Origin of the sequence: Burkholderia paludis, assembly GCF_000732615.1 — a bacterium.
GTDB lineage: Bacteria > Pseudomonadota > Gammaproteobacteria > Burkholderiales > Burkholderiaceae > Burkholderia > Burkholderia paludis.
Genome location: NZ_JPGL01000063.1, coordinates 1 through 57,671, shown reverse-complemented (window position 1 = coordinate 57,671; position 57,671 = coordinate 1). Strand labels below are relative to the sequence as shown.

Annotated in this window: 45 protein-coding genes and 3 pseudogenes (1 of these 48 running past the window's edge); 35 read left to right on the top strand and 13 right to left on the bottom strand. The window is 66.3% G+C overall.

The features are described 5' to 3' along the window. Positions 1 to 221 carry the 3' portion of an amino acid permease gene (locus GQ56_RS0130855; RefSeq protein ID WP_031402321.1) on the top strand. It extends 1,306 nt beyond the left edge of the window, so the window shows 221 of its 1,527 coding nt (coding positions 1,307-1,527); its start codon lies off the left edge, out of view; it ends in the stop codon at positions 219 to 221. Positions 222 to 345: 124 nt separating this feature from the next. After that, a complete protein-coding gene (gene iaaH / locus GQ56_RS0130850) occupies positions 346 to 1,767 on the top strand; it encodes an indoleacetamide hydrolase (protein ID WP_031402320.1) in 1,422 nt (473 codons plus the stop codon). A gap of 10 nt (positions 1,768 to 1,777) precedes the next feature. On the opposite strand, the gene GQ56_RS0130845 is transcribed toward iaaH, so the two are convergent. Further along, entirely contained in the window at positions 1,778 to 2,683 is a 906-nt protein-coding gene (locus GQ56_RS0130845) for a LysR family transcriptional regulator (protein ID WP_031402319.1), read from the bottom strand. Positions 2,684 to 2,826: 143 nt separating this feature from the next. On the opposite strand from GQ56_RS0130845, the gene GQ56_RS0130840 reads away from it, so the two are divergent. The 5 genes from GQ56_RS0130840 (at position 2,827) to GQ56_RS0130820 (ending at position 8,320) form a co-directional block, all read left to right on the top strand. Further along, complete coding sequence (locus GQ56_RS0130840) at positions 2,827 to 4,209, top strand: MFS transporter (RefSeq protein WP_031402318.1); 1,383 nt, start codon at positions 2,827 to 2,829, stop codon at positions 4,207 to 4,209. An 8-nt stretch (positions 4,210 to 4,217) separates the two neighbouring features. Beyond that, positions 4,218 to 4,616, top strand: a complete 399-nt coding sequence (locus GQ56_RS0130835; RefSeq protein ID WP_031402317.1) for a hypothetical protein — start codon at positions 4,218 to 4,220, stop codon at positions 4,614 to 4,616. A 156-nt stretch (positions 4,617 to 4,772) separates the two neighbouring features. Further along, positions 4,773 to 6,119: an aromatic ring-hydroxylating dioxygenase subunit alpha gene (locus GQ56_RS0130830; protein WP_031402316.1), complete on the top strand. Its 1,347-nt coding sequence runs from the start codon at positions 4,773 to 4,775 to the stop codon at positions 6,117 to 6,119. Beyond that, entirely contained in the window at positions 6,097 to 6,579 is a 483-nt protein-coding gene (locus GQ56_RS0130825; RefSeq protein WP_031402315.1) for an aromatic-ring-hydroxylating dioxygenase subunit beta, read from the top strand. Before GQ56_RS0130830 ends, GQ56_RS0130825 begins: the two co-directional genes overlap by 23 nt. Before the next feature lie 43 nt (positions 6,580 to 6,622). Then, positions 6,623 to 8,320, top strand: a complete 1,698-nt coding sequence (locus tag GQ56_RS0130820) for a flavin monoamine oxidase family protein (RefSeq protein ID WP_031402314.1) — start codon at positions 6,623 to 6,625, stop codon at positions 8,318 to 8,320. A gap of 24 nt (positions 8,321 to 8,344) precedes the next feature. On the opposite strand, the gene GQ56_RS0130815 is transcribed toward GQ56_RS0130820, so the two are convergent. Together GQ56_RS0130815 and GQ56_RS0130810 are read right to left on the bottom strand one after the other, a co-directional pair. Continuing rightward, entirely contained in the window at positions 8,345 to 9,070 is a 726-nt protein-coding gene (locus tag GQ56_RS0130815) for a glutathione S-transferase (protein WP_031402313.1), read from the bottom strand. Between the two features lie 98 nt (positions 9,071 to 9,168). Further along, on the bottom strand, positions 9,169 to 9,492 hold the full coding sequence (locus GQ56_RS0130810) for a cupin domain-containing protein (protein ID WP_031402312.1): 324 nt from the start codon (positions 9,490 to 9,492) through the stop codon (positions 9,169 to 9,171). A gap of 398 nt (positions 9,493 to 9,890) precedes the next feature. Between GQ56_RS0130810 and GQ56_RS0130800 the strand changes: the two genes are divergently transcribed. The 3 genes and pseudogenes from GQ56_RS0130800 to GQ56_RS39655 all read left to right on the top strand — a co-directional run bounded on the left by GQ56_RS0130800 (position 9,891) and on the right by GQ56_RS39655 (position 12,964). Then, complete coding sequence (locus GQ56_RS0130800) at positions 9,891 to 10,712, top strand: hypothetical protein (protein WP_031402311.1); 822 nt, start codon at positions 9,891 to 9,893, stop codon at positions 10,710 to 10,712. Between the two features lie 32 nt (positions 10,713 to 10,744). Continuing rightward, positions 10,745 to 11,491 (top strand): hypothetical protein, encoded by a 747-nt coding sequence (locus tag GQ56_RS0130795; RefSeq protein WP_031402310.1) that lies wholly within the window; start codon positions 10,745 to 10,747, stop codon positions 11,489 to 11,491. A gap of 384 nt (positions 11,492 to 11,875) precedes the next feature. After that, positions 11,876 to 12,964 (top strand): annotated as a pseudogene (locus GQ56_RS39655) (IS5 family transposase). 431 nt (positions 12,965 to 13,395) lie between these two features. On the opposite strand, the gene GQ56_RS44910 reads toward GQ56_RS39655, so the two are convergent. The 4 genes and pseudogenes from GQ56_RS44910 to GQ56_RS39650 all read right to left on the bottom strand — a co-directional run bounded on the left by GQ56_RS44910 (position 13,396) and on the right by GQ56_RS39650 (position 19,944). Further along, a complete protein-coding gene (locus GQ56_RS44910) occupies positions 13,396 to 14,121 on the bottom strand; it encodes a hypothetical protein (RefSeq protein ID WP_152601910.1) in 726 nt (241 codons plus the stop codon). Next, positions 14,108 to 15,625, bottom strand: coding sequence for an N-acetylmuramidase family protein (locus GQ56_RS42215; RefSeq protein ID WP_235212793.1), 1,518 nt, complete (start codon positions 15,623 to 15,625; stop codon positions 14,108 to 14,110). Before GQ56_RS42215 ends, GQ56_RS44910 begins: the two co-directional genes overlap by 14 nt. Positions 15,626 to 15,667: 42 nt before the next feature. Further along, positions 15,668 to 18,565, bottom strand: a complete 2,898-nt coding sequence (locus tag GQ56_RS0130785; RefSeq protein WP_081894993.1) for a type VI secretion system Vgr family protein — start codon at positions 18,563 to 18,565, stop codon at positions 15,668 to 15,670. A 224-nt stretch (positions 18,566 to 18,789) separates the two neighbouring features. Then, positions 18,790 to 19,944 (bottom strand): annotated as a pseudogene (locus GQ56_RS39650) (IS3 family transposase). A gap of 369 nt (positions 19,945 to 20,313) precedes the next feature. Between GQ56_RS39650 and leuC the strand changes: the two are divergent. The 6 genes from leuC to asd all read left to right on the top strand — a co-directional run bounded on the left by leuC (position 20,314) and on the right by asd (position 25,154). Beyond that, positions 20,314 to 21,723: a 3-isopropylmalate dehydratase large subunit gene (gene leuC, locus GQ56_RS0130770; protein WP_031402307.1), complete on the top strand. Its 1,410-nt coding sequence runs from the start codon at positions 20,314 to 20,316 to the stop codon at positions 21,721 to 21,723. A 3-nt stretch (positions 21,724 to 21,726) separates the two neighbouring features. After that, positions 21,727 to 21,873 carry an entericidin A/B family lipoprotein gene (locus GQ56_RS0130765; protein ID WP_011548098.1) on the top strand — a complete coding sequence of 49 codons (147 nt, stop codon included), beginning with the start codon at positions 21,727 to 21,729 and terminating at the stop codon, positions 21,871 to 21,873. Between the two features lie 65 nt (positions 21,874 to 21,938). Next, positions 21,939 to 22,589, top strand: coding sequence for a 3-isopropylmalate dehydratase small subunit (leuD, locus tag GQ56_RS0130760; RefSeq protein WP_031402306.1), 651 nt, complete (start codon positions 21,939 to 21,941; stop codon positions 22,587 to 22,589). Between the two features lie 76 nt (positions 22,590 to 22,665). Beyond that, on the top strand, positions 22,666 to 23,733 hold the full coding sequence (gene leuB / locus GQ56_RS0130755) for a 3-isopropylmalate dehydrogenase (protein WP_031402305.1): 1,068 nt from the start codon (positions 22,666 to 22,668) through the stop codon (positions 23,731 to 23,733). 98 nt (positions 23,734 to 23,831) lie between these two features. Continuing rightward, positions 23,832 to 23,951 (top strand): hypothetical protein, encoded by a 120-nt coding sequence (locus tag GQ56_RS42210; protein WP_034198345.1) that lies wholly within the window; start codon positions 23,832 to 23,834, stop codon positions 23,949 to 23,951. Positions 23,952 to 24,032: 81 nt separating this feature from the next. Then, positions 24,033 to 25,154 carry an aspartate-semialdehyde dehydrogenase gene (asd, locus tag GQ56_RS0130750; RefSeq protein WP_031402304.1) on the top strand — a complete coding sequence of 374 codons (1,122 nt, stop codon included), beginning with the start codon at positions 24,033 to 24,035 and terminating at the stop codon, positions 25,152 to 25,154. A gap of 98 nt (positions 25,155 to 25,252) precedes the next feature. Here the strand turns inward: asd and flgE are convergent, their stop codons facing one another. Then, positions 25,253 to 26,497: a flagellar hook protein FlgE gene (flgE, locus tag GQ56_RS0130745; protein WP_031402303.1), complete on the bottom strand. Its 1,245-nt coding sequence runs from the start codon at positions 26,495 to 26,497 to the stop codon at positions 25,253 to 25,255. 747 nt (positions 26,498 to 27,244) lie between these two features. Here flgE and GQ56_RS0130740 point away from each other — a divergent pair. From GQ56_RS0130740 to GQ56_RS0130685, 12 genes are all read left to right on the top strand, one after another. Beyond that, positions 27,245 to 29,716: a FimV/HubP family polar landmark protein gene (locus GQ56_RS0130740; protein ID WP_031402302.1), complete on the top strand. Its 2,472-nt coding sequence runs from the start codon at positions 27,245 to 27,247 to the stop codon at positions 29,714 to 29,716. Next, positions 29,716 to 30,528 (top strand): tRNA pseudouridine(38-40) synthase TruA, encoded by an 813-nt coding sequence (gene truA, locus GQ56_RS0130735; RefSeq protein ID WP_031402301.1) that lies wholly within the window; start codon positions 29,716 to 29,718, stop codon positions 30,526 to 30,528. Before GQ56_RS0130740 ends, truA begins: the two co-directional genes overlap by 1 nt. Next, complete coding sequence (locus GQ56_RS0130730) at positions 30,525 to 31,223, top strand: phosphoribosylanthranilate isomerase (protein WP_031402300.1); 699 nt, start codon at positions 30,525 to 30,527, stop codon at positions 31,221 to 31,223. The genes truA and GQ56_RS0130730 overlap by 4 nt, the downstream gene beginning before the upstream one ends. Before the next feature lie 55 nt (positions 31,224 to 31,278). Beyond that, a complete protein-coding gene (trpB, locus tag GQ56_RS0130725; protein WP_031402299.1) occupies positions 31,279 to 32,472 on the top strand; it encodes a tryptophan synthase subunit beta in 1,194 nt (397 codons plus the stop codon). An 8-nt stretch (positions 32,473 to 32,480) separates the two neighbouring features. Beyond that, positions 32,481 to 33,329, top strand: a complete 849-nt coding sequence (locus tag GQ56_RS0130720) for a DNA-methyltransferase (RefSeq protein WP_031402298.1) — start codon at positions 32,481 to 32,483, stop codon at positions 33,327 to 33,329. A 90-nt stretch (positions 33,330 to 33,419) separates the two neighbouring features. Beyond that, on the top strand, positions 33,420 to 34,235 hold the full coding sequence (trpA, locus tag GQ56_RS0130715; protein ID WP_031402297.1) for a tryptophan synthase subunit alpha: 816 nt from the start codon (positions 33,420 to 33,422) through the stop codon (positions 34,233 to 34,235). 62 nt (positions 34,236 to 34,297) lie between these two features. Continuing rightward, positions 34,298 to 35,170, top strand: a complete 873-nt coding sequence (gene accD / locus GQ56_RS0130710; protein ID WP_011355716.1) for an acetyl-CoA carboxylase, carboxyltransferase subunit beta — start codon at positions 34,298 to 34,300, stop codon at positions 35,168 to 35,170. A 101-nt stretch (positions 35,171 to 35,271) separates the two neighbouring features. Next, the gene (folC, locus tag GQ56_RS0130705) at positions 35,272 to 36,582 is read left to right on the top strand and encodes a bifunctional tetrahydrofolate synthase/dihydrofolate synthase (RefSeq protein ID WP_031402296.1); all 1,311 of its coding nucleotides are present in this window, start codon (positions 35,272 to 35,274) and stop codon (positions 36,580 to 36,582) included. A gap of 29 nt (positions 36,583 to 36,611) precedes the next feature. Continuing rightward, positions 36,612 to 37,448, top strand: a complete 837-nt coding sequence (locus GQ56_RS0130700) for an SPOR domain-containing protein (RefSeq protein ID WP_031402295.1) — start codon at positions 36,612 to 36,614, stop codon at positions 37,446 to 37,448. A 6-nt stretch (positions 37,449 to 37,454) separates the two neighbouring features. After that, positions 37,455 to 37,949, top strand: coding sequence for a CvpA family protein (locus tag GQ56_RS0130695; RefSeq protein WP_031402294.1), 495 nt, complete (start codon positions 37,455 to 37,457; stop codon positions 37,947 to 37,949). Positions 37,950 to 38,000: 51 nt separating this feature from the next. After that, positions 38,001 to 39,533, top strand: coding sequence for an amidophosphoribosyltransferase (gene purF / locus GQ56_RS0130690; RefSeq protein ID WP_031402293.1), 1,533 nt, complete (start codon positions 38,001 to 38,003; stop codon positions 39,531 to 39,533). Between the two features lie 245 nt (positions 39,534 to 39,778). Continuing rightward, positions 39,779 to 40,969 carry an O-succinylhomoserine sulfhydrylase gene (locus GQ56_RS0130685; RefSeq protein ID WP_031402292.1) on the top strand — a complete coding sequence of 397 codons (1,191 nt, stop codon included), beginning with the start codon at positions 39,779 to 39,781 and terminating at the stop codon, positions 40,967 to 40,969. A 115-nt stretch (positions 40,970 to 41,084) separates the two neighbouring features. On the opposite strand, the gene GQ56_RS0130680 is transcribed toward GQ56_RS0130685, so the two are convergent. From GQ56_RS0130680 to GQ56_RS0130670, 3 genes are read right to left on the bottom strand one after another with little or no spacing between them, the layout of a single operon-like run. Then, on the bottom strand, positions 41,085 to 42,047 hold the full coding sequence (locus GQ56_RS0130680) for an NAD-dependent epimerase/dehydratase family protein (RefSeq protein WP_031402291.1): 963 nt from the start codon (positions 42,045 to 42,047) through the stop codon (positions 41,085 to 41,087). Continuing rightward, positions 42,034 to 43,080, bottom strand: coding sequence for a GDP-mannose 4,6-dehydratase (gene gmd / locus GQ56_RS0130675; protein WP_031402290.1), 1,047 nt, complete (start codon positions 43,078 to 43,080; stop codon positions 42,034 to 42,036). Before gmd ends, GQ56_RS0130680 begins: the two co-directional genes overlap by 14 nt. Positions 43,081 to 43,115: 35 nt before the next feature. After that, a complete protein-coding gene (locus GQ56_RS0130670) occupies positions 43,116 to 44,180 on the bottom strand; it encodes an acyltransferase family protein (protein ID WP_031402289.1) in 1,065 nt (354 codons plus the stop codon). 457 nt (positions 44,181 to 44,637) lie between these two features. Between GQ56_RS0130670 and GQ56_RS0130665 the strand changes: the two genes are divergently transcribed. The 3 genes from GQ56_RS0130665 to GQ56_RS0130655 are packed head-to-tail and all read left to right on the top strand — an operon-like array spanning position 44,638 to position 50,794. Continuing rightward, positions 44,638 to 46,854, top strand: a complete 2,217-nt coding sequence (locus GQ56_RS0130665) for an NHL repeat-containing protein (RefSeq protein ID WP_031402288.1) — start codon at positions 44,638 to 44,640, stop codon at positions 46,852 to 46,854. Between the two features lie 11 nt (positions 46,855 to 46,865). Next, positions 46,866 to 48,332 (top strand): flippase, encoded by a 1,467-nt coding sequence (locus tag GQ56_RS0130660; RefSeq protein ID WP_031402287.1) that lies wholly within the window; start codon positions 46,866 to 46,868, stop codon positions 48,330 to 48,332. Then, complete coding sequence (locus tag GQ56_RS0130655; RefSeq protein WP_031402286.1) at positions 48,329 to 50,794, top strand: glycosyltransferase family 4 protein; 2,466 nt, start codon at positions 48,329 to 48,331, stop codon at positions 50,792 to 50,794. Before GQ56_RS0130660 ends, GQ56_RS0130655 begins: the two co-directional genes overlap by 4 nt. 354 nt (positions 50,795 to 51,148) lie before the next feature. Here the strand turns inward: GQ56_RS0130655 and GQ56_RS0130650 are convergent, their stop codons facing one another. Further along, positions 51,149 to 52,324: an acyltransferase family protein gene (locus GQ56_RS0130650; RefSeq protein WP_031402285.1), complete on the bottom strand. Its 1,176-nt coding sequence runs from the start codon at positions 52,322 to 52,324 to the stop codon at positions 51,149 to 51,151. A gap of 233 nt (positions 52,325 to 52,557) precedes the next feature. On the opposite strand from GQ56_RS0130650, the gene GQ56_RS46120 reads away from it, so the two are divergent. Both GQ56_RS46120 and galU read left to right on the top strand, forming a co-directional pair. Next, complete coding sequence (locus GQ56_RS46120; RefSeq protein WP_162836110.1) at positions 52,558 to 52,701, top strand: hypothetical protein; 144 nt, start codon at positions 52,558 to 52,560, stop codon at positions 52,699 to 52,701. 229 nt (positions 52,702 to 52,930) lie between these two features. Further along, positions 52,931 to 53,818 (top strand): UTP--glucose-1-phosphate uridylyltransferase GalU, encoded by an 888-nt coding sequence (galU, locus tag GQ56_RS0130640; RefSeq protein WP_031402284.1) that lies wholly within the window; start codon positions 52,931 to 52,933, stop codon positions 53,816 to 53,818. A 381-nt stretch (positions 53,819 to 54,199) separates the two neighbouring features. On the opposite strand, the gene GQ56_RS0130635 is transcribed toward galU, so the two are convergent. Further along, complete coding sequence (locus GQ56_RS0130635; protein ID WP_031402283.1) at positions 54,200 to 55,318, bottom strand: acyltransferase family protein; 1,119 nt, start codon at positions 55,316 to 55,318, stop codon at positions 54,200 to 54,202. Between the two features lie 257 nt (positions 55,319 to 55,575). Between GQ56_RS0130635 and GQ56_RS0130630 the strand changes: the two genes are divergently transcribed. Further along, positions 55,576 to 56,025, top strand: coding sequence for an HU family DNA-binding protein (locus GQ56_RS0130630; RefSeq protein WP_011355701.1), 450 nt, complete (start codon positions 55,576 to 55,578; stop codon positions 56,023 to 56,025). A 335-nt stretch (positions 56,026 to 56,360) separates the two neighbouring features. After that, positions 56,361 to 57,107: pseudogene (locus tag GQ56_RS39645) on the top strand (aminoglycoside adenylyltransferase family protein). Positions 57,108 to 57,671 lie beyond the last annotated feature (564 nt).

Below are 57,671 nucleotides of genomic sequence, written 5' to 3'. Positions count from 1 at the left end.
TCTCGCTCGGGCAGGACTACCAGGCGTTTTTTGCGGCGCGCATCGACTGGATGGAAGTGCTGTCGATCTACATATGGATTCCGCTGTTCGTCGCGATCTGGTGGACGTACCGCCGCGCACGCAAGAGCCGGCTCGTGCGTTACGAGGAGATGGAGATCGGGCCGTGGCTGGCGCGCTCGGCCGACGCGGCGGGTGAGGACGGACGGTCGCGCGGCGCGTGACGCGCGGGCCGGCCGCGTGACGGCCGCCCGCCCGCCGCGATACCATCGCGGTTCGCGCGGCGTGTCGCCCAGGGCTTGCGGCACGCCGCGTCATTCCAGAACGATTTCGCGTCCAGCACACAACATGACAACACAGCCGAACCGCGTTTCCTCCCCGTTACCTGTCTCCGGCGCCAGCGTGCGCGACATCGCCGATGCCGTGCGCGCGGCCGGACGGCGTGCCGTCGATGTGGCCGACGAAGCGCTCGCGCGTCTCGCGGCGATCGCGCCGCTCAATGCGATGGTGCACGTCGACGCCGATCTCGCGCGCCGCACGGCCGAGCGCATCGATGCGCGGGTCGCGCAAGGCGACGCGCTGCCGCTTGCCGGCGTGCCGTTCGTGATCAAGGACAACCTCGATACCGTCGGGATGCCGACGCTCGGCGCGAGCCCGGCGGTCGACGGCTATCGCGCGGCGGAGGATGCGCTGACGGTGCGACGCCTGCTCGAAGCCGGCGCTGTGCCGCTCGGCAAGGCGAACATGCACGAGCTCGCGTTCGGCATTACGAGCGGCAACCGGCATTTCGGCGCGGTCGGCAATCCGCACGATCCGCGGCGTATCGCCGGCGGGTCGAGCGGCGGGACGGCGGCGGCGGTCGCGGCGGGGATTCCGTTCGGTCTCGGCACCGACACGGGCGGCTCGGTGCGCATCCCGGCGGCATTCTGCGGCGTGTACGGGCTGCGGCCGTCCGCGCAGCGCTATTCGCCGCACGGTGTGCTGTCGCTGTCGCCCACGCGCGATACGGTCGGGCCGATCGCCGGGGGCGTCGACGATCTGCTGCTGCTCGACGCCGTGCTGACGCGCGACCACGGCACGGCGGTCGCGCCCGAATGGCCGGCGTTGCGTATCGGCGTGCCCGGTGCGCCTTACTTCGATGCGCTCGACCCGGGCGTCGCGGCGAGCATCGAACGCGCGCTCGCGTCGTTCGCGGCCGCGGGCGCGACGCTCGTGCCGCTGCCGGCGATGCCGCTGCACGAGGCGGACGAGGCATGCGGCTTCCCGATCGCCGCGTTCGAGGCGCACGCGTACTGGCGCCGTTTCGCGGCAGAGCGGCTCGGCATCCCGTTCGAGACGTTCGTCGAGCGGATCGCGAGCGACGACGTGCGCGACATCTTCCGGTCGTTCGCGCAGACGCCGGTCGGCGCCGGCGCCTATGCGGAAGCGATCGGGTGCCGCCAGCGCCTCGTGCACTGGTACGACGACGCGTTCGGCAGGCCGGTCGACTGCATCGCAATGCCGACGGTGCCGGGCGAGCCGCCGTCGCTCGACGACACGGCCGCGATGACGCCCGAGCAGGGCGGCGCGCTGTTCGCGCGGATCATGCGCCAGACCTCGCCGGCGACCCTCGCCGGCGTGCCGTCCGTGTCGATCCCGGCCGGGCATTCCGCGCAGACGGGCTTGCCGGTCGGACTCATGCTGGAAGGGCCGTGGGGCAGCGACCGCCGCCTGCTGGCGATCGCCGGCCGCCTCGACGCGCGGCTGCGGGACCGCGCGGCGCACGCCTGAGCCGCCGCGTTCAGGCCAGGTAGGCCTTCATGAAGTCGACCCACGCGCGCACCTTCTGCGGCACGTGCGGGGTCGACGGGTAGAGCGCGTACACGGCCTGCGGCGGAAACCGGTAGTCGGGGAGCGCGTCGACCAGCGCACCGCTCGCGAGGTCGTCGCGCACCAGCCATTCGGGCAGCAGTGCAACGCCGCTGCCTTGCCGCGCGAGCACGCGCAGCACCGACGCGTTGTCGACGACGACGCGCGGCTTGGCGCCGGGCTGGAACGCGTGCGGGTTGCCGTCGCGATCCGAGAGCGTCCAGGTGGCGATCCGTTCGAGCCGCGTATGGCCGAGATGCGGCAGGCGCGCCAGCATCTCGGGCGAATCGATGCGCGACAGGCCGGCGGCGGCAAGCAGTGAGGGCGCGATCACGGGCCGCACTTCATAGGTCGCGAGGCAGGCGCCGCGATACGGCAGGTCCTGGAACTGTTCGAGGCGCCCGAGCCGGATGGCGACGTCGACGCGCTCGCGCACCAGGTCGACCTGCGACGCATGGGTTTCGAGCCGCACGCGCAGCGCCGGATGGCGGTGCATGAACACGTGCAGCGCCGGCGCGACGACCATCGTCCCGTACTCGACGGTGGACGTCACGCGCAGCACGCCATGCATTCCGCCATGCTCGCTGCGGGCATCGTCGATCGCGCTCTCCGCCTCCTCCAGCACGCGCAGGCAGCGCGCATAGAAGCGCTCGCCCGCGTCGGTCAGCTCGACCCGCCGCGTCGTGCGCGTGAGCAGCGTGACGCCGAGCTCGGTTTCCAGCTGCTTGATGTTGAAGCTGACCGCGGCCCGGGCTTGGTTCAACTGGGCGGCGGCGGCGGTAAAGGAACCCGCCTCCACGACGGCGCGGAAGACGGCGAAACGATCGAGACTCACCATGGCGGGGCGGCGGCTTGGCGGAAAACCGACATGTTGCCCTGATTGTCAAAATTTTTCGACCAGTGTGGACGGTTGGGCGGTCTTATCGACGCGCGCGGCGAACCTTACACTGCGGCGTTTCGTTTGCATTTCGCCGCTCCGACATGACCGATCGCTCGAAAATCGCCGCCGTTTACCTGCTCGGGTTCGCGATCGATCTCGCCAACATGTTCGTCATCAACGCCGCCTATCCGACGATCCAGCGCGAACTGCACGCGTCGGTCGCGCAACTGGCGTGGATCGGCAACATGTACGTGCTCGGGCTGACCGTCGTGATTCCGCTCGGCTCGTGGCTGGCGCGGCGTTTCGGCGAGCGCCGGCTGCTGGTCGCGTCGCTGCTGCTGTTCGCGCTCGGCAGCGTCGGCGTCGGCCTGTCGGCGTCGATCGGCGTGCTGCTGGCGTGCCGGCTGGTCCAGGGGCTCGGCGGCGGGCTGCTGATCCCGGTCGGGCAGACGATGGCGTATCGCGCGTATCCGCCGGAGGCGCGCGCGCACCTCACGTCGATCGTGATGATGGTGGCGCTGCTCGTACCCGCGTTGTCGCCGGCGCTCGGCGGCGCGATCGTCGACCGTGCGTCGTGGCGCGCGATCTTCTTCGGCATGCTGCCGCTGGCCGCCGCGACCTGCGTGCTCGCGTTCGCGTGGCTGCCGCCCGACCGGGCGAGCGAACGGCCGCCGGCGCTCGATGCGCGCGGCCTCGCACTGAGCGCCGCGGCCCTGGTGGCGCTGCTGCTCGGCCTGACGTTCGCGGGCCAGCCGGGGGCGGGGCGCCTGGCGATCGCGCCGCTCGCGATCGCGCTCGCCGCCGGCGGCGCCTACGTCGTGCATGCGCGCCGCGCGGCGGCGCCGCTGCTCGACCTGCGGCTGGTCGCGCAGCCGCTGCTGCGGATCGGCCTGATCGTGTATCTGTGCGTGCCGGGCGTGTTCACCGGCGTGAACCTGGTTGCGGCGCTGTATCTGCAGAATGCGCTCGGGCTGAGCGCGACGCATACCGGCGCGCTGATGGTGCCGTGGGCGATCGCGTCGTTCGTCGCGATCGCGACGACGCGGCGCTGCTTTCCGAGGTGGGGCGCGAAACCGCTGTTCGTCGCGGGGATCGCGATCGACGCGATCGGCATCGTGCTGCTCGCGACGCCGCTGGCGGACGTCGAGGCCGGGCGCGTGCTCGCCTTCGTCGCGATGGGGCTCGGCGCCAGCATGTGCACCAGCACCTCGCAGAGCGCCGCGTTTCTGGATGTGCCCGCCGCGCGGATGGCCGACGCGAGCGCCCTCTGGAACATCAACCGGCAGTTGAGCTTCTGCCTGGGCGTCGCGGTGCTGGGCAGCGCGCTGAATTTCCTGCTGTCGATGCACGGCGACGATGCGCGCCTGGCGTACCGGCAGTGCTTCGGCCTGGCCGCGCTGCTGACGCTGCTGCCGCTGCCGTTCGTCGCGCGTCTCGCCCTGCACCGTGCGCCTGCCGGGCGACCGCTTTCCCAACGTTCATGAGTGTCGAGATGGAATCGTCAAACCCGTTTTTCCAGGAAGTGGTCGACGCGCATGTCGCCATCGAGCAATGGCTGTCGGGCCGCGCCGCCCGCAACGGGCTCGCATCGTTGCTCGCGCGTTTCTCGCGGCATTTCTCGATGATTTCGCTGCAGGGCCATGCGCTGGACTTCGCGGACGTCGACGTCCTGTTCTCGCGCGGCTTTGGCGTACGCCCCGGGCTGCGCATCGCGATCGACGAGTTGCACGAAGTGAGCGCGTGGCAGGACGGCGCGACGATCGCCTATCGCGAGACGCAGGTCGACGGCGAGGGGCGGCGCACCGTGCGCCGTTCGACCGTCGTGTTCGAACGCGACGGGGGCGGCCGCATCGGCTGGCTGCGCCTGCACGAAACACCGGTGACGGGCTGACCGTCGCCGCCGCGCCTGCCGCCCCGTGCCCGGCGGCCGGCGCATGCTGCCCGAGCGGTACCTACGACTAGAAACCTGAGAGATGACCATAAAAACAATCGAATCGGCGCGCCGCGACGGCGCACGGCGGCAGCGTGCCGGCGGCCGGAGGCACGCATGACCGCGCACGCGTTCACCGACGCCGTGGCGGCGCTCGTGCGCGATACCGAGGTCCACAAGGATCTCTACCTGTCGCCGCGTATTTTCGAACTGGAGATGCATCATCTGTTCGCGAATACGTGGGTGTACGTCGGCCACGTCAGCCAGATTCCGGAAACGGGCGACTACGTGACGACGACGATCGGCGCCGAGCCGGTCGTGATGGTGCGACACGTCGACGGCTCGGTGCGCGTGCTGCACAACCGGTGTTCGCACAAGGGCACGCAGCTCGTGACCGACGCGTGCGGCAACACCGGCACGTTCTTCCGCTGCCCGTACCACGCATGGTCGTACCGGACCGACGGCAGCCTCCATGCGATCCCGCTGCGGCGCGGCTACGAGGACACCGGCTTCGAATCGTGCGAGGCGGGCAAGGGCATGCAGGCGGTCGGCGCGGTCCACGATCATCGCGGCTTCGTGTTCTGCCGGCTGAATGCGGAGGGGATCGGCTTCCACGACTATTTCGGCGATGCGCTGTCGTCGCTCGACAACCTGGTCGACCGTTCGCCGGAAGGGCGCGTCGAGGTCGCGGGCGGCGTGTTCCGGTACGTGCATGCGTGCAACTGGAAGATGCTGGTCGAGAACCAGACGGACACCTGCCATCCGATGGTCGCGCACGAGTCGTCGGCCGGCACCGCCGTGCGCGTATGGGAGCGCGACGGTGCGGCCGGCGCGAAGCCGATGGCGGTCGAGCTGCTGGAACCGTTCATCCAGCCGCACGCGTTCTTCGAGCGGATGGGGCTGCGCGTGTGGCCCAACGGACACGGCCATACCGGCACGGCGGATTCGATCCACGCGCGCTACACGCCGATTCCGGGGTATCACGAGAAGATGGTGGCGTCCTACGGCGAAGCGCGCGCGGCGCGCATCCTCGGCGAGGTGCGCCACAACACGGTGCTGTTTCCGAACGCGATGGTGAAGGGGCCGATCCAGATCCTGCGCGTGTTCAAGCCGCTCGCGGCCGACCGCACGCTGGTCGAGTCGTGGTCGTTCCGCCTGGTCGGCGCGCCCGATTCGCTGTTCGAGCGCACGCTTGCGTACAACCGGCTGATCAACGCGCCGACGTCGATCGTCGCGCACGACGATCTCGAGATGTACGAACGCGCGCAGCGCGGCCTGGCGACCCGGTCGCGCGACTGGGTGCACGTGGGACGCCTGTTCGATCCGCAGGAGGCCGCGCAGCCGACGTCGGAGACGAACGGCACCAGCGAGCTGCAGATCCGCAACCAGTTCCGCGCGTGGCTGCGCTACATCGCACCCGTATCGACGAAGGGGGGCGCCGATGCGCACGATCACGCCCGATGAGCTCGTCGCGTTCGTCTATCGCGAGGCGCGCCTGCTCGACGAGCGTCGCTACGACGACTGGCTTGCACTGTACGCGGACGATGCACGCTACTGGATGCCGCTGTCGCCGGACCAGCCCGATACGGGGCTGCACGGCGCGCTGATGGACGAGGACCGGCTGCTGCTGCGCATCCGCATCGAGCGCCTGGGCGGTCGCCGCACGTTCTCGCAGCAGCCGGCGAGCCGCGGCCATCATCTGCTCCAGCAGCCGCACGTCGAGCGTGCCGACCACGAGCGTGGCGTGTACGTGTTGCGCACGACGTTCCACTACCTCGAAACGCGGTACGACGAGCAGACGCTGTTCGCCGGCTGGTACACGCACGAACTCTCGGTGCACGACGACGCGTTGCGCATCCGCGTGAAGCGGATCGATCTCGTCAATGCCGACGCGCCGCTCGGCAGCATCCATCTGCCGATGTGAGCGCAGGCTCGCGCATCCGGCTTCCACCCTTGAACACGATTCCATGAACGCCCCCGAACGCCTGCCGCATACGCTCCCGTACATCGACACGCTGTACGACTACGGCGCTTTCCTGTCCCGCACCGGCGGCCATCTCGGCACGCTGCCGGCCGAAGGCGCGCGCGGCGCACGGATCGCGATCGTCGGTGCTGGCGTCAGCGGCCTCGTCGCGGCGTGCGAACTGCTGCGCGCGGGGGCGACGCAGGTCGTCGTGTTCGAGGCGAACCCCGCGCGTGTCGGTGGCCGCCTGCTGACCCAGTCGATCAATCCCGACCATCCGCATCTGCTCGCCGAAATGGGCGCGATGCGTTTTCCGCCGTCGCAGGCCGCGCTTTACCACTATCTCGACCGGTTCGGCGTCGACAGCACCTCGGCGTTTCCCGACCCGGGCATCGTCGACACCGAGATCCACTACCAGGGCCATGCGTACCGCTGGCCGGCGGGCGATGCGCCGCCCGAGCTGTTCGATCGCGTCGACCGCGGCTGGCGCGCGTTCATTCGCGACGGCGTGCGGCTGGACGACGGCACGCAGTTGCCCGCGCCGGCCGAGCTGACGGCACGGCTGCGCGCGCATCGCTACGACGAAGCGCGGCAGGGCTGGCAGCAGTACATCGACCGCTTCGGCGACGAGTCGTTCTATTCGGCGATCGTGAAGATCTTCACGGGGACGGCGCCGCCCGGCGGCATCCGCTGGCGCAAGAGCGAGGACCTGCGCCTGTTCGGCACGCTCGGCATCGGCTCGGGCGGCTTCCAGCCCGTCTATCGCGCCTCGTTCCTCGAAATCCTGCGGATCGTCGTCAACGAGCTCGAGGTCGACCAGCGGCTGATCCCGGCCGGCATCTTCGCGCTCGCGCAGGGCCTGCTCGACGATGGCGCCGACGGCGCGCACGTGCGCGACTGCATCGTTCACGCGGCCGTGCGCGGCGTGACGAAGCAGCCCGACGGCAGGTTCGCGCTCGCGCTCGACGACGGATCGACGCAAACGTTCGACCGCGTGATCGTCGCGACGACGACGCGCGCGATGCAGGTCGGCATGGGCATCACGGGCATCGCGAACCTGTTTGCCCCGGACGTGGTCCGCGCGATCAACGAGACGCACCTGGTCAGCTCGTCGAAGCTGTTCGTGCTGACCCGCGACAAGTTCTGGCTCAAGCACGGGCTGCCGCACAACATCCAGACCGACACGCTGGCGCGCGGCATCTACTGCCTCGACTATGCGCCGGACGATCCCGACGCGCACGGCGTCGTGCTGATCAGCTACACGTGGGAGGACGACTCGCACAAGATCCTGTCGCTGACCGACAAGATCGAGCGGTTCAAGCGGCTCGCCGCCGAGATCGGGGTCGTGTCGCCCGCGTTCGCCGCGCACCTGCGCCCGCTCGACGACGACTACGCGCGCAACGTCACGAGCCACGACTGGCTGTCGGACCGTTACGCGCTGGGTGCGTTCAAGCTGAACTATCCGGGCGAGGACATCCATTCGCAGGCGCTGTTCTATCAGTTCCAGACGGCGGGCGAACCGTCGACGGACCGCGGGATCTACCTGGCCGGCTGCTGCTGTTCGTTTACCGGCGGCTGGATCGAGGGCGCGGTGCAGACCGCGATCAACGCGGCCAGCGCGGTGATCCGCAGCCTCGGCGGCACGCTGGCCGACGGCAATCCGCTCGACGCGATGCGCAACCGCTATCGCTACGGGGATTGAAGCGGCGATCGAGGCGGCCGGCTGCTACCGGTCGAGTTCGGGATAGTGCCGGAAGATGCCCATGTCGTTGAACGGAATGCGGCGTTCCGACGCGAGATAGCGCGCGACGGGCGGATGTTGCGCGACGCGGTCGTGCAGCGCGACGAGCGCCGGGACTTTCCGTTCCGCGCGCTTCATCGCTTTCGGAAACGCATAGCGCAGGCCCTCGATCAGCTGGAATATCGACAGGTCCGCATGGCTGAGTGCACGGCCCGCGATGTAGCCGGTGCGGTGCGGATTCCGTTCGAGCACGCGCGCGAAGTAGCCGAGGAATTTCGGCAGCCGGTTCGCCAGGAAATCGGCCGCGCGTTCGGCCGCTTCCGCCTTCTGGTCCTCGTAGTACAGGCCGCTCGCGATCGGATGATGCGTGTCGTGGATCTCGGTGACGAAATCGGCGACGGTCAACTGGAGCTGATGCACCCAGAGCCGGCCGGCTTCGTCGTCGGGCGCGAGCCCGAGCCGCGGGCCGAGAAACAGCAGGATGTTCGCCGTTTGCCCGATCACGAGATCGCCGGCCTTCAGGAACGGCGGCGCGAACGGCACGCAGTGCGCTTGCGTGCTGTCCATCATGCGCATCATCGCCGGCACGCCCATGCCGCGCCCCGATTCACGCGCGACGTCGACGTAGTCGGCTTCGGCCGCTTCCAGCGCGAGCCGGACATATTCGCCGCGGCCCTGGATGTCGGGCCAGTAATAGAGTGCATATCGCATGCGTTGCTCCTGTTCGTTGAACCGGATGCTGCCGGGATCGTGTCGGCGCGTGCCGCCATGCGCCGCTCGCTGCGAACACGCCGGCGGCACGGCGCGCGTCAGGCGTCGCGCTCGCCGCCGTCGGGGCCGTAAAAGAACACCCATGTCGAGAAGTCGTCGGAGAACCCGACGAAACGATGCTCGGCGCGTGCGGGAACGAACAGCACGTCGCCGGCCGCGACGCCGCATTCGCGTCCGTCGACGACGAAGCGCGACGTGCCGGTCGCGATCACGTAGATCTCGTCGCGCGCATGCGGCGCCTGCCGGTCCTCGCCGCGCGGCCGGTACAGCTCGACGTCGAGCGTGCCGTGGCGGAACAGTGTCGTGAACAGCGCGCCTTCCTGGTCGAGGCGTGCGAGCGATGCGTTCAGGCCGAGCTTCATCGTGGCGGGCTCCGGGTCCGGACCGTGGGAACGTTGGAACGTGGGCAGGCGGATGGCGCCATCGTAGCGCGAAATCCGGAACGCGATGCCTGCGACGCGACGATGCGCGCGCGTCGCATGGCCCGCCACCGATGAAACGGCGAAGGCGCGCTCTCGCCGCCGGTGAAACGCGCGTGCCCACGGGTGAAACGGCGTGACGCCCGCGCGCATTCGACCGGCGGGTTCACCGCAATTTAATAAACGCCCACTACGATCGCGCCTCATCAATCGACGGATGCGCCGCGATCCGTGCCATGCGCCGACCCGGCCGCCCGTCGTCCGATTGCCATTCCCGTGAACCCGCGATGAGCAGCGCCGCCATGTACGGTCGGCGTCGATCGCATCATTTCGTCATTCTCATGAGTCTGATTCCGTCGGCATCTTCACGCAGAAAATTCCTTGCCGCCGCGCCGGCCGTTGCCGCTGCGCCGTTGTTGAGCGCATGCGGCGGCGACGATATCGCGTCGGCGCCGATCGCCGACGGCGCGCTCGCCGCGCAGATGGCCGCGAAGCTGACCGCACAGCTCGGCGACGCGGCGACGGCCGGCGCGATCGTGCCGGCGATGACCGATGTCGGCTTCACGTGGGACCTGCCGACCGTGCCGGCCGCGCAGATCGGCGCGATCGTCGCGTACAGCTTCGGCAATCGCCCGAACGCGGCGAGCGGCAACACGTCGAGCACGGGCGGCAACCAGTCCGCGCTGCCCGATCCGGGGCCCGTCAACGAAGCGCTCGCGGACGCCGTGTACCGCATTCGCCAGTTGAAGCCGGTCAAGGTCTACGCGCAATGGGAAATCGCGCGTTTTCTCGTGTCGAAATACGGGATGGGCGCCGACGTGCTGTCGTCGGTCGAACCGGTGATCGCGAGCGACGGCTCGATCGTGTACCTGAGCACCGCCGGCGTCGCGGCCGTGGCCGTGTCGCGCGCGGGAGGCGCCGCCGCGATGGGCGCCGTCGCGGTGGTCGGCCATCGCGATCACGCGAAACGCTGCATCCAGACGTCGCAGCAGGCAGGCATGAAGGCGGCGGCCGTCGCCGAGGTGTCGCTGCCGACGACGTACGACCCGCAATCGGGCCAGCCGTGGACGCGCAACCGCAGCCTCTACCTCGTGCACGACATGTATGCGCAGATGCTGGCGCGCGCGATGACCGCGACGATGCAGGCGTTCCCGAAGGGCTGACGCCTTCCGCTTCCCATTCGAATTTCATGACCATGACGAACCGTCGCCATTTCCTGGCATCCACTTCCGTCTTCGCCGTGTCGTGCACGGCCGTCACGCCCGGTTTCGCGAGCGACGCACCGGCCTCCGATGCCGAGCTGCGGCGCCAGATGCTCGGCAAGCTGACGAACGAACTGAACGACGGCGCGACCGCCGCCGTCGAAACCGGCTACCTGCTCGACACGTTTTTCGCGTGGACGCCGCCCACCGTCGCCGCGGGCGCCATCCGCACGATTGCCGCGTTCGGCTTCGGCAGTCGCGCGGGCGCGTCCGTCCCGGGCCCCGTGAACGAGGCGATTGCCGACGCCGTGTACCGGCTCCGGCAGACGGTCGCGGCGCCGATCTTCGCCCAGCAGGAAGTGGCGAGCGTGCTCGCGTCGAAGTACGGGCTGACGTCCGGCGTGACCTCCGTTGCGACGCCGGCCGTGGCCGCCGGCAGCCCGATACCGACTCCCGACGGCGTCGCCGCCGCGATCGTCAGGCAGGCCGGCTCGGCCGCGGCGCTCGGTGCGGTCGGCGTCGTCACGCATCCGGACCAGGCGTCGCTCGCGGTGCGCGTGTCGATTGCGGCGGGGATGCAGGCCGCGGTGCCGGCCGGTCTCACGCTGCCGGCGCTGTACGACACGTCCGCGCAGATGCCGGCCATGCGGCGGCGCGACCTCTACCTGCTGAGCAATGCGGGCGTGCAGCTCGGGATGCTGCGGCTCGACCTGATCAATCGCGAATATCCGGACGGTTGACGCCGCGGGCGTCGGTGCGCGCGATTCGTGCAGCGCGCGCCGTGAGAAACTCGATTCGATCTGGATACAAGCCACTGATTAGAAGCAGATGCGTCGACGTAAGTTATTGTTTTAAAATAACTTATGTCGGTGGTCGCCATCGAATGAAGAAGCCCTCGAACCCAAAAAAAGTCAGTTCGGTTCCGTTGGTGCATCGTACTCGATTAGTTGTGGATACAGAGTCTACCGAAGGCGCAGCGAGTCCTGCCGCAGGCGGCTCTGGCCAGTCTCGATCCCCACGCTGACGTCGATTTGACAGAGTTTGACGTGCAGTTAACAGGCCGTCGAAATACCTCGGTCGGTCCTGCACGATGTAGGTTCCCGAGATCAAGGAAGAGCAGGCCGATGCGGGGCGCGGACGGTTACAACGAATCGTTGTTCAGCACGGTGAGGCTAGAAGAATTTGTTCCGCAGACGCATCCGCTGCGCCATGTGCGGACGTAGCCGAACGAAGCACTGTCGAAGATGAACGCGAAGTTCTCGGCGATGTATGAAGTCGAGGTGAAGGGGGGCGACCGAGTATTGCGCCTGAGGAATTGACGCGGGCGATGCTGCTGCAGGTGCGGTATAGCATCCGCAGCGAGCGGCAACTGGTCGAGCAGATCTCGTACAACCTGCTGTTCCGATGGTTCGTCGGCCTGTCGATAGAGGATGCAGTGTGGAGCCATTCAGTGTTCAGCAAGAACCGGGATCGGCTGCTGGAATTCGACGCGGTGACGGAACTGTTCAATGCGACGGTGGAAACGGCGCAGAAACGAGGCTTGCTGTCGGGCGAGTACTTCAGCGTCGATGGCACACTGATTCAGGCTTGGGCTAGCCACAAGAGCATCCATCGCAAAGATGGCAGCGGCCAGGACCGGCCGCCCGGCAACTGGCACGGCCAGACGTGCAACAACGAAACGCATGAGTCGAAGGGCGACGGTGACAGCCGCCTGTACCGAAAGAGCAATGTGGCGCTGGCGCTGCCGAGCTATCTTGGCCATGTGCTGACCGACAATCGGCACGGCCTGATAGTCAATGTACAGGCCAGCCAGGCGAATGGGCGAGCCGAACGCGACGTTGCTGCCGAGATGTTGCGGGACGCCGCGCTACCCGATCGACGCATCACGGTCGGGGCCGACAAGGTTACGACACGCGCGGGTCATCAAGGCTTGCCGGGACGCGAACTTGACGCCGCACGTGGCGCGCAATACGAAGCGCGGCGGCGGCAGTGCGATCGACAAACGCACGACTCGGCATCTGGGCTACGCGCTGAGTCAGCGCAAACGCAAATGTATCGAGCCGTGCTTCGGCTGGGGCAAGACGATAGGCCCGCTGCGACAGGTCATGGTTCGTGGTCTTGAGAAAGTGGACCAACTGCTGACCCTGACGATGGCGGCTTATAACCTGACGCGGTTGCGATCGCTGGGCGAGCTGTGCCTGCGGAGTGCCTGAGGTATCGGAGCGGGCACCGGGAAGCCCACGACCTTGATCCATTCGCATGGAAATCGGTCGAATGAGCCCAAACCGACCGCTTCGCGGTGATCGTCGCGAACGGCCAAAGGGAAAATACATCCAGCCCGGCAATAATTCAACGACCTGCTAGAGCAACAGCGTTCTACGACGAAGCGCTGCATAAGGAGTTAGGCACCCTCTACAAAGCGGTGTCTCGACTGTACGACGGCCTGACGAACGGCACTACGTTCGTAGGGCGCGATGCCAAGATGATCGGGGTGGTGCCCGAATATGTCCGTAGGCACAGAACCGAATAGGACGTCGAGGATACGAAGCTGCCCAACCGCAGACGGAAGCGTTTTGTCGCAGCCTATGACGGCTTCATCGAGCTGTGCCGGACGACTCTGTATCCCTGATATAGGGTCCCCTCACTACTGCAATTCTGCTTCCAGCGAATTGGGGAAAGGGTTTGAAATATCGAGATCTCGGACCCAACCAGTTGTAATTTTCTTGGAATCCGTGCTCTCAATCATCATGTTTGGATTAACGTATCGGATATAAGAATATGCCCCTTTTCTGGAAAGCACCGCAACCCAATCTCCGGGCACAAGATATTTTTCTTCCTTTCCTGATCCTGGGGATTTGTGAAGAAATGTTTTCCGAGAAATGACGGCAATCCCTATCGCTTTAAGTTCGGTCGTAGGTTCAAACTGCTCAGCTCCACGCGTGCCAGGCTTGGCGGTAAATATGCCTGCAACGCTTAGACATCCCCCCTGTGGGGAGTCCGTTGTTAGTCCTACGGCGCCGTCACCTATATACAGGACGCCATCAATGCTCGCATCAGGATTTCTATTTTTATATGAAAACGTGCCGTCACCTGGCCTCTTGTACGCTGAAATGTAAAAAGTCTTGCTCTTAAGGGATGTAACGCCTTCATAATCATGGTTTTTTACAATGTCAGAATTCGCAAAAAACATGAAACTGCATGAAAATTGATCTTGATATGCATTGTAATATCCATAAATATCCTTTCCTGATTTGTAGGTTACAAAATCGGGATCGCTATAGATGGTGAGCGTACCAGCAAATGCAACTTGAGATGCGAATGCAATCGTCCCAAGGGTGATCAATAGTTTAAATGATTTACTTAAATTCATTGTAAAATTTACCCATTGATGCGGCGTAAGAAGGAGGGGCGTTGTTGCCGTTATATGCCGTTGCAAAATTAGCCCAATTTTTATCCTTGAGCGCAGTTATCGCGTTTTTATTCATCTTGCAGTATGCAACAAAAAGATCGAGCTGCCCATCAATTCCTTGCATGGAGAGATTGGCCAGTTCCACTGGACTCGCGTACCCCATCTCCTCCCAAAATATGCCCATGATCTGGAAGGCGCCCCACGAACATGCCATAATCGCATAATCCCGATTGAGCGTACACGCGCGAAAGAGTCGCTCATATTGATACATGATTTGTTCATCTTCTAAATTCGCCCATCCGCTATCGTCTTTCTCGCCGTTCTGGTAGTCGCCTTGTGCTGGGAAGCAGAGATTCGGATATTTTGGAAATGGATTTGTCTCCTTCCTAAGAAGAGATGGTACTTCCATTCGCCTCTCCTTCGGCAGACTGGCCCTCATAAACATATGCCGTTCATAACGAATTTTCGGCAGGCCGTTCACGCAAAATCCAGAACCATGACTCTCCGTCATCGCAACTGCTTTGATTGCAGCTACCTCGCACGAAAGATCTTTGGCTACCTGCTTGTACTTCTCGTCGGTAATTTCCAGGTTCTTGGGATAGTTCAGTCTCGTCCCCAGGACGTTGAGCACGACTGTTCGCGGTTTCCCTGTTTCCACTACCTTGTAGTGGTGCTCGATGGTGATTTTTGTCTTTTTCTTGTGTGTTTTGGCGTCGACGGTCACTTCCTTATTCTTCGTCGGGAAATCTTTCTTCAATAGACCTTGCTCGGTTACTTTTTGCGAAAATGTAATGTATGGAGCAAATTCATTCAGTAAGCGATCAAACGTCATAATCTCGCCCTGTTTTACAACAGGGAGATTCAATTCTTGCTCAAAATCGTCTTTTGGTGTTGGCTTCGTCGTCGCCTCAAGATGAAACTCAGGGCTGATGATGGTAAATGCGTTGATATCTTTCTTCGGCACAACCTTCGCTTTCCACGCGTATTCTCCACGTCGATTTTTAACGAAGACGTCGATCGGTTGATTGCGCACGGCATTGGTGATCGTCACTGCATAACCGTCCTTGTCAGTCGTCGCCTCAAGGGTGTTGTCAGAAATGGGAGGCGGCGGAGGCGGAGGTGGCGGCGCTGCCGGCTTTGCGGCGGCAGGCGAGGGTGCGTTGGTGCCTGATGCAGCCTGCCCGGCGGTCGCCGCCGTCGAAGCCGCCGCTGGAGCAGAAGCCGAGGCTGGAGCGGACGCCGCGCCAGGTGCTGCGGTCGCCGTGCTCGACGCGGGAGCCGGGGGAGGCTCCTGTACTTTCGTCGGGTCCGGTCCAGCCACCCAGGGCGGTGCTGGGGGGGTTCCAGTGCCGACCTTGAACTGCACGGACAGTCCCTCGATGGGCGTGTGCATCACGTCCTGAAACATAAACATTGCTGCCACGCCAGCTTTCGGCGCGGCATCCTGTGTTTGATTGGTTGCCACAAGTGCTCCTGATGAAGTTCGAATCCGGCCGTCCTGGCGTCATTAATCGATTTGCGGCAGGTCGGACAATTCGTTGGCGCCACTCGGCGCTTCATAATCGTACGCGGCCTCCAGAGCACCCCACTCACCACCGCCTACTTCGCACTTGACCTTCGTAGGTTCGGGCGTATGAACGGCCGCCGTGGCCCCGTCGAGTAGTCCGCCCTGCTGCTGGATCGTCGTGCCGTCCGGCATATAGATACGGTATGTCTGCGCCTCTAGACTTTGGCCCAAGCCGAGATTCGCGATCACGGAGGAGACATCAAAGATCTGCGTATATTCATGCGCGGGGTTTTGCGTCAGCGTACTGACGGGTAGTGCTGGCATCGCGTAACGCATGCTCGCCGGGCCACTGAAGGAATGCTGCGCGCCCTTGAACTCGACCGTTCCGGGGGCGTGTCCCCGAATATTTCCGCCTTCCAGGGTGATCGAAGCACCGCCAGCCGTCAGTACCAGCTTTCCGCCGGCGGCGATTTCGATGTCACCTTGCGACAGTAGTTTGAGGACTGCTTTGGCGATCACCTCGACGTCTGCCTCATGGGACTGAATTTGCACCGGCCCTTTGCTGAACAATCTGATCGCCGTCTGGGAGAACATCCCAATCGCCTTGGCGGCATTGACGACGAACGCGCCCGCCGTGCCGATATGTGTGTTCAGACCGCTGACCAGATTGATATGGCGATCGGCCGTCATGTGCAGCGAGTCTTGCGTAGACGTGCCGACGCCGAACGGACTGGCGAGTAGCAGAATCGCCTTCTTGAAGGCGTTCGCGCTTCCTGTTCCTCCGCCGGCAGTACGTCCGCCGCTGGCTTCCGGCGCCTCCGACTGCTGCGTAGCGTCGCTGAACTGTTTGAGCGAATCGTGGCTGTCTTGCAGGCTGTCAGCGTGGTGCTGGACGCCGACATTCGACAGTGTTTCTACGATACTCTCAGCACCGATCAACTGGCCCTGTGCTTCCTTGACGTCGAGCTGGTCATCGTTGTGCGCCTTCGGGTACGTGCCGATATATGCGCCGCGATTCGCACGCAAACCGAGGTAGTCGTCCGTATGTAGTAGCGCACCCTTTCCGAGATATCGGCCGCGGGCGTTCTTGTTGCCCGCATGGTCGATCAAGACGCCCTGATGATACAGACTGTAGCTATTCCCGACCTTGCCCGTGTACGTCGTCAGGCGCGTAGCCCCTTGGTGCGTCGAATCGTCGTGGACGAATGCGTTGTATGCGCCGCTTTTTCCGAAACCGTTGGACATCAGTCCCGAGAGCAGGGCGTTGGTATGCCACTGCGGCGATGTCGTTTGAGACGGGAGGCGACCGAGCACATATGGTCGGTCGCAATCGCCCTGGAAATAACCGACCAGCACCCATTCGCCCTTCCGGGGGACATGAACACCGCCGTACCCATATCCGGTGTCGGCCTGCATCACCAGCAGCGGCGGCGATGTCCGGAACGGGCCGGTCCCGCTGCGCTGATCCCACGGATAAGTCACGTAGATACGATTGCGCTCATCGGCCCACGCTTCTTCGTCATCCGGTCCGCTTACGAGCGCATGCTCGGCGTGCATCAGTGGCTTTTTATGCTCGAACGGACTGCGATATTCGATGCCGGTCCGCTGCGCCTCTACCTTGACGAAGTAGAAGCCGGCCAGGCCGTCGATTGGGTTGGTTTGTGAGTTGAACTGGCCGTCGTGGTCTCGACGTAAGTCGGACAAGTCGCTTTGCAAGCTCAGAGGATAGGTCGCGGCATGGCTGGAAACTGGCACATTGTTTTCAATGAACCATTCGGCCTCGACGATCAGGAATTCCCGGAGGTTCGGCTCGACAGTCATGTGCCGTGTGTGATGCTCGAGCGTGAAGCGCAATCCGGCGTCGATCCACCGCACACCGCCGATGGCTAAATAACGGCGGGCGGCGGAAGTCCAGGCTTCGGTTCGAGTGGATGCGCGCCGGCGCCCGTCATCCGAGTTTGGGTACGCATACGACAGTGCTTCTCGCACGATCATGGGCGCATATGGAACCTCACGCTTTACGTGCTGGCGCCGTTCTTCCGTCGTGTACGTGACAGCGCTATCGCCCAGGTCACTTTGCACGGAGTAATTGCGTTCCGGATCCTTGTAGTTGAAGGACGTCGTTGCGTAGGCAAGGCTTTGCGCGACCTGCAACGCTGCCCATTGTGTGAAGCCGTCTACTTCGCCACCTACGACGCCGTTAGCGAATTCGATAGGTTTAGCTTCAGGTAACGCGGAAAGACGATCGACGATCACGAGCGTCGACACCCGAGGATCGCCTTCATATTGGACCGGAGCGTGCTCGAAGTAAAAGTACCAACCTTCGTCTTCAAGAATCCGGTGGAAGAAGTTCAGGTCGGTATCGCTCTGTCGCGTGTACGAGCGTATGCGCGGTTCATCCGTCAGGGCGAAACGTACGCACCCGGCCAATTGCGGATATGCACCGAGAAGCTCGACGATAATATCCCGTGCATTTTTTTCAAACCAATGATCGTCCTTCCTCGCCTTCCCAAGAAAGAAGAGCGCCGACTCGAACTCAATTTGGTAGACGGTCAGGGTTCCGTCTTGTCCGAGAGTATGGAATTTGTGAACGAAGCCATGAATTGGACGATAAATTGACGCAGCAAAGGGCGCCGAATTCTGCTGGATAAACAGTGTGACTGGCTGGTGTTCCAGCTCCAGATTGTCAATATCGTCGCGCAACGAGACGACGTCGACTACCCAGCGATAGCCCCGTCCAATTCTGGACCAACCCTTCGCGCGCACGGGGATCAGCGTCTGCGCACCGAGCGGGGAGCGGAACATGAGCAAGCGTTCGTGCTGCATTAAGCCCCGGTGTATCGATTCGTACAGCGTGGTCGCCTGCAAATCGGCAGCGCCGACAGGTCGAAGAGCCATTTTTTTTCCTTGTCTCTCAGGTTCGACCGCCAAGAACGCGACGTCGGCGACGGTCAGCCATAGCGACCAAGTGTCGCTCGCGCGATTTTATCCAAAGTTGACCAGAGGGGCTTGGCGGTTTATGGATTTGACAAAATACGATGTCTGATTTTCGATCAGAAAAGAGGATGTGGCCACGCTTTTGCGAAGACTGAAATGTAAATGAAAGGAATGGGGTGTAGTGGTCAACTCATTCCGGACACTGCGTTAAGTTTTTCTTCTGCGACAGCCGGTGCGAGTCCGTCATTGAACTGATGCGGCCGTATCCAGTTGTACCGGTGCATCAGGTAGTGACGGATATCCCGGTGTGCTTCTTGTGTCGACATGTAACCCACCGACGGCAGCCATTCCGTTTTCAAGCTGCGGAACAGCCGTTCCATCGGGGAATTGTCCCAGCAATTTCCACGACGGCTCATGCTCTGCTTTATCCGATAGCGCCAGAGCCTCTGACGGAATTTCCGGCTAGGCCGCCCTGATCCGAATGGAACAGCAATCCTCGCGGTCGCCACGCTGCTCATAGGTCATCTCCAACGCTTGCACGACCAGATCGGCATCTGGGTGCGTTGAGAATGCCCAGCCGACAACGCGCCGCGCGAACAGGTCGAGCACGGCCGCCAGATAATGCCAACGGCCTTGCGCCCAGATATACGTGATGTCGCCGGACCAGACCTGATTCGGCGCGTCAACGTCGAACTGGCGGTTCAGATGGTTCGGAATATCGATCCGTTCAACCGTCGCCTGCTTGTATGCATGACTACCGGGCTGCTTGCAGATTAGCCCCAGCTCTTCCATCAAACGACTGACCTTGAAACGGCCAATTGCCGTACCTTCTTCGCGCATCATGCCCATAATGCTACGGCTGTCGGCGGAGCTGCGACTCTCGATGAACAACTCATGCACACGGCTGCGTAACGCCATGCGCTCGGCATTCACACGCTTAGCACGCTTGCGGTACGCGTACAGGCAGGATCGCGGCATACCCAATACAGCGCAGACCAACTCGACAGATTCGTCTTCGCAAACCTGATCGATTACTTCGTACGTTCGATCCCTTCCGACATCAAGAGCGCGGTAGCTTTTTTTAAAATGACCTTCTCACGCTCGAGGCGTTCGATGCGTGCCTCGAGTTCCTTGATGCGTTGTTGATCCGGCGTGATTGCCTTGCCCTGCGGCGTGACACCCTGACGTTCCATTTGAAGCTGATGCACCCAGCGGCGCAGCACCGTCTCGCCGACGCCGACCGAGCGGCTCGCCTCCACATGGCTATAGCCCTGGTCGACCACCAGGCTCGCGGCTTGCTGTTTGAACTCTGGGGAAAACGTCCGTCGTTGCTTTGTCATCAGACGCCTCTTCATGGCGAGCATTCTCGCCTAAATCAGTGTCCGGTTTCATTAGACCACTACAGGGTAGTCTGGTCGCGCAATCCGACGCAGATTCCGAGGACGGGATTAGTTCGTGAGACGCCTTGGGAGAGTAAGTCGAGCGGGCTGCTCCTGCACGTTGTCTCTAAAACTAATCGACCATGGTCTTCGAAACGAATCGGTAGGGACGCGTCGATTGCCGGGTAATGCCGATACAGGTATTGGCACTACCAGCCAAACCACTGTTTTTAATGGGTTTTTTCGCGTCCGGCCTGCGCCGCGACGCGTTCTGCGTGGCATAATCGACCGCATCCGCAAGGCTTGTAGTCACAACGACCCCGCATACCCATGGCACAGACTCTCTACGACAAACTGTGGAACACCCACGTGGTCCACACCGAGGAAGACGGCACGACCCTGCTTTACATCGACCGTCAGCTGCTGCATGAAGTCACGAGCCCGCAGGCGTTCGAAGGGCTGAAGATGGCGCAGCGTCCGGTGTGGCGCATCAGCGCGAACCTGGCCGTGTCGGACCACAACGTGCCGACCACCGATCGCACCCACGGCATCGCCGATCCCGTCTCGAAGCTGCAGGTCGACACGCTCGACGCGAACTGCGACGCGTTCGGCATCACGCAGTTCAAGATGAACGACGTGCGCCAGGGCATCGTCCACATCATCGGGCCGGAGCAGGGCGCGACGCTGCCGGGCATGACGATCGTGTGCGGCGATTCGCATACGTCGACGCACGGCGCGTTCGGCGCGCTCGCGCACGGCATCGGCACGTCGGAAGTCGAGCACGTGCTCGCGACGCAGACGCTGCTGCAGAAAAAGAGCAAGAACATGCTCGTGAAGGTCGAGGGCGCATTGCCGCGCGGCTGCACCGCGAAGGACATCGTGCTCGCGATCATCGGCAGGATCGGCACGGCCGGCGGCACGGGCTACGCGATCGAATTCGGCGGCTCGACGATCCGCGCGCTGACGATGGAAGGCCGCATGACCGTCTGCAACATGGCGATCGAGGCCGGCGCGCGCGCGGGCATGGTCGCCGTCGACGATACGACGATCGATTACCTGAAGGGCCGTCCGTTCGTGCCGACCGGCGCGGAATGGGATCAGGCCGTCGAATACTGGCGCCAGTTCAAATCGGACGAAGGCGCGCAGTTCGACCGCGTGGTCGAGCTGAACGCGGCCGAGATCGTCCCGCAGGTCACGTGGGGCACGTCGCCGGAAATGGTCACGTCGATCGACGGTCGCGTGCCCGACCCCGAGCGCGAGAAGGATCCGGTCAAGCGCGACGCGATGGAGCGCGCGCTGGCCTACATGGCGCTCGAGCCGAACACGCCGATCGAGTCGATCAAGGTCGACAAGATCTTCATCGGCTCGTGCACGAATGCGCGGATCGAGGACATCCGCGCGGCCGCGTACGTCGTGCGGAAGCTGAATCGCCGCGTCGCGTCGAACGTGCGGCTCGCGATGGTCGTGCCGGGCTCGGGCCTCGTGAAGGCGCAGGCCGAGCGCGAAGGGCTCGACAAGGTGTTCACGGACGCCGGTTTCGAATGGCGCGAGCCGGGCTGCTCGATGTGTCTCGCGATGAACGCCGACCGGCTCGATCCGGGCGAGCGCTGCGCGTCGACGTCGAACCGCAACTTCGAAGGGCGGCAGGGCGCGGGCGGTCGCACGCACCTCGTGAGCCCCGCGATGGCGGCGGCGGCGGCCATCGAAGGCCACTTCGTCGACATTCGCCAGCTGGGGTAACGCGTGACGGCATCGAAGGTCATCGCGCGGCTGGTTGCCGCGCTGGCGCTGGCGGGGCTGGGTTTCGGCCTCGCGGGATGCAATACCGTCCGAGGCTTCGGGGAGGACGTCAACGCCGCCGGCAGCGCCCTGAAGCGCGCCGCGGAGTGACCTCCGCCGAGAATTTGTCGATGTGCGCCGGCGGAACGCCGGCCCTTCAACCGGATTGACGGATCATGGAAAAATTTACAGTGCATACCGGCGTCGTGGCGCCGCTCGATCGCGAGAACGTCGACACCGACGCGATCATCCCGAAGCAGTTCCTGAAGTCGATCAAGCGCACGGGCTTCGGTCCGAACGCGTTCGACGAATGGCGTTATCTCGATCACGGCGAGCCGGGCCAAGACAACTCGAAGCGGCCGCTGAATCCCGATTTCGTGCTGAACCAGCCGCGCTACCAGGGCGCGTCGGTGCTGATCGCGCGCAAGAACTTCGGCTGCGGCAGCTCGCGCGAGCACGCACCGTGGGCGCTGCAGCAGTATGGCTTCCGCGCGATCATCGCGCCGAGCTTCGCGGACATCTTCTTCAACAACTGCTTCAAGAACGGCCTGCTGCCGATCGTATTGACCGAACAGCAGGTCGATCACCTGTTCAACGACACGTACGCGTTCAACGGCTACCAGCTCACGGTCGATCTCGACGCGCAGGTGGTGCGGACGGGCGACGGCCGCGAGTATCCGTTCGAGGTCACCGCGTTCCGCAAGTACTGCCTGCTGAACGGCTTCGACGACATCGGCCTCACGCTGCGCCACGCGGACAAGATCCGCCAGTTCGAGGCGGAACGCCTCGTGAAGCAGCCGTGGCTCAACCACAAGCTGGTCGGCTGATCGCGCCTTTCGGGCGGGCGCGCCTGCGGCGCGTTCGCCGGCCTGCCTCCATAACCTACCCAGTCAGGAAAAACGCATGAAGATTGCAGTGCTGCCCGGCGACGGCATCGGTCCGGAAATCGTCAACGAAGCGTTGAAGGTGCTGAACGCACTCGACGAGAAGTTCGAACTCGAACAGGCGCCGGTCGGCGGCGCCGGCTACGCGGCGAGCGGCCATCCGCTGCCGGACGCGACGCTTGCGCTCGCCCGTGAGGCCGACGCGATTCTGTTCGGCGCCGTCGGCGACTGGAAATACGACTCGCTCGAGCGCGCGCTGCGCCCCGAGCAGGCAATCCTCGGGCTGCGCAAGCATCTCGAGCTGTTCGCGAACTTCCGCCCGGCGCTGTGCTATCCGCAGCTCGTCGATGCATCGCCGCTGAAGCCGGAACTCGTGTCGGGCCTCGACATCCTGATCGTGCGCGAACTGAACGGCGACGTGTACTTCGGCCAGCCGCGCGGCGTGCGCGCGGCGCCGGACGGTCCGTTCGCCGGCGAACGCGAAGGCTTCGACACGATGCGCTACTCGGAACCGGAAGTGCGCCGCATCGCGCACGTCGCGTTCCAGGCCGCCCGCAAGCGCGCGAAGAAGCTGCTGTCGGTCGACAAGGCGAACGTGCTCGAGACCTCGCAGTTCTGGCGCGACGTGATGATCGACGTGTCGAAGGAATACGCGGACGTCGAGCTGTCGCACATGTACGTCGACAACGCGGCGATGCAGCTCGCGAAGGCGCCGAAGCAGTTCGACGTGATCGTCACCGGCAACATGTTCGGCGACATCCTGTCGGACGAGGCGTCGATGCTGACGGGCTCGATCGGCATGCTGCCGTCGGCGTCGCTCGACAAGAACAACAAGGGCCTGTACGAGCCGTCGCACGGTTCCGCGCCGGACATCGCGGGCAAGGGCATCGCGAACCCGCTCGCGACAATCCTGTCGGCCGCGATGATGCTGCGCTACTCGCTGAATCGCGCGGAGCAGGCCGATCGCATCGAGCGCGCGGTGAAAACGGTGCTCGAACAGGGCTACCGGACGGGCGACATCGCGACGCCGGGCGGCAAGCAGGTCGGCACGGTGGCGATGGGCGACGCGGTGGTCGCGGCGCTGTAACGCAATCATGTAGAAAGGGCGCGAACGGGCCGTAAAATCGGCCGGTTCGCGTGCGGTTGGCCGTTGTGCGGGCAACCGGCTTTGTGTAGACTCGAACGATGGCGCTGATTTCCCTGATCTCCCCGGTCTTGAAACTCCACGGCAATACTGCCCGTGCGGGTGCGCGCGCCATCGTCATCACGAAAACCATTACCACGAAAACGGTCATTAAACGCTGATCGTCCGTCGTGCCCGCCTTTTTCCCCGCGCGGTCACACCGGGGACGGAAATGGCGGGGAAGCTCCATCAAAGGGTAAGTCATGAACGTAGGTCTCGTAGGTTGGCGCGGCATGGTCGGCAGCGTCCTGATGCAGCGCATGCAGGAAGAAGGCGATTTCGACCTGATCGAACCGGTGTTTTTCAGCACCAGCAACACGGGCGGCAAAGCGCCGTCGTTCGCGAAAAACGAGACCACGCTCAAGGATGCGACCAACGTCGACGAGCTGAAGAAGTGCGACGTGATCATCACGTGCCAGGGCGGCGACTACACGAACGACGTGTTCCCGAAGCTGCGCGCGGCCGGCTGGAACGGCTACTGGATCGATGCGGCGTCGTCGCTGCGGATGAAGGACGACGCGGTGATCATCCTCGATCCGGTCAACCTCGACGTGATCAAGGACGCGCTCGTCAAGGGCACGAAGAACTTCATCGGCGGCAACTGCACGGTCAGCCTGATGCTGATGGCACTCGGCGGCCTGTTCCGCGAGAACCTCGTCGACTGGATGACGGCGATGACCTACCAGGCCGCATCGGGCGCGGGCGCGCAGAACATGCGCGAACTGCTGGCGCAGATGGGCACGCTGAACGGCGCGGTGAAGGAGCAACTCGCCGATCCGGCTTCCGCGATCCTCGACATCGACCGCCGCGTGCTGGCCGCGATGAACAGCGACGCGATGCCGACCAGCAACTTCGGCGTGCCGCTCGCCGGCTCGCTGATCCCGTGGATCGACAAGGATCTCGGCAACGGGATGTCGAAGGAAGAGTGGAAGGGCGGCGCGGAAACCAACAAGATCCTCGGCAAGCCGGCCATGGGCGAGCCGGGTTCGATCCCGGTCGACGGCCTGTGCGTGCGGATCGGCGCAATGCGCTGCCATTCGCAGGCGCTGACGATCAAGCTGAATAAGGACGTGCCGCTCGACGAGATCAACGGCATCCTCGCATCGGCGAACGATTGGGTGAAGGTCGTACCGAACGAGCGTGAAGCGTCGATGCGCGACCTGTCGCCGGCGAACGTGACGGGCACGCTGACGGTGCCGGTCGGCCGCCTGCGCAAGCTTGCGATGGGCGGCGAATACCTGTCGGCGTTCACGGTCGGCGATCAGCTGTTGTGGGGCGCGGCCGAGCCGCTGCGCCGCATGCTGCGCATCCTGCTCGACAAGTAAGCCCGCCTGTCCGGCCCGCGGGCCGGATTGCACCGCACAGCGCGCCGCGCCGGCCTCGATGATGTCGAGGCCGGCGCGGCGCGTTTTTCATGCGCGGGTCAGCGCATGTTCAGCAGCGTCTGGTCGACGGTCTGCTGGGTCTTGATCGTCTGCGCATTTGCCTGGTAATTGCGCTGCGCGGTGATCAGGTTCACGAGTTCGGTCGTCAGGTTGACGTTCGAGTTTTCCAGCGCGCTGCCTTGCAGCGTGCCGTGGTTCGTGCTGCCCGGCGCGGAGATCTGCGGCACGCCCGACGCGGCGGTTTCCGTGTACTGGTTGCCGCCGATGTTGACGAGGCCGTTCGGGTTGTTGAAGTTCGCGAGCGCGATCAGGCCGAGCGGTGCGCTTTTCCCGTTCGAGTAGTTGCCGGTCAGCTTGCCGTCGGCGCCGATCGTGAAGGTCGTCAGCGTGCCGCTCGCGAAACCGTCCTGCGCGAGGTTGGTCACGCCGCTCTTGCTGCCGTACTGCGTCGTGCCGCTCAGGTCGAGCGTCAGGTTCTGCGGATTGGCGCCGCCCGTCGTGTTGGGAATCGAGAACGCGAACTGGCCGACGCTCGCCGTCGGCTGGCCGGTCGCGGCGGACGTCGACGACACAAGCCGGCCCGACGTGTCGAACGTGACGGTGCCGAGATTGGTCGGCGTCTGGCCCTGCACGCCGGCGTAGGCCTGCCAGGTGCCGGCCGTCGACTTCACGAAGTACATGTTGACCTGCTGCGCGCCGCCGAGCGAGTCGTACACCTGGATCGACGAGTTGTAGTTGTAGGTCGCGTTGTCGGTCGGGTTGAGCGGCGTCTTGGTCGGCAGCTTGTCCTGCGAGTTCAGGTTGAACTGGCCAGTGATCTTGGTCGAGGCCGACGGCGCGATGTTGTTGGTCGGCGCCTGCAGCGGCACGGTTGCCGCGGTATTGATCGTGCCGCTCGCGTCGGCCGCGTAACCCATCAGGTTGCGGCCCTGCGAGTCGACGATCGCGCCGTTCTTGTCGCGATGGAACGTGCCGTCGCGCGAATACGTGATCGAGCCGTTGTTCGACATCTGGAAGAAGCCGTTGCCGTTGATCGCGACGTCCAGCGACGAGTTGGTCGTGTTGATCGTGCCCTGGCCGAACTGCTGCTGCACCGATGCGAGTTGCGTGCCAATGCCGATCTGCGTGTTGACCGACGTCGCGACCGAGTTCGCGTACATGTCGGAAAAGTTCGCGCGACCTTGCTTGAAGCCGGTCGTGTTCGCGTTCGCGATGTTGTTGCCGATCACGTCGAGATTGTTCGACGCGCCGGCCAACCCGCTCAAGCCTTGCTGATAGCCCATGTTCGATCCCCGTAACGAGCTGGTGAGTGAACGCAGTCGTGCGACTGCGCGATGCCTCCCTGGCACCCGCCGGCGTCTGCCCGGCCGCCGCGCTCCCGCCTGTCCGGCGGGTGCGAGCACGGTGGTCGAGCTGCACCGATTCTTGTTTGAAGCCGATCGTAACGACAGCGATTATTCGATCTGTGTAATTTTGTGTAATGTAATTGAATTTATAAAGAAATGATTACTTTTGTATGAGAAATGGATCGGCCTGACAGGCTGAGATCCTTATGGGGCGGGGCTTTGGTGGCAAAACGGCGCAATTCGACGATAAGAGGGGGGAATTGCCTTCTTATCGATCAATTGAAATTTATTTGAACGGGATTGGCGAGGTGACGGGTTTCTTATGATTGTCTTCCGTTAATTCATTAACGGCAGGCAGCGTGAATTGTTGAGCGAATACGCGCGGATCTGCCGGGTGATCGGGGTGGCGCATCGGTCGATCGAGCGGGCTGGTCGCAGGGCGCCTGCCCGGGCGACAGCGCGGCCCGGGCGCCGGGTGCGCCGCCGCCCGGATGCGGCGGGTTGCACCTGCGGGCGACGAATTCGGCCCGAACCCGATCGCGTGAAGTAAACTATGCGGCTACGACGCACAGACCCGCCTAAAGCGTCGCGTTCCACGCGACGCTTTTGCATTTCTGCGGCAACCTTATTGACGCTTCCAACCGCGAATCCAGACCGCGCCCGCGCGCGGCGATAGAGCCAACGATGTCCCGAATTTCCTTGTTTCCGCGTCAGTCCCGTCTGTCACGCGCCGTGTGTGGTGCGCTGACGATCCTGGCGCTCGGCGCAACCGCATCGACCTGGGCGGCCGGCGCCGGCGAGCAGCCGGCGTCCGCCGCGTCCGCCGCGGGCGGCGCCGCGCCGCTTACCGTGACGGTCCAGCCGGGCCAGTCGCTGAACGACATCGCGAAAGCGGTCACGCAATCGCACGATCCGGTCGTGCTTGCACGCGCCGGCCGCGCGCTGTTCGACGCCAATCCGCAGGCGTTCATGAAGCGCGACGCGAGTCGCCTGAGGGTCGGCGCGACGCTGGCCGTGCCCGCGCTCGACGCGACGGGCGCGGCGCTCGTGCCGGTGGCGGCGTCCGGCGCGTCGGGTACGGCGGCCGCCGCCGCACCCGCTGCCGCGTCGGGCGGTGCGGCGAGCGCGCAGCATGGCGCATCCGCCGCACACCCGGGGTCGGCCGTGCAAGCCGCGCCGGTGGCGCCGGCCGCGCATGCGGCGCCGGTGAGCGGGGCGAGCGTTGCACAGGTCGCCGGTGCGATGGCGCCGGTCGGCGCGTCGGCCGCGCATGGCGCGTCGGTTGTCGAAAGCGGGCAGCCGGCGGCGTCCGTCGGCGGGGCAAGCGGTCCGCACGTGTGGAGCGGCGCGATCCAGTCGGGGCCGTCGTCCGCGAGCGAGGCCGCGATCGCGCCCGCGGCGGGCAGCCCGGTCCCGGGCGCACACGAACCGGCGGCCGCGGCCCCCGTCGCGGGTGCGTCGCAGCCGCGGCCTTCGAGCCTGCAGCAACTGCTGGCGCTGAAGAACCGCGTGCTGATGGAGTTGCAGGCGCACGGCATCGGCAAGCCGACCGCGAAGAACGACGTCGCGCCGGCGCCCGTCGCGCCGGGTCCGGCCGGGAGCGACGCGGGTGCGTCCGCCGTCGCGCCGACGCCGGGCGAAGCCGCATCCGGCGTGGCGGCCAGCGCGGTGCAGCCGGCACCGGCGCCCGCGCAGACGGTCGCGCCTGCACGCAGTGCCGGGCAGATGGACTGGCGTCCGGTCGCGGTCGCCGGCGCGGCCGTGATTGCGCTTGCGGCCGGTTTCGCATGGCGCAGGCGCCGGAATGGCCGGCGCACGGACGATACGGGTACGACGGCCGCCGCAGGGGCGGCGGGCGGTGACGCGGCGGCTGAAACCGAGGCGGCGCCGTCCGTCGAGCAGGATCTGCCGATCCGGCCCGAAATGCCGGTCGCACGCGACGCGGCTTCCGACATGAACCTTGCCGCGGCGACTGCCGCGGCGGCGGAGACGGTCGAGACGCACGATGCGGATACGGCGCGGACGCCGGAAGTGACGAAGCCGCATGACGTGCAGCCGGAATCGCCGCCCGTTCACGCCGCAGCGTCGCGCGCGATGGGGGCGGCTCCGGTGCAGCTCGAAACCGAGTCGATCGAGGAAGCGGCAACCGGAAAGCCGGGTGATACGCAGGCAGGGATGTCGATCGAAACGCCGGTCGAGACGCGGGCTGAAGCTCAGGCTGACGCCGTGGCCAAAGCTTCGGGCGAGACGTCGACCAAGGCGCCGATCGAAGCCCTGACCGAGACCCCGACTGAGATCCCGGTCGGGACGTCGACCAAGATCTCGACCGACGCCTCGACCGAAGCCTCGACCGAAGCCTCGACCGACACCCCGGCCGACACCCCGGCCGACACCTTGGCCGACACCTTGGCCGACACCTTGGCCAAGGCGCCGACCGAGACTCTGGCCGAGACTCCGACTGAAACCCCGGCCGATATCTCGACCACGATCCCGGCCGAAGCCTCGACCGAGCCCCTGACTGCGGCACCGGCCGCAGCACCAGCCGCACCGGCCGCACCGGCCACACCGGCCGCAACCGAAGCGCAGCACGCGACGTTGATGCAGAACGCGATCAGCGCGCTCAGCAGCCTCGACATGCCGTTGCCGCCGCGCACGGCGGATGAGCCGTTGTCGGCGGTGGGCGAGCCGGTCGCGCAGGCCGTGCAGTCGGGTGCGGATGAATTCGCAACTAACGGTCAAGCCGCCTCGCACCCGCCGATGGGCGCGCCGGGCCTGGCCCCGGAACATCCGGCCGGCCAGGGCGACGAGTTCGACTGGGACCCGGACCTGGATCTGGACGCCGCGCCTCCCGCCGGCCGCGCCGGCAGCCCGTTTGCGACGTCGTCGCTGCCGCCGCTCGGCGGCGCGCAGTTCGGCGCATTGAAGCTCGATTTCGATCTCGACCTGCCGGCCGCGCCGGGCGCCGAGCTGCCCGCGCTGACGCCGGGCGAGCTGGCCCGCATCGCGCGCAACAAGCTCGATCTCGCGTCCGAGTATGTCGAGCTGGGCGACCTGTCCGGCGCGCGGACGCTGCTGCAGGAAGTGGTCGACGCGAACGACGCCGCGACGCGCGACGATGCGCGCGCGCTGCTCGCGAAACTGGCGGAAGAGGCGTGATGCGGATCGCGCTGGGCGTCCAGTACGACGGCGCCGCGTTCTGCGGCTGGCAGGCGCAGCCGCACGGCAAGACCGTACAGGACAGGCTCGAGCGTGCGCTGGCCGAGTTCGCGCGGGTGCCGCTGCACACGACGGTCGCCGGCCGGACCGATACGGGCGTGCACGGGCTCGGGCAGGTCGTGCACTTCGACACCGGGCTCGAACGCGAGGTATTCTCGTGGGTGCGCGGCACCAACGCGTTCCTGCCGCCGACCGTGTCGGTGCAGTGGGCGAAGCCGATGCCGGACACGTTCCATGCGCGCTTCTCGGCGTTCGAGCGCACCTATTACTACGCGCTGTACGTGCATCCCGTGCGTTCGCCGATGCTGGCCGGACGCGCGGGCTGGATCCACACGCCGCTCGACGACGACGCGATGCGCGCCGCCGCCGCGCACCTGATCGGCGAGCACGACTTCTCGTCGTTCCGGTCGTCGGAATGCCAGTCGAAGACGCCGGTCAAGCACCTGTACCAGATCGACGTGCGGCGCGCGGGGCATTTCATCCATTTCCGCTTCCGCGCGAACGCGTTCCTGCACCACATGGTGCGCAACCTGATGGGCTGCCTCGTCGCGGTCGGGCGCGGCCGCTACCCGGCCGACTGGCTGGCCGACGTGCTGGCCGGGCGCGACCGCAACCTCGCGGCGCCCACGTTCATGGCCGACGGGCTGTATCTCGCCCATGTCGGCTACCCGGCGGAATTCGCCGTCCCGCCCGCGCAGCTCGGCAGCGTGCCGTGGAGCAGCGTCTGGGCCGATCTGGACCCTCAATCATGACGGATCACGCCGTGTCTTCCCCGACTTCCGCCGCCGGCCTGTCGCCGCGCACGCGCGTCAAGCTGTGCGGGCTGTCGCGTCCCGAGGACGTGCTGCACGCGGCGGCGCTCGGCGCCGATGCGATCGGCCTGGTGTTCTACCCGAAAAGCCCGCGCGCGGTGACGATCGCGCAGGCGGCCGAGCTGGCAAGCCTGGCCCCGCCGTTCGTGTCGGTGGTCGGGCTGTTCGTGAATGCGTCCGAAGCCGAGGTCGAGGCCGTCGCGCGCGAGGTGCCGCTCACGCTGCTGCAGTTCCACGGCGACGAGACGCCCGAACAGTGCGAGTCGCTCGGTCGCGCGGCGCGTCTGCCGTGGCTGCGCGCGCTGCGCGTCGGCCCCTCGACGCAATCGGCCGATTTGGTAGAATCGGGTCTTCATTATTCGAAAGCGCGCGGCCTCCTGTTCGACACCCTGGTGCCGGACTACGGCGGTAGCGGCAAGGTCTTCGATTGGTCTCTTATTCCCGCAGAGCTCGCGCATCGGGCCGTTTTGAGTGGTGGCTTGAGCGCGCAAAACGTCGGTGATGCGATCCGCCAGTTGCGCCCGTTTGCTGTCGATGTCTCGAGTGGCATCGAAGTGGAGGGCGCGAAGGGCGTGAAGGATCACGCCCGGATGGCGGCGTTCGTACGCGCGGTGCGCGAGGCGGACGCCGGGTGATGCAAGCCGGTGCGGCTCCGAAAGCGGGGCGCATCGACCGATCGAGAGAGACACCATGTACAACCTTCCTGATGATCGCGGCCACTTCGGCCCTTACGGCGGCCTGTTCGTCGCCGAGACGCTGATTCACGCGCTCGACGAGCTGCGCGCGGCGTATGAGAAATTCCAGAACGAACCCGGCTTCGTTGCCGAATTCGAGCGCGAGCTGAAGCATTTCGTCGGCCGTCCGTCGCCGATCTACCACGCGCAGCGCTGGAGCGAGACGCTCGGCGGCGCGCAGATCTACCTGAAGCGCGAGGACCTGAACCACACCGGCGCGCACAAGATCAACAACGTGATCGGCCAGGCGCTGCTCGCGAAGCGGATGGGCAAGAAGCGCGTGATCGCGGAGACGGGCGCCGGCCAGCACGGCGTCGCGACCGCGACGATCTGCGCGCGCTTCGGGATGGAGTGCGTCGTCTACATGGGCTCCGAGGACGTGCGCCGCCAGGCCGCGAACGTCTACCGGATGAAGCTGCTCGGCGCGACGGTCGTGCCGGTCGAATCGGGTTCGCGCACGCTGAAGGACGCGCTGAACGAAGCGATGCGCGACTGGGTCACGAACATCGAGAACACGTTCTACATCATCGGCACGGTCGCGGGCCCGCACCCGTATCCGATGATGGTGCGCGACTTCCAGCGCGTGATCGGCGACGAGTGCAAGGTGCAGATGCCCGAGCTCGCGGGGCGGCAGCCCGACGCGGTGATCGCCTGCGTCGGCGGCGGCTCGAACGCGATGGGCATCTTCTACCCGTACATCGACGACGCGTCGGTCCAGCTGATCGGCGTCGAGGCGGCGGGCGACGGCCTCGATACGGGCCGTCACGCGGCGTCGCTGATCGCCGGCAGCCCGGGCGTGCTGCATGGCAACCGCACCTACCTGCTGCAGGACGACAACGGCCAGATCATCGAGACGCATTCGGTGTCGGCGGGGCTCGACTATCCGGGCGTCGGCCCCGAGCATGCATGGCTGAAGGACAGCGGCCGCGCGCAGTACGTCGGCATCACCGACGAGGAAGCGCTGAAGGCGTTCCACGACTGCTGCCGGATCGAGGGGATCATCCCCGCGCTCGAGTCGAGCCACGCGATCGCGTACGGCGTGAAGCTCGCGCCGACGTTGCCGAAGGACAGGATCCTGCTGGTCAACCTGTCGGGCCGAGGCGACAAGGACATGCACACGGTCGCCGAGCGATCGGGCATCGAGCTCTGACCCGACCGATGCGTGACCTGATCGAAGAGCCGGGCGGCGGCGCCGCGAGCGGGGCGGAGGCGGTTCAGCCCGCCGCCGCGCCGCGCGCGCTGCCGTCCGGTATCGAACTGCATAACCGCGATTTCCTGACCGATGCCGCTCATCTGCCGGATGCGTCGATCGACCTGATCGTCGCCGATCCGCCGTACGGGCTCGGCAAGGACTACGGCAACGACTCGGACAAGCGTTCGGGCGACGACTTCCTCGCGTGGACGCGCGAGTGGCTCGAGCTCGCGATTCCGAAGCTGAAGCCGAGCGGGTCGATGTACATCTTCTGCACCTGGCAGTACGCGCCCGAAATCTTCAGTTTCCTGAAGACGAAGCTCACGATGGTCAACGAGATCATCTGGGACCGGCGCGTGCCGAGCATGGGCGGCACGACGCGCCGTTTCACGTCGGTGCACGACAACATCGGCTTTTTCGCGGTTTCCAGGGCGTATTACTTCGATCTCGATCCGGTCCGCATCCCGTACGACGCCGATACGAAGAAGGCCCGCTCGCGCAAGCTGTTCGAAGGCAGCAAGTGGCTGGAGATGGGCTACAACCCGAAGGACGTCTGGTCGGTCTCGCGCCTGCACCGGCAGCACGCGGAGCGCGTCGATCATCCGACCCAGAAGCCGCTGGAAATCATCGAGCGGATGGTGCTCGCAAGCTGCCCGCCGGGCGGCCGCGTGCTCGATCCGTTCATGGGCAGCGGCACGACCGCGGTGGCCTGCGCACGGCAGGGGCGCGACTTCGTCGGCTACGAGATCAACGAAAGCTATTGTGCGATCGCGCACGAGCGCGTGAGCGCGCTCGCCGCGCCGGCGTGCGCGTGATTCGCGCCGCCGCATCGCCGAACGCATACTTTGTATGAGACCGGGGCGGGCACTGAAGCGCCCGCTCCGGATCGACACAGGAAAATTGCCATGTCCCGTATTCAGCAGACCTTCGCCGCGCTCGCCGAACAAGGCCGTAAGGGCCTGATCCCGTTCATCACGGCCGGCGATCCCGATCCCGCCCGGACCGTCGAATTCATGCACGCGCTCGCCGCCGGCGGCGCGGACGTGATCGAGCTCGGCGTGCCGTTCTCGGATCCGATGGCCGACGGCCCCGTGATCCAGCGCTCGTCGGAGCGCGCGCTGGCGCGCGGCGTCACGCTGAAAAGCGTGCTCGCCGACGTGAAGCGCTTTCGCGAAACCGACCCCAAAACCCCCGTCGTGCTGATGGGCTATGCGAACCCGATCGAACGGATGGGGGCCGACGCGTTCGCGGCCGAAGCCCGTGCGGCCGGCGTCGACGGCGTGCTCGTCGTCGACTATCCGCCGGAAGAGGCCGGCGTGTTCGCCGAGAAGATGCGCGCCGCGCAGATCGATCCGATCTTCCTGCTCGCGCCCACGTCGACCGACGAACGCATCGCCGACGTCGGCAAGATCGCGAGCGGCTACGTGTATTACGTGTCGCTCAAGGGCGTGACCGGCGCGGGAAATCTGGATGTTTCGAGCATTGCGGGTAAAATCCCGGCCATCAAGTCGCGCGTGCCGGTTCCGGTCGGCGTCGGCTTCGGTATCCGCGACGCCGAAACGGCGCGCGCGGTGGCCGAGGTGTCCGACGCCGTCGTGATCGGCAGCCGTCTCGTGCAACTGCTCGAAAGCGCTGCGCCGGAAGGCGCGGCCGCCGCGCTGAAGGCTTTCATCGCCGAGCTGCGCGCCGCCCTGGACGGCGCGGGCACGACGGCGCGATAAACCCAACACAGGAAGCGGGCGGGCCATGCGGCCCGGCCCGCCACGGAACAGGAAACCATACGATGAGCTGGCTCGACAAACTGTTGCCGCCGAAGATCAAGCAGACCGACCCGAAAAGCCGCAAGGGCATTCCGGAAGGCCTGTGGGTCAAGTGCCCGTCCTGCGAGGCCGTGCTGTACCGCAACGACGTGGATGCGAACCTGCACGTGTGCCCGAAGTGCGACCACCACATGCGCATCGGCGCGCGCGAGCGCCTCGACGGGCTGCTCGATCCGGAAGGCCGCTACGAAATCGGCCAGGAAATCGTGCCGGTCGACACGCTGAAGTTCAAGGACAGCCGCAAGTATCCCGATCGTCTGAAGGAAGCGATGGACGACACGGGCGAGACCGACGCGATGGTCGTGATGGGCGGTGCGATCCACACGCTGCCGGTGGTCGCGGCCTGCTTCGAGTTCTCGTTCATGGGCGGCTCGATGGGTTCGGTCGTCGGCGAGCGCTTCGCGCGCGGCGCGCAGAACGCGCTCGAGCAGCAGGTGCCGTTCATCTGCTTCACCGCCTCGGGCGGCGCGCGGATGCAGGAAAGCCTGCTGTCGCTGATGCAGATGGCGAAAACCACCGCGATGCTGACCAAGCTGGCCGAAGCGAAGCTGCCGTTCATCTCGGTGCTGACCGACCCGACGATGGGCGGCGTGTCGGCGAGTTTCGCGTTCCTCGGCGACGTCGTGATCGCCGAGCCGAAGGCGCTGATCGGCTTTGCCGGCCCGCGCGTGATCGAGCAGACGGTGCGCGAGAAGCTGCCGGAAGGCTTCCAGCGCGCCGAGTTCCTGCTGAAGACGGGCGCGATCGACATGATCGTCGACCGTCGCAAGCTGCGCGACGAGATCGCCCAGCTGCTCGCGCTGCTGCAGCGACAGCCGGCCGACGCGCTGGCCTGACCGGCGCGAGGGTAGGCGTACTGCGCGTCGCCCGGTGTCAGCGCCGGGCGGCGCGCTTCGTTTTTTTGGCGTAGTGGCGGTCCCGATCCAGATTTGATCCGATGAGCACTTTTCCCACTCTCGACGCGTGGCTTTCGCATCTCGAACGCGCGCACCCGGTCGGCATCGACATGGGCCTGACCCGCATCGGGCAGGTCAAGGCGGCGCTGCAGCTCGAATTCGCGTGCCCCGTCATCACGGTCGGCGGCACGAACGGCAAGGGCTCGACCTGCGCGTTCCTCGAGACGATCCTCGTGCGCGCCGGCTACAAGGTCGGCTGCCATACGTCGCCGCACCTGCTCGAATTCAACGAGCGCGCGCGCGTGAACGGGCAGAACGTCGCCGACGACGAACTGCTGCCGCACTTCGAGGCGGTCGAGGCCGCGCGCACGTCGCTGCCCCAGCCCGTGTCGCTCACGTATTTCGAATTCACGACGCTCGCGATCCTGCATCTGTTCGCGTCGCGCGGGCTCGACGCGGTGATCCTCGAAGTCGGCCTCGGCGGCCGGCTCGACGCGGTCAACATCATCGATACCGATTGCGCGATCGTCACGAGCATCGACATCGACCATACCGAGTATCTCGGCGACACCCGCGAGAAGATCGCGTTCGAGAAGGCCGGGATCTTCCGCGCCGGCAAGCCGGCGATCTGCGGCGATCCGGCCGCGCCGCAGACGTTGATCGACCACGCCGAAGCGATCGGCGCCGACCTGTGGCTCGTCGGCCGCGATTTCCGCTACGAGGCGCAGGCAGGCGCGGAGCGCCAGCAGTGGAGCTACCTCGGCCGCGAGAAACGCTATCCGGCGCTGGCCTATCCGGCGCTGCGCGGCGCGAACCAGCTGATCAATGCGTCGGCCGCGCTCGCCGCGCTCGAAGCGCTGCGCCCGGTGCTGCCGGTGTCCGCGCAGGACATCCGGCTCGGGCTCGCGAACGTCGAGCTGCCGGGGCGCTTCCAGGTGCTGCCGGGCAAGCCGGCGATCGTGCTCGACGTCGCGCACAACCCGCATGCGTCGGCCGTGCTCGAGCAGAACCTCGGCAACATGGGCTTCTTCCCGTACACGTACGCGGTGTTCGGCGCGATGCGCGACAAGGACATCGACGGCGTGCTGCAGCACCTGAAGGGCGAGATCGACCACTGGTGCGTGACCGACCTGCCGCTGCCGCGCGCGGCTTCCGCGGAGCAGCTCGAAGCGGCGCTGCGCAAGGCGGGCGTGGAGGACGGGCCCGATTCGAGCGTGACGCGCTACGCGTCGCCCGCCGAAGCGTTTCGCGATGCACTAAAAAGAGCATCCGAGAATGATAGAATCGTGGTTTTCGGCAGTTTCCATACGGTTGCCGGCGTGCTGGCCTACCGTAAATCGCAGCAACACTGACTGACGGGCAGTTTCGGACTCAGCCATTCATGGGAATTTTCTCGTTCGGCAAAAAAGACGACGACGCGCCCCCGCGGCGCGGCGGTCGTACCGGGGCCTCCCGGAACGTGCGCACGGAGCGCACTGAACGCGTCGAGCGACGCTCACGCCGCACCGAGCGTCCGGAATCGGACACACTGCTCCTCGATCCGACCCTTCCAGAAAAGCAACGCGCGCGCCGTCGCCTCGTCGGCGCGATCGCGCTCGTCGTCGCCGCCGTGATCGTGCTGCCGATGGTGCTCGATTCGCACCCGAAGCCGGTGACGGACGATATCGCGATCGACATTCCGAACCGGCCCGCGCATCAGGCGGCCGCACCGCGTGACGACGACGCGTCCGACGTGCAGGCAGGCGTCGCGCACGACGAGCCGCCGGCTTCCGACACCGCCGTCGCGGCCGCTCCGGCGCCCGCGCCGCAGGACGCCGTCCAGCCGGCCGCGAAGCCCGATACGACGACCACGGAAAGCGTTGCGCCGCCGAAGCCCGCGGCGAAGCCGGCCGCACCCGCGGCAAAACCGGCCGCGCCGAAGCCGGCGCCCGCGACCGTCGCGAACGCCGACACCGCGAGCCCGGACGACGGCGATGCGTCGTCGCCGGCGTCGCCGGCCGGTGCGCGCTTCGCGGTGCAGCTCGGGTCGTTCAAGGACGACGCGACGGCCCGCTCGTGGGCCACCAAGTTGAAATCGGCGGGCGTGCCCGCATATGTCGAGCATCGCAAGCAGGCGGACGGCAGCACGGCTACACTGTTGCGGGCCGGCCCGTTCGCGGATCGCGCGGCGGCCTCCGCCGCGATCGCGAAGGTGCGCGAAGCCGGTCTGACGCAATAACGCACGATGCTGACGGCTTTCGACTACGCTGTATTGGCGGTGATTGCGTTGTCGGCGCTGCGCGGGGCGTGGCGCGGCTTCGTCTCGGAGATTTTCGGGCTGATCGGCTGGATCGCGGCGATCGTGATCGCGGGCCGCTACGTCGGGCTGGTCGTGCCGTACATTCCGGCGAACTGGCCGGGCGGCGCGCTGACGCAGTGGGTGATCGCCTTCGCGGTGCTCGTGATCGGCGTCGTGCTGGTCGCCGGCGTCGCAAACGCGCTGCTGTCGCGGATCGCGCAGGCGAGCGGCCTGGGCGGCGTCGACCGCTCGCTGGGCATGATGTTCGGGCTCGTCCGCGGCTGCGTGCTGGTAGTGCTGCTGGTCGCGGCGGCCGGGCTGACCGAGCTGCCCAAACAGGATTTCTGGCGCAATGCGCTATTGCGTCCTATCGCCGAGCAGGGCGTGCACGAGCTGAAGCAGCTCCTGCCCGACGGCATGGCCCAGTACGTACGCGTGTGACGACGCGGCCGGGCAGGACGGAACCGATTTTGTCATTCTGAAGGACATGCCATGTGCGGCATCGTAGGCGTTATCTCCCAATCCCCGGTCAACCAGCTGATCTATGACAGCCTGCTGCTGCTGCAGCATCGCGGTCAGGACGCGGCGGGCATCGCGACGGCGGACGGCAGCAATTTCCACATGTACAAGGCGAACGGCATGGTGCGCGACGTGTTCCGCACGCGCAACATGCGCAGCCTGCCCGGCACCTACGGCATCGGCCAGGTGCGCTACCCGACGGCCGGCTCGGCGTCGAGCGAGGCCGAGGCGCAGCCGTTCTACGTGAACGCGCCGTTCGGGATCATCCTTGCGCACAACGGCAACCTGACGAACTGGGAGCAACTGAAGGACGAGATGTTCCGGATCGACCGCCGGCACATCAACACGAATTCCGACAGCGAAGTGCTGCTCAACGTGTTCGCGCACGAGCTGCAACTGTCGACCACGGGCCTCGAACTCGATCCGGCCTCGGTGTTCAAGGCGGTGTCGGGCGTGCACCGCCGCCTGCAGGGCTCGTACGCGATTGTGTCGCTGATCGCCGGCTACGGCCTGCTCGCGTTCCGCGACCCGTTCGGCATCCGCCCGCTCTGCATCGGCAAGCTCGAGACCGAGCACGGCACCGAATGGATGGTCGCATCGGAATCGGTGGCCGTCGAAGGCATCGGCTTCGAGTTCGTCCGCGACGTGCAGCCGGGCGAGGCGATCTTCATCGACAAGGCCGGCAACTTCCACAGCCAGCAATGCGCGGAGCAGCCGACGCTGAACCCGTGCATGTTCGAATACGTGTATCTCGCGCGTCCGGATTCGTGCCTCGACGGCGTGCCGGTCTACAACGTGCGCCTGCGCATGGGCGACTATCTCGCCGAGAAGATCAAGCGCGAACTGCCGAACGTGCCGATCGACGTCGTGATGCCGATTCCCGATTCGTCGCGCCCGGCCGCGATGCAGGTCGCCGCGAAGCTCGGCGTCGAGTATCGCGAGGGCTTCTTCAAGAACCGCTACGTCGGCCGCACGTTCATCATGCCGGGGCAGGCCGTGCGCAAGAAATCGGTGCGCCAGAAGCTCAACGCGATGAGCATCGAGTTCAAGGACAAGAACGTGCTGATCGTCGACGACTCGATCGTGCGCGGCACGACCTCGCATGAAATCGTGCAGATGGCGCGCGATGCGGGCGCGAAGTCGGTGATCTTCGCGTCGGCGGCGCCGCCCGTGAAGTTCCCGAACGTGTACGGCATCGACATGCCGACGCGCGGCGAACTCGTCGCGCACGGCCGCACCGACGACGAAGTCGCGAAGATCATCGGCGCCGACCACCTGATCTACCAGGACGTCGACGACCTGCGCCGCGCGGTGCGCGACATCAACCCGAAGCTCGAAGGCTTCGAGGCGTCGTGCTTCGACGGCAACTACATCACCGGCGCCGTGACGCCCGAGTATCTCGATGCGATCGAACGCGCGCGCCTCGCACCGGCGTCGCAGGCCGATCGCGACACGGCAGGCGACACCGAGCGGTCGCAGATGAACCTGCAGCTGTCGGTCGAGTGACCCCGGCGCACGCGTTTGCCGAAGCGTGATAGGATGTGGCCTTGCGTCGATTTGATATCAGCTTGCGGACGCGGGGCGACTTCCCAAAACAGCTAAAGCGAAGGCCGGCGGCAGCCGGCCCGAGTCGATCGCTGTCGTACCGCACCGAAGCCCGCTGATGCCGACGCATAGCGGGCTTTTTGTTTTGGCCTGGTTTTGACCGGGTCCGCGCGAGATGCGCGGCCATCGCATACGGAAAACGGAACATGGACGACTCCCTCAACTTCGACACGCTTGCCGTGCGCGCGGGCACGCTGCGCAGCGACTTCAACGAACACTCGGAAGCGCTGTTCCTCACGTCGAGCTTCTGTTTCTCGAGCGCCGCCGAAGCGGCCGAGCGCTTCGCGAATTCGGAAGACTATTTCACCTATTCGCGCTTCACGAACCCGACCGTCACCATGTTCCAGGAGCGTCTCGCCGCGCTCGAGGGCGGCGAGGCGTGCATCGCGACGGCATCGGGGATGGCCGCGATCATGTCGGTCGTGATGGCCGCGCTGCAGGCAGGCGACCACCTCGTCAGCTCGCGCAGCCTGTTCGGCTCGACGCTCGGGATGTTCTCGCAGATCTTCAACAAGTTCGGAATCACGACGACCTTCGTCGATCCGACCGACCTGAATGCATGGCAGGAGGCCGTGCGGCCCGAGACGAAGATGTTCTTCCTCGAGACGCCGTCGAACCCGCTGACCGAACTCGCCGACATCGAGGCGATCGGCCGGATCGCAAAGGCCGCGAACGCGCTGTTCGTCGTCGACAACTGTTTCTGCAGCCCGGTGTTGCAGCAGCCGCTGAAGCTCGGCGCGGATGTCGTGATGCACTCGGCGACGAAATTCCTCGACGGGCAGGGCCGCGTGCTCGGCGGCGCGCTGGTCGGCTCGAAGGAATTCATCGTGGGCAAGGTGTTCCCGTTCGTGCGCAGCGCGGGCCCGACGCTGTCGGCGTTCAACGCGTGGGTGCTGCTGAAGGGGATGGAGACGCTGTCGCTGCGCGTCGAGAAGCAATCGGCGAACGCGCTGGAGATCGCGCGCTGGCTCGATGCGCATCCGGCGGTCGCGCGGGTGTTTCATCCGGGCCTCGAATCGCATCCGCAGCACGCGCTCGCGAAGCGCCAGCAGAAGGCGGGCGGCGCGATCCTGTCGTTCGAGCTGAAGGGCGACACGCCCGAACAGCAGCGTGCGAATGCGTGGCGCGTGATCGACAACACGAAGCTGATCTCGATCACCGGCAATCTCGGCGACACGCGTACGACCATTACGCATCCGGCAACGACCACGCACGGCCGCATCACGCCGGAAGCGCGCGCGGCAGCGGGGATCAGCGAAGGGCTGATCCGGCTGTCGGTCGGCCTGGAGGACGCGGGCGACCTGCGCAAGGATCTCGCGCGCGGCCTCGAGGGCTGAGCGGGACGACCGGTTTCAGCACCGACATGACGACGGGCCGCTCGATGGAGCGGCCCGTTTTTCGTTCCGCGGCAGGGAAACCGTTCCGCGCCCGCCATCGTGCGCGCCGCCGGATTCAGCCGGCATGCCCGGGTGGCGCGTCGCGCATCGCGTCCATCATCCACCGCAGCGTTGCTTCGAGCGGCGTGACCGGCTGCTCGCCCACCACGTGCCGCAGCTTGTCGCGCGACCCGCTCAGGGTCCTGACTTCGTTGTGCCGCACGAAGCGCGGATCGACCGTCACGTCGATCACGTAGCCGGCGATGCGCGACAGCATCGCCAGCACCTCCTTCAGCGAATACGCGCGCTCCGAGCAGACGTTGAACGTCTCGCCGGCCGGCGCGGCCTCGAGCAGCTTCAGATACGCGGCAGTCACGTCGCGCACGTCGGAGAAATCGCGGCGCACGTTGAGGTTGCCGAGCGAGATCCGCGGTGCGTTGCGCGCATAGTGCGCGACGAGCTTCGGCAGCAGATACGCGTCGCCCTGGCCGACGCCCGTGTAGTTGAACGGTCGCGCGATCACGATCGGCAGCCGGTCGGCCCATAGCCGCGCCGCATATTCCATCGCGAGCTTGCTGACCGCATAGTCGTTCGCCGGGGCGGGCGCGGCGGTTTCGTCGAGCACGCCGGCCGTCGAGTTGCCGTAGACGTTCGCGCTGCTGGCGAGCAGCACGGCGGACGGGCGGCGATCGAGGCCCGCGAGCGCGGCCAGCAGGTTGCGCGTGCCGACGATGTTGACCGCATAGGTCTGCGACGGCGCATCCTGCGCGACATGCGCGCGCGCGGCCAGATGCACGACCGCGTCGGGCCGCGCATCGGCCACGGCGGCGCGCATCGCTTCGGCGTCGAGCAAGTCGACGGGCAGCAGCGTGCAGAGCGCGAACGCTGGATCGTCGGGGCGCGCGGCGCCGGGCGCGATCGTGCCCCAGACATCGTAGCCGGCCGCCTGCAGGCGTTCGGCCATGTAGCGGCCGGTGAAGCCCGTCAGGCCCGTGACGAACGCCCGGCGCGACGCGCGCCCGCTGTCAGAACGTGTCATGGCGCCGATTCCGCGTCAGGTCCGCCTCGACCATCATCTGGCAAAGCTGTTCGAGCGTCGTCTTCGGCATCCAGCCGAGCTTGGCCCTGGCCTTGTCCGCGCAGCCGATCAGCAGGTCGACCTCGGCAGGGCGGTAGAACTTCGGGTTCACTTCGACGAGCACGTTGCCGTTCGACGCGTCGAGGCCGCGCTCCTGCTCGCCCTTGCCGGTCCATTCGATCTGGTAGCCGGCGGCCGCGAACGCCATCCGCACGAAGTCGCGCACGGTCTCGGTGCGATGGGTCGCGAGCACGTAGGTGTCGGGCTCGTCGGCCTGCAGCATGCGCCACATGCCTTCGACGTATTCGAGCGCGAAACCCCAGTCGCGCTTCGCGTCGAGGTTGCCGAGTTCGAGGCGGGTCGCCTTGCCCAGCGCGATCTTCGCGACGGTGTCGGTGATCTTGCGCGTGACGAATTCGCGGCCGCGCAGCGGCGATTCATGGTTGAACAGGATCCCGCTGCTGCCGAACAGCCCGTAGGACTCGCGGTAGTTCACCGTCATCCAGTGTGCGTACAGCTTCGCCACGCCGTACGGGCTGCGCGGATAGAACGAGGTCGCCTCCGTCTGCGGAACCGACTGCACCTTGCCGAACATCTCGGACGTCGACGCCTGGTAGAAACGCGTCTTCGGGCTCACGACGCGGATCGCCTCGAGCAGGTTCAGCGGGCCGATGCCGGTCACGTCGGCAGTTGTCGCCGGCTGGTCGAACGACACGCCGACGAAGCTCTGCGCGGCCAGGTTGTACAGCTCGTCGGGCTGCGTGCGCTCGAGCAGGCGCAGGCTCGAGCCGGGGTCCGTCAGGTCGTGCTCGACGAGCGCGAGGTTCGGGTGCGTATCGCAGCCAAGCTCGGCGATGCGCCAGAAATTCACCGAGCTGGTGCGGCGATAGGTGCCCGTGACCTCGTAGCCCTTGTCGAGCAGCAGCTTGGTCAGGTACGCGCCGTCCTGTCCCGAGATCCCGGTAATGACGGCCTTCTTGCGTGTCTGGCTCATGGCGATGTCCTGGTCGAAACGATGGAGGGTGGAATTCAGGCGGCCGTCCCGGCGGCGGCCGGCAGCGCGCGGCGCGCGGGGCCGCGTGTCAGGCGCCGTTCGAAGCCGTACCAGCTCAGGGTTGCGTACGCGAGCGTGAGCGCGAGGGCGAGCGCGGCCGTGACGAGGCGGTTCAGGTGCAGCGGCCACAGCCCATACAGCACGCTCAGGTGGATCAGGTACACGGTGTAGCTCACGGTGCCCACGTAAACGAGCACCGGGTTGGCCAGCACGCGCTGCACGACGCCGCGGCCGCGCAGCGCGATCACGACGATCGACGTGCAGAGCAGCAGCGAGAGGCTGTAGAGCGCCGCATTCGACAGCGGCGTGTTGGCGGCGCGAAAGCGCGGAAACGACAGGTGCAGCCAGCCGAGGATCGCGAGCGACACGAGCACGCCGGCGATCGCGAGCGGGTAGAGCGGCTCCAGCGCGCGGCGGTCGCGGCGCAGCACGATCGCGAGCAGCGCGCCGGCCGCGAGCAGGTCCATCCGGAACGGCGTCAGGTAGTAGATCGGCCAGAACGAGTCGAACCACGGTGTCGCGATCGCGCGCAGCACCGGCGCGGCGACGATCAGCGCGACGGCGACCCACGGCAGCGCGCGCTCGGAACACCACAGCACGACGAACGGCCAGAAGATGTAGAACTGCTCCTCGACCGCGAGCGACCACAGCACGTTCAGGCTGTCGTGTCCGATGCTGCCGAGCGACAGCCCGATATTGGTCGAGAAAAACGCGAACCACGGCCAGTGCGGCAGCCAGCCCGCGCCGAACAGGAGCGTCGACGCCGCCAGCAGCAGCACGTACGGCGGCAGGATGCGGCGCGCGCGGCGTGCGTAGAAGTGGCCGAAGTACGACTGCCCGCGCGCCTTGCGATCGAGCAGGATGCCGGTGATCAGCAGGCCGCTCAGCACGAAGAACAGGTCGACGCCCATCCACAGCGGCGCTTTCAGCGCGTGCTGCAGGAATACGGCGCCCACCGCGATCGCGCGCAGCCCGTCGAGCTGCACGATGCGGCCGGGTTGCGGCGGGGCGAGATGCCCGGGGCGCGGGACGGCCGTCATCGCGCCGCTCCGTGGCGACCCGCGGCGGGTCGCATGTCCGATGCGTGTACGTAATGCATGCGTTTAAATGAAATATCGAATCGGAATCGATTCTAGGGAAAAGAAATCGGCAAAAAAACGCGCGTCGTTTATCCGGCGGAAAACGGGCAAATGCCGGTTATTCCGGCCGTGGCGTGAAAGACCTGGCGTCCGGCCGGCCTTGAACGGCGGCGCGGAGCGGCATTTTCTACAGGGCGGCGAGAGAAAGACGGTCGTTGTTGCCGTATTCGAGTGCCGTTCGTCATTCGTGCCGGTTCGATATTTCGTGCGGAAACATCCGCAAATATTTCCAAATTTCTTGTGATTATTTTTGCTTGTAACCTGCATCGCGACGTTTGAAACCCATTTCGCGACCGGGTGCGCCGGCGGTAGCCTGCGGCAGCGCCGGTCGCGTCCGCATCGAGTCTGGAGAAGCGCATTGCGACGTCTGATTCTGGCAGGCATCACGGCAGGCGCGGCGCTGGTGGCGAGCACCGCGCCGGCCGAGACGGTGTTGCCGGCGACCACCTCGTGGATCGGCAACACGTTCGGCTATGGCGACGGCAGCTGGACGCAGATCGACATCCGCGCGATCGCGGTCACGCCGGAAGGCAAGGTGTATACGAATGCGCCGTGGGACGAGAGCGGGGCCGAGGCGAGCGTCTACCAGGACGGCAGGATGCTCGGCTTCGCGGGCGGCACGCATGGCTGGGGCAACCTCGGCGGCAGCGCGATCGCGGTAAATGCCAAGTACGCGTACGTCGCGATCGGCGTCGGCAACGAGCGCGGCCACCTGCAGTCGCCGGGCATCTGGCCGGACAAGGGCAAGCAGTGGTTCGGCATTTCGCGTCGCACGATCGGCGACATGAAGCAGCCCGCGCCGTTTCGCGCGGCGCCGCAGGCCGCGCCGGGCGGCCGCGCCGACGCCGGTCGCGCGCGGATGGCCGCGAGCTTCATGATGGTCAACGAGGTGCCGGCCCCCGCGCGGTCGGACGTGGGCGAGCAGCGGGCGGAGGTCGGCGGCCTCGCGGCCGACGACCGTACGCTGTTCGCGACGAATCCGGCGCGCGACGCGGTGGACGTCTACGACGCCGAGACGATGCAGCAGAAGGGCACGTGGAGCGCACACGAGCCGGGCCGCATCGCACTCGCGGGCGACGGCACGCTGTGGCTGCTGACGGACACGATTGGCGGGCCCGCACGCCTCGTGCACGTGCGCGCGGACGGCAGCAGGCTCGCCGACGCCCCTGCGCTGCCCGACGATACCGACGCGGTGGACGTGGCCGTCGACGCGAAAGGGCGCGTGTTCGTGGCGGACAACGGGCCGCGCCAGCAGATCCTGATCTTCTCGAAAGGCGGCAAGGGCTATGCGCAGTCGGGCACGCTCGGCGAGCGCGGCGGCATCTTCGCGGGCCCGGTGCCGGGGCGGCCGGGGCCGCGGCGTTTCAACGGGCTGACGGGCGTCGGCGTCGACCGCGCGGGCAACGTGTATGTCTCGATGAACGGCGTCGGGCCGCGTCACGACACGATCGGCGCGGGGCTCGGCGCGGTGCTCGAAAGCTACACGCCGGACGGCAAGCCGCGCTGGCAGGTGCAGGGGCTCTTGTTCGTCGACGGCGCGTGGCTCGACCCGGCGCGGCCGAACAGCGTGTACACGGGCAACAAGCGCTTCGAGCTCGACCTGTCGAAGCCGCCGGGCCAGGACTGGAAATACGTCGGCTTCCTGTCGAACCGCTTCAGGTACCCGGACGATCCGGTGTTCCACACGGACCAGTGGCCGGGCCTGCCGATCGCGCGCCGCGTCGACGGCCGCACGTTCCTGTACCTGACCGACATGTACGCCGATCATCTGAAGATCTACCGCTTCGACGCGAAGCGCGACGGCGAAGTCGCGATTCCGTCCGGGCTGATCGCGGGCCGGGCGCGGCCGGTCGACAAGGTGCCGAACAAGCCGCCCGGCGGCGACTGGCTGTGGCGCGACGCGAACGGCAACGGCCGCCTCGACGCGGACGAGTTCGAGCTCAACACGACCGGCAACGCGAAGGCGGGCGGCTGGGGCTGGTGGGTCGACACGAAGGGCGACATCTGGCGCACGAGCGACGTGCGCGGCATCCACCGCTTCCGGTACGGCGGCGTCGACAAGGCCGGCAACCCGATCTACGCGTACGACAAGGTCACGACCTATCCGATGCCGCAGCCGTTCACGCAGCTGCGCCGCGCGATCTACGACGCGCAGGCGGACACGCTGTACGTGACCGGCTACACGGCCGACGCGCCGCCGCAGGCGGGCATCAACAAGGAAGTCGGCCGCGTGCTGGTGCGCTTCGACAAGTGGTCGACCGGCTCGCCGGCGGTGCGCTACCAGGTCGCGCTGCCGTGGCAGCTCGATGCGAAGCCGATCTTCGACCTGATCGGCATCACGGTCGAGGGCCGCTATCTCTTCGCGGTGGAGCCGGTCGGCAAGATCCACGTGTACGACAAGGAAACCGGCAAGGAAGCCGGCGTGATGAGCCCCGGCGCGGAAGTCGGCAAGGCGTCGGGCTGGGTCGACGTGCCGTTCGGCATCAGCGCGTTCCGGCGCGAGAACGGCGAGTACCTCGTGTTCGTCGAGGAAGACGCGCGCGGCAAGGTCTTGATGTATCGCTGGAAACCGTGACGGGCGGGCGCATGGACAAGGGCATTCTCAAGAACGTATCGATCAACTTCATCGGGCTGATCCTGCCGACCTTCGTGTCGCTGGTGACCGTGCCCGCTTATATCCACGCGCTCGGCGTCGAACGCTACGGCGTCGTCAGCCTCGTGTGGACGCTGATCGGCTATTTCGGAATCCTCGATCTCGGGATGAGCATGGCCGCGCAGAACCACATCTCGAAGGCGCTCGCGAGCGGCGACGCGGACGAAAGCGCGCGCGTGTTCTGGAGCGCGTTCTGGCTGAACCTCGGCACCGGCGTCGTGGGCGGGCTGCTGATCTATTTCGGCGCGTTCGTCTACACCGCGTATTTCACGAAGGTGTCGGTCGCGATGCAGCACGAGGTGTATCGCGCGCTGCCGTGGCTCGCGCTCGCGATTCCGCTGGCGAACGTGTCCTGGGTGTTCGCCGGCGCGATCAACGGCGCGGAGCGATTCGGCGTGTTCAACACCAACCAGACGATCGGCACGTTCCTGTTCCAGTTGCTGCCGCTCGGCGCCGCGTGGTGGATCGCGCCGAACCTGCAGACGGTGCTTGCCGCGGCGGTCGTCGCGCGCCTGATCGCGGCGGCGATGCTCGGCCACGCGAGCATCAGGGTGCTCGGGATCCGGCGCATCGATCCGCCGCAGTGGGGCACCGCGAAGGGGCTGTTCAACTTCGGCGGCTGGATGCTGATCGCGAGCACGACCGGCATGATCGCCGACACCCTCGACCGCGTGATGCTCGGCGCCGGCATGGGCGCGAAGTTCGTGACCTACTACACGGTGCCGCAGAACCTCGTCACGCGCCTGAACATGCTGCCGAATGCGCTCGTGCGCACGCTGTTCCCGCGTTTGTCGGCGGTCGGCCGCGATCATGCGGACACGCTCGCGCGCCAGTCGCTGGAGTTCCTGAACGGCGTCTTCACGCCGGTCGGCATCGTCGCGATCTTCGCGCTAGCGCCGTTCCTCACGCTGTGGGTCGGCGCCGATCTCGCCGCGCATTCGGCGCCGGTCGGCCGCGTGCTGGTGATCAGCGTCTGGCTCGTCGGCCAGGCGAGCGTCACGCGGATCCTGATCCAGTCGCAGGTCAACCCGGCCCGCGCGGCATTCGCCGGGCTCGTCGAGATGCCGTTCTTCGTCGGCGGACTGTGGTTCGGCATCCATCACTTCGGGCTGACCGGCGCGGCCGTGGTCGTCGCGGCGCGCGCGCTCGTGGACTACGGCGTGCTGCTGGCCCTGTCGGCGATCCGGATGCGCGCGATCGTGCTCGACATGCTCGCGCACCTGGCCTTCCTGCTCGCGAGCCTGTTGCTGGCGCAGGCGTGGCCGGAGCTGGTCCGGTCGATCGGCCTGTGCGCGGTCGTGCTGGTGCTGAACGTCGCGTGGTCGCTTGCGATGACGCCGGGGCTGCGCGCGCTCGCGCTCGACCTGCTTGTCCGTCTCAATCCGAGGAAAACAGCATGAATCGCGATCTGGCGGAACACGCCGTATTGAATCTCGCCGCCGCCGACGCGGCCGTGGCCGAAGCGGGCGAGGCCGCCGCGCTGCGCCGTGCCGCGCCGGCCGGGCGGGCCGGCGCATATCAGCCGGCCCGCACGCCGCGCGTGGCGATCGTCCACGACTGGCTCGTCACCTATGCCGGCGCCGAGCGCGTGCTCGAACAGATCGTCGCGTGCTTTCCCGACGCCGACCTGTTCAGCCTCGTCGATTTCCTCGACGACCGTGCGTTCGTGCGCGGCAAGCCGGTCACGACGTCGTTCATCCAGAAGCTGCCGTTCGCGCGCACCCGGTACCGCAGCTACCTGCCGCTGATGCCGCTGGCGATCGAGCAGCTCGACGTGTCGGACTACGACCTGGTGATCTCGAGCAGCCACGCGGTCGCGAAGGGCGTGCTGACCGGGCCGGACCAGGTGCACATCAGCTACGTGCATTCGCCGATCCGCTATGCGTGGGACCTGCAGCATCAGTATCTGGCGCAGTCGAACCTCGCGCACGGGCCAAAATCGCTGCTCGCGCGGATGATCCTGCATTACATCCGCAACTGGGATACGCGCACCGCGAACGCGGTGGACGCCTTCGTCGCGAATTCCGCGTTCATCGCGCGGCGCATCAGGAAGGTCTATCACCGCGACGCGGCAGTGATCTTCCCGCCGGTCGACGTCGATGCGTTTTCGCTGAACGTCGAGAAGGAGGATTTCTACCTGACCGCGTCGCGGATGGTGCCGTACAAGAAGATCGACCTGATCGTCGACGCGTTCTCGCGCACGCCCGGGCGCCGGCTCGTCGTGATCGGCGACGGCCCCGAGATGCAGAAGATCCGCGCGAAGGCCGGTCCGAACGTCGAGATCATGGGCTACCAGCCGTTCGCGGTGCTGCACGACCGGATGCGGCGCGCCAGGGCGTTCGTATTCGCCGCCGAGGAGGATTTCGGCATCTCGGTCGTCGAGGCGCAGGCGTGCGGCACGCCCGTGATCGCCTACGGCAAGGGCGGCGCGCTCGAAACCGTGCTCGATCCGCAATCGACCGCGGCCCCGACCGGGCTGTTCTTCGACGAACAGACGCCGCATGCGATCGTCGCGGCCGTCGACGATTTCGAGCGCGCGCCGCAACGTTTCACGCCGGCCGCGTGCCGGGCGAACGCCGAACGGTTTTCCGCCGATACGTTCCGGCAGCGCTTTCTCGACTATGTCGAAGCCGTGCTGCCCGGCTCGACCGCGCGGCGCGGTGCGGCCGCCGCGCCGTTGCCGGCCCCGCGCGGACCGGCGACCCTCGTGCTCGACCAGAGCGGCGTGCTCGGCGGCGCCGAGCTGTCGTTGCTCGAGATCATGAAGCACATGCGCGCGCACGCCGACGTGCTGCTGTTCGACGACGGCCCGTTCCGCGCGGCGCTCGACGAGATCGGCGCGCGGGTCGACGTGGTCGAACAGGGCGCGCTCGCGGGCGTGCGCAAGCAGGGCGGCGTGTCGGCCGGCGCGTTGCGGCAGCTCGTGCGGCTGGTGCGCGACGTCGCGCGGCGCGCGCGCCGCGCCGAGGTGATCTACGCGAACACGCAGCGTGCGATGGTGGTCGCCGCGCTGGCCGGGCGGCTCGCGCGCAAGCCGGTGGTCTGGCATCTGCGCGACATCGTCAGCACCGACCATTTCGGCGGCAAGCAACTGCTGGCGATCAAGTACTGCGCGCGACTGGGCGTCACGCGCGTGATCGCGAATTCCGACGCGTCCGCACAGGCGTTCCGCGCGCTGACGGGCTTCACGCCGCAGCATGTCGACGTCGTGTTCAACGGCATTTCGGCCGAGCCGTTCGATGCGCTGGACGGTGTCGGCCAGGCCGCGCTGCGCGCGCGCCTCGGGTTGCCCGCGGAGGCATGGCTCGTCGGCTCGTTCAGCCGTCTCGCGCGCTGGAAGGGGCAGCACGTGCTGCTGGAGGCCGCCGCGCGGCACCCCGACATGCACGTGGTGCTGGTCGGCGCACCCTTGTTCGGCGAGGACGCGTACGCGGCGCAACTGCATGAAATCGTCGCGCGGCACGGGATGGCCGCGCGCGTGCATTTCCTCGGCTTCCAGCGCGACGTGGCCGCCTGCATGACGGCGGTCGACGTCGTCGCGCACACGTCGATCACGCCCGAGCCGTTCGGGCGCGTGATCGTCGAGGGGATGCTCGCGCGCCGGCCGGTCGTCGCGGCCCGCGCGGGCGGCGTCGTCGAGATCGTCGAGCACGGGGACAACGGCCTGCTGTGCGAGCCGGGCGATGTCGCCGCGCTGGCCGATGCGCTGCATGCGCTGAAACGCGACGGCGCGCTGCGCGAGCGGCTCGTCGCGAGCGGGCGTGCGACGGCGGTGCGCCGGTTCGGAACCGAAACCTGCGTGGAGCGGGTCGGGAAGATCCTCGCGGATACGGCGAAGGCCGCGAAGGCGAGGAAGCGGTAGGCGGCGCGCACCGGCCGGCGTCGAGCCCCCATGCGGCGTTGCGCTGCATGGGGGCTGTGTCTTTTCGGCGCGGGAGTCCGTCCGGCGAGTGGCGGGCGGGTTGCCGCATGTCGTGTCGCGCCTTGACCGGCCGTCGCCGCGATCCGGCGCACACGCCGGTCGAGCGCGAAGGCGGCGCCCCTCGGCTTGTGCGTGAAGAAAAACGATCAGGAGCGGCCTGTGCGGGCCGTGGCGCGGCCGGGCACGGGCGGGATGCCCGTCTGCGTCAGCCGGGTGTCGCGGCGTGCTCACGGCGGCGGGAAGCCCCCGTGCGGCGGGATGCCGCCCGGAGGCGCCGCAGGCGGATCGGCCGGATCACGCGGCCCGCTCCGGTGCCGGCGCGACCGCGCGGGCGGAGCGCGTCGGCCTGAAGCTGGCCGACCACGTCATCGCGGGCCGCTCGAACAGCCGGTAGAACACGTACGCAACCGGGATCGCGGCGGCCATGAACGCGAACGACGGCCAGATCGACAACTGCAGCCGGGAATGGAACAGCACCGAGCCGAGGCAGACGAACAGCGGCAGGTGGATCAGGTAGAGCGAGTAGCTGAAGTCGCCGAACCAGCCGAGCACGTGCAACGGCGGCGTCGGGCGCGGCGGACGGGCAAGCGCGCGGTACAGGAAGCATGCGAAGCCGGCCGACCAGAGCTGGAACGCGCCGTACTGGCCGACATGGAACGCGCCGCAGCCGGCGGCCAGCAGCACGGCGGCCGCACCGTACCACGCGCGCGACGGCACGACGGCCGCGCCGCGCGCCTGCTGCGCGCGCACGTCGGCGATCCACGCGCCGATCGTCCAGGACAGCCAGTACGACGTGAAGAACTGCAGGTCGTGGCGTTCGAGCAGCCATGCGGACGCGACGTTGACGAGCGCGACCGCGGCCACGACGGCCGGCATGCCGATGCGCCGGCGCAGTGCGAACAGCAGCGGGTAGATCGCGTAGAACTGCACCTCGAGCGACAGCGTCCACAGCGCGCCGTTCGATCCGTACGTGTAGCCGGCGACACCCTGCAGCGAGAACAGGTTCACGAGGAAGGCCGCGGCGCCGATGTCGCGGATCTTGTGGCTGACGGGCTCGATCTGCAGGCTGAGCGCGTCGAGCGCGAGCGTGAACAGCAACGCGGCGAGCAGCACCGGGTAGATGCGCGCGAACCGGCGCGCCCAGAAGTTCGGCGCGTCGAGCCGGTACGCGGGATCGGCCGCGAGCTTGAGCGCCGCGTTGCGATGGATGCAGTAACCGCTGATGACGAAGAAGATCGGCACGCCGGCGGAGCCCCACGCGAACGGGAAGGTCAGATAGCCGGCGATCGCGCCCGGGCTCAGGGCATGGCCGTAGGCATGATGGAAGCTTTGCATGCCGACCCAGACGACCTGGCGGCAATGGAAATAGGCGACGAGCAGCGCCGCGAAGCCGCGCATCGCGTCGATTACGTGTTCCTTGCGATCGGCGACGGGCGGCGCGGCCAGGGACGATCCGCTGAAAGCGTGCATGCGATTCGATTCCTTGCGACGGATGAAATGGACGGTCAACGAACGGGAAACCCGATCCCATCCTAATGCGCAGGAATTCGATCAATGAATAAAAAAATATCGCCTGGAAATAACGGAATTCCGCATGGCGGTTTCAGCTTGTCATGAAAGCGGTTCCGCGAACGGCATCAATTATTTACCGATTTTTTTCTGATAGTTTGAAGCCTCGGTTGATCGACGCAAGGAGCGGCAAGATGGACATGCACTGGATCGCGAGCGCTGCAGTACTGCTGGTCATGGTCGTGCTGTCGGCGTACCGTGAGGCGCTGAAGAACGAGCCGATTCGCCCGGGCTTCGAACGGGGCGGCGTGCCTTATATCGAGGAATTCGAATCGTGAGAATCGCCATTTCGAAATCGGTAACTTGTTTCTGATTCGGCAACCGGGCCGGCAATATCGCCCGGTCCGGGAGGCGCATGTTTTTCCCGGGATCGTTGCGTAATCAGTTCATATCGAAAGCGAGCGGAATGGAGTGGGCCGTGCCGTCGATTCTCGATATGCCGTTCGGAACACCATCGCGCCGGGTCGCGGGTCGACGCGGCGCAGTCAACGCAATCAGGATGCGAACATGTTGAAAGTCACCAAGGCCGTGTTCCCCGTTGCCGGTCTCGGCACGCGGTTCCTCCCGGCGACGAAGGCGAGCCCGAAGGAAATGCTGCCCGTCGTCGACAAGCCGCTGATCCAGTACGCGGTCGAGGAAGCGATCAACGCGGGCATGACCGAGATGATCTTCGTCACCGGGCGCAGCAAGCGCGCGATCGAGGATCACTTCGACAAGTCGTACGAGATCGAGGCCGAGCTCGAGGCGCGCGGCAAGGAGAAGCTGCTCGAACTCGTGCGCGGCATCAAGCCGAGCCACGTCGACTGCTTCTATGTGCGCCAGCCGGAAGCGCTCGGCCTCGGCCACGCGGTGCTGTGCGCCGAGAAGCTGGTGCACGGCGAGCCGTTCGCGGTGATCCTCGCCGACGACCTGCTGCATGGCGAACAGCCGGTGCTCAAGCAGCTCGTGGACGTGTTCGACCACTATCACAGCTCGGTGATCGGGGTCGAGACGATCGCGCGCGACGACAGCCGTTCGTACGGGGTCATCGAAGGCCGCGAATGGGAAGAGGACATCATCAAGCTGTCGGGCATCATCGAGAAGCCCGCGCCCGAGGACGCGCCGTCGAATCTCGGCGTGGTCGGGCGCTACGTGTTCATGCCGACGGTGTTCGATCATCTGCGCCGGCTCAAGCCGGGTGCGGGCGGCGAACTGCAGTTGACCGACGCGGTCCAGTCGCTGCTCGCGAACGAGCAGGTGCTCGCGTATCGCTACTACGGCACGCGCTTCGACTGCGGCAGCAAGATCGGCTATCTCAAGGCCACCGTCGAGCTTGCGCTCCGGCATCCGGAAGTGAGCCGCGAATTCGAGGCGTATCTGCGTACCTGTCTGCCCGCGCTGGCTGCTGTCGCCTGAGCAGTCGCGCCCGTCGTTGTTTCAGGTGGTGGTTGTTCCGTTGGCCCCGGTCGCTCGCGCGCCCGGGGCTTTTTTGTGTGCGGGTGTGCGATCGCCGTGTGTGCCGCGGGAGCGGACGCGGTGGCTCGGATCTGCTTCGAGAACGGTGCAGCATGCGCAGCGGGACGGTGCGGCCAGCTAGCGTCCGTGTAACGCCGGAAGCCGATGCGGAAGCCCGTGCCGGAGCGGCGCACGCGGTTGCGCGATGCATGTGGAGGCGCGTGCCGGCACCGGTTCCGCCACTGCCGGACGCTGGCGCGGAATCTCTCGCCGCGGGTCGGCTTGCGCGGGTGCCCGGCGCCGCGGCTTGCCGGTTCGGTCCGTTTCGCCTGCGACCGGCGTTCAACGCGCCGACGTGCCCGGCCGCACGGCGAAGTGCCTGGCCAGCATCGCAGCGAGCGGCTGCTTGAAATCGAGCAGCCGTTTTTCGAGATAGCGCCAGGACAGGTGCGCGAGCAGCACGGCGAGCGCGAATTGCAGTGTCTCGGGCAGCGTCGCGCGGACGATTTCCGGTACCGCCGCGTGCGCGAAGTGCGCGGGCGGCACGCCGAAGCGTGCCGGAATCAGGTTGTGGAACAGGTAGAAGCCGTAGCTGATCGTGCCGAGGTGGACGAGCGGCGCGCGGTCGAGCAGCGCCACGACCGGATGCCCGGGGACGCTGACGATCCACATCAGCAGCAGGCCGAGCGATACGGACAGGCCGAGATCCGCGAGTCCGGCGACGCCGCCCGGCAATGTCGTGCAGGCGGGCAGCACGAGGAAGAACACGACGCCCGCCATGCCGAGCCAGCCCGGCGGGGCGCGCCGTGCGGCGGTTGCGCCGTGCTCGGCGAGCAGCATCGCGCCGACGCCGCCGAGCGCGATCAGCGCGAAATTCCACGGGGAAAACGCGTAGATCAGCACCGGCGACGCGCCGGACAGGTGGAGCGCGAGATGCGCGATCGCGCATGCCACGACGGCCGCGACGCCGAGCGCGACGTGTCGCGCGGCGGGCACCGCGAGCAGCGCGAGCGGTGCGATCAGATAGAACTGCTGTTCAACCGCGAGGCTCCAGAAGTGCGACGTGGCGCCCGGCCAGCCGTCCTTGACGACGCCGATCCAGTAGTTCGACAGGAACACGGCGTGCCACGCGAGCCCGAGATCGACGCCGCGCTGGTAGAACAGCGCGTGCGCGATCGCGAGCGCGGCGAGCAGCAGGTAATACACCGGGAAGATCCGCAGCGCGCGTTTCGCGAGGAACAGCGCGAGTGCGTGCCGACGCGTCATGGTGCCGCACTCGACCGCCTGCCGGTTGCGATGCAGCTCGCCGACGATCAGGAATCCGCTGATCAGGAAAAACGTCCACACGCCGAGCTTGCCGACGTCGACGGCGACGACGTGAGCCTTGTGGGACAGGAAGACGAGCATGACGGCGAGGGCTCGCAGGCCGTCGAGTCCTTTGACGTATCGGGCTTCGCGCATGACGGCGTTCGGACGTTGAGCGAGGCCAGTATAGGTGCGCAAATCTCGAACGTAATTCGCGTTTGGAGGCCTACGTGAAGGCGTTTTCTGACGCTCGAGCGTCGATGAAGCCGGCCGCACGCAAAAAAACCTGCGGGAAACCCCGCGAAAACGCATAAAAGTACTGCACGAAGCGTCAAGGCGCTTGTAGAATCCGGCGTTGAAGCGCGCGCGTTGCACGCTTCGTGTATCCAACGACCACACCTGGTAGGAGAAACATGGCGACTTCCGCAAAAAAGGTGGCCAAGAAGGCTGCCGCACCGGCCACCAAGAAAGTGGCTGCCAAAAAGGCTGCGCCCGCGAAGAAAGTAGTGGCCAAGAAGGTTGTCGCGAAGGCGGCACCGGCTGCTCCGACGCCGCTGAAGGACAAGTTCACGAAGGCATCGCTCGCAACGCACATCGCTGAGCGCGCAGCTGTCGAAGTGAAGGCTGTCAAGGCAGTGCTCGTCGCACTCGAGAACGTCGTGCTGGGCTCGGTCCACAAGAAGGGCGCAGGCGAATTCACGCTGCCGGGTCTGCTGAAGATCACGGCGCAAGTCGTGCCGGCGAAGAAGAAGCGCTTCGGCAAGGATCCGTTCACGGGCGAAGAGCGTTGGTTCCCGGCGAAGCCGGCCAGCGTGCGCGTGAAGGCACGTGCGCTGAAGAAGCTGAAGGACGCGGCAGCGTAATGCTGCGCAACGGTTGCCGACGGCACGTCGGCAGCCGCTGCGAGGTCCGACGATCCCCGTACGCGAAAGCGTGCGGGGATTTTTATTGCGCTGCGCAAATCGCGCGGCAGCGAAGAAGTGAAGTCGCGCAGAGGCGAAACAGTGCAGAGGCGAAACAGTGGAAGGCCTGGCTCGACGCGTGACGTACGCTGAATGACGTGTCGCGCGCACGCGATGACGAACGGCAATCGTCACCCGCGCTCGCGGTCGATCCGCAGCGGCCCGTCGCGCTCGCTGCGCCTGTTGCGTGCGCAGCGCGAGACGCGCGTGTCGCGACTGAAACCCTTCCTGACGAAATCTCCGCGCCGGTCGTCGCCGCGTGCGACACGATCGAGCGGCATCTTGGCGCGATGCCGAAGGCGATCCACCGGTTCGGATCGGCGCTCGACGGAAGACGGAAACCGCGCAGCGACATCGACTTGCTGACCACGGTGTCGGGGCCTGGCGCGACGAGCCGACGTGGCGTGCGCTGATGCTCGACCTGCTCGCCGTGCCGGCATCGCACGGAAGGCACGCGCGCACTGGAAGTGACCGTCGTCGCGCACGACGAAGTCATGCCGTGGCGTTATCCGGCGCGGCGCGCACTGCAGTTCGGCGAGTGGCTGCGTCACGACCTCGAAGCCGGCATCGTCGATCACGATCCGGCGATCCTGTCGACGAAGGTGCGACAGCACGGTGTCGAGCTGACCGGCCCGCCGGAGACTGCGCTGTTCGAGCCGGCGCCCGCTCGGGATCTTGTCGCCGCGTCGTTGGCGACCGTTTCGCGGAGGCATGCCGAACCGGATCGGCGCGGCGACGCGTGCAACGTGGTGCTCGCGCTCGCGAGCACCTGGTACAGCGCCGTGACCGGCAGGATCGCGCCCAAGGAGGTCGCCGCGAGATGGGTGCCGGAGCGTCTGCCGGAAACGTACCGGTCGGTTGTAGCGGCGGCTCGCGCGGCCTGTCTCGGCAGCGAGGAAGGCGTGGCGATCCTGTCGGGCGAACGCCTTGCTGCATTCATCGGCGACGCGCGGCGCACGGTCGAATCGATGCTGTCGACATAGCGGCGGATGCCGCGAACGTGGCCGCCTTTCCAGCGCAATCTATCTCGGTGGCGAGGAAGACGCGGCGATCCTGTCGGGGAAATGCCTCGCGGCATTCATTGGTTATGCGGGGCGCACGGTCGAATCGATGCTGCCGAAGTAGCGGCGGATGCCACGAACGCGGCTGCCTTTCGAGCGCGATCTATCTCGGTGGCGAGGAATACGCGGCGATCCTGTCGGGGAAATGCCTCGCGGCATTCATGGGTTATGCGCGGCGCACGGTCGAATCGATGCTATCGAAGTAGCGACGGACGCCGCGAACGTGGCTGCCTTCCGGGCGCGACCTGTCTCGGCGACGAGGAAGACGCGGCGATCCTGTCGGGAAAACGCCTCGCTGCATTCATAGGCGACGCGCGGCGCACGGTCGAATCGATGCTGTCGACGTAGCGGCGGGTGCCACGAACGTGGCTGCCTTTCGAGCGCGATCTATCTCGGTGGCGAGGAATACGCGGCGATCCTGTCGGGGAAATGCCTCGCGGCATTCATAGGCGACGCGCGGCGCACGGTCGAATCGATGCTGTCGAC

Excerpts from the sequence above, each read along its gene's own strand:
- iaaH (WP_031402320.1), top strand. The coding sequence starts at position 346 with ATGACAACACAGCCGAACCGCGTTTCCTCCCCGTTACCTGTCTCCGGC.
- GQ56_RS0130845 (WP_031402319.1), bottom strand. The coding sequence starts at position 2,683 with ATGGTGAGTCTCGATCGTTTCGCCGTCTTCCGCGCCGTCGTGGAGGCG.
- GQ56_RS0130840 (WP_031402318.1), top strand. The coding sequence starts at position 2,827 with ATGACCGATCGCTCGAAAATCGCCGCCGTTTACCTGCTCGGGTTCGCG.
- GQ56_RS0130835 (WP_031402317.1), top strand. The coding sequence starts at position 4,218 with ATGGAATCGTCAAACCCGTTTTTCCAGGAAGTGGTCGACGCGCATGTC.
- GQ56_RS0130830 (WP_031402316.1), top strand. The coding sequence starts at position 4,773 with ATGACCGCGCACGCGTTCACCGACGCCGTGGCGGCGCTCGTGCGCGAT.
- GQ56_RS0130825 (WP_031402315.1), top strand. The coding sequence starts at position 6,097 with ATGCGCACGATCACGCCCGATGAGCTCGTCGCGTTCGTCTATCGCGAG.
- GQ56_RS0130820 (WP_031402314.1), top strand. The coding sequence starts at position 6,623 with ATGAACGCCCCCGAACGCCTGCCGCATACGCTCCCGTACATCGACACG.
- GQ56_RS0130815 (WP_031402313.1), bottom strand. The coding sequence starts at position 9,070 with ATGCGATATGCACTCTATTACTGGCCCGACATCCAGGGCCGCGGCGAA.
- GQ56_RS0130810 (WP_031402312.1), bottom strand. The coding sequence starts at position 9,492 with ATGAAGCTCGGCCTGAACGCATCGCTCGCACGCCTCGACCAGGAAGGC.
- GQ56_RS0130800 (WP_031402311.1), top strand. The coding sequence starts at position 9,891 with ATGAGTCTGATTCCGTCGGCATCTTCACGCAGAAAATTCCTTGCCGCC.
- GQ56_RS0130795 (WP_031402310.1), top strand. The coding sequence starts at position 10,745 with ATGACGAACCGTCGCCATTTCCTGGCATCCACTTCCGTCTTCGCCGTG.
- GQ56_RS44910 (WP_152601910.1), bottom strand. The coding sequence starts at position 14,121 with ATGAATTTAAGTAAATCATTTAAACTATTGATCACCCTTGGGACGATT.
- GQ56_RS0130785 (WP_081894993.1), bottom strand. The coding sequence starts at position 18,565 with ATGGCTCTTCGACCTGTCGGCGCTGCCGATTTGCAGGCGACCACGCTG.
- leuC (WP_031402307.1), top strand. The coding sequence starts at position 20,314 with ATGGCACAGACTCTCTACGACAAACTGTGGAACACCCACGTGGTCCAC.
- leuD (WP_031402306.1), top strand. The coding sequence starts at position 21,939 with ATGGAAAAATTTACAGTGCATACCGGCGTCGTGGCGCCGCTCGATCGC.
- leuB (WP_031402305.1), top strand. The coding sequence starts at position 22,666 with ATGAAGATTGCAGTGCTGCCCGGCGACGGCATCGGTCCGGAAATCGTC.
- GQ56_RS42210 (WP_034198345.1), top strand. The coding sequence starts at position 23,832 with ATGGCGCTGATTTCCCTGATCTCCCCGGTCTTGAAACTCCACGGCAAT.
- asd (WP_031402304.1), top strand. The coding sequence starts at position 24,033 with ATGAACGTAGGTCTCGTAGGTTGGCGCGGCATGGTCGGCAGCGTCCTG.
- flgE (WP_031402303.1), bottom strand. The coding sequence starts at position 26,497 with ATGGGCTATCAGCAAGGCTTGAGCGGGTTGGCCGGCGCGTCGAACAAT.
- GQ56_RS0130740 (WP_031402302.1), top strand. The coding sequence starts at position 27,245 with ATGTCCCGAATTTCCTTGTTTCCGCGTCAGTCCCGTCTGTCACGCGCC.
- truA (WP_031402301.1), top strand. The coding sequence starts at position 29,716 with ATGCGGATCGCGCTGGGCGTCCAGTACGACGGCGCCGCGTTCTGCGGC.
- GQ56_RS0130730 (WP_031402300.1), top strand. The coding sequence starts at position 30,525 with ATGACGGATCACGCCGTGTCTTCCCCGACTTCCGCCGCCGGCCTGTCG.
- trpB (WP_031402299.1), top strand. The coding sequence starts at position 31,279 with ATGTACAACCTTCCTGATGATCGCGGCCACTTCGGCCCTTACGGCGGC.
- GQ56_RS0130720 (WP_031402298.1), top strand. The coding sequence starts at position 32,481 with ATGCGTGACCTGATCGAAGAGCCGGGCGGCGGCGCCGCGAGCGGGGCG.
- trpA (WP_031402297.1), top strand. The coding sequence starts at position 33,420 with ATGTCCCGTATTCAGCAGACCTTCGCCGCGCTCGCCGAACAAGGCCGT.
- accD (WP_011355716.1), top strand. The coding sequence starts at position 34,298 with ATGAGCTGGCTCGACAAACTGTTGCCGCCGAAGATCAAGCAGACCGAC.
- folC (WP_031402296.1), top strand. The coding sequence starts at position 35,272 with ATGAGCACTTTTCCCACTCTCGACGCGTGGCTTTCGCATCTCGAACGC.
- GQ56_RS0130700 (WP_031402295.1), top strand. The coding sequence starts at position 36,612 with ATGGGAATTTTCTCGTTCGGCAAAAAAGACGACGACGCGCCCCCGCGG.
- GQ56_RS0130695 (WP_031402294.1), top strand. The coding sequence starts at position 37,455 with ATGCTGACGGCTTTCGACTACGCTGTATTGGCGGTGATTGCGTTGTCG.
- purF (WP_031402293.1), top strand. The coding sequence starts at position 38,001 with ATGTGCGGCATCGTAGGCGTTATCTCCCAATCCCCGGTCAACCAGCTG.
- GQ56_RS0130685 (WP_031402292.1), top strand. The coding sequence starts at position 39,779 with ATGGACGACTCCCTCAACTTCGACACGCTTGCCGTGCGCGCGGGCACG.
- GQ56_RS0130680 (WP_031402291.1), bottom strand. The coding sequence starts at position 42,047 with ATGACACGTTCTGACAGCGGGCGCGCGTCGCGCCGGGCGTTCGTCACG.
- gmd (WP_031402290.1), bottom strand. The coding sequence starts at position 43,080 with ATGAGCCAGACACGCAAGAAGGCCGTCATTACCGGGATCTCGGGACAG.
- GQ56_RS0130670 (WP_031402289.1), bottom strand. The coding sequence starts at position 44,180 with ATGACGGCCGTCCCGCGCCCCGGGCATCTCGCCCCGCCGCAACCCGGC.
- GQ56_RS0130660 (WP_031402287.1), top strand. The coding sequence starts at position 46,866 with ATGGACAAGGGCATTCTCAAGAACGTATCGATCAACTTCATCGGGCTG.
- GQ56_RS0130655 (WP_031402286.1), top strand. The coding sequence starts at position 48,329 with ATGAATCGCGATCTGGCGGAACACGCCGTATTGAATCTCGCCGCCGCC.
- GQ56_RS0130650 (WP_031402285.1), bottom strand. The coding sequence starts at position 52,324 with ATGCACGCTTTCAGCGGATCGTCCCTGGCCGCGCCGCCCGTCGCCGAT.
- GQ56_RS46120 (WP_162836110.1), top strand. The coding sequence starts at position 52,558 with ATGGACATGCACTGGATCGCGAGCGCTGCAGTACTGCTGGTCATGGTC.
- galU (WP_031402284.1), top strand. The coding sequence starts at position 52,931 with ATGTTGAAAGTCACCAAGGCCGTGTTCCCCGTTGCCGGTCTCGGCACG.
- GQ56_RS0130635 (WP_031402283.1), bottom strand. The coding sequence starts at position 55,318 with ATGCGCGAAGCCCGATACGTCAAAGGACTCGACGGCCTGCGAGCCCTC.
- GQ56_RS0130630 (WP_011355701.1), top strand. The coding sequence starts at position 55,576 with ATGGCGACTTCCGCAAAAAAGGTGGCCAAGAAGGCTGCCGCACCGGCC.